The sequence below is a fragment of the Loktanella sp. D2R18 genome (assembly GCF_003318235.1).
Taxonomy (GTDB): Bacteria; Pseudomonadota; Alphaproteobacteria; order Rhodobacterales; family Rhodobacteraceae; genus Yoonia.
This window is the reverse complement of the sequence record NZ_QOCG01000019.1, coordinates 111,133-167,779: the sequence shown is the minus strand read 5'-3', so window position 1 is coordinate 167,779 and position 56,647 is coordinate 111,133. Positions and strand designations below refer to the sequence as shown.

58 protein-coding genes (1 of these 58 cut by a window edge) are annotated in these 56,647 nt (G+C 54.3%); 25 read left to right on the top strand and 33 right to left on the bottom strand.

Translation table 11 applies throughout. The annotated features are described in order from the left end of the window. The 12 genes from urtD to DS901_RS11115 all read right to left on the bottom strand — a co-directional run. Positions 1-243, bottom strand: partial view of an urea ABC transporter ATP-binding protein UrtD gene (gene urtD, locus DS901_RS11170; RefSeq protein ID WP_113777010.1) — the 5' end (the start) only. 501 nt of this gene lie to the left of the window's left edge; only the first 243 of its 744 coding nucleotides appear in the window; the start codon lies at positions 241-243; its stop codon lies beyond the left edge, outside the window. Next, positions 240-1,403 carry an urea ABC transporter permease subunit UrtC gene (gene urtC, locus DS901_RS11165; protein WP_113777009.1) on the bottom strand — a complete coding sequence of 388 codons (1,164 nt, stop codon included), beginning with the start codon at positions 1,401-1,403 and terminating at the stop codon, positions 240-242. Before urtC ends, urtD begins: the two co-directional genes overlap by 4 nt. Before the next feature lie 4 nt (positions 1,404-1,407). Next, positions 1,408-3,342: an urea ABC transporter permease subunit UrtB gene (urtB, locus tag DS901_RS11160; RefSeq protein WP_113777008.1), complete on the bottom strand. Its 1,935-nt coding sequence runs from the start codon at positions 3,340-3,342 to the stop codon at positions 1,408-1,410. A gap of 64 nt (positions 3,343-3,406) precedes the next feature. Next, positions 3,407-4,693: an urea ABC transporter substrate-binding protein gene (gene urtA, locus DS901_RS11155; protein ID WP_113777007.1), complete on the bottom strand. Its 1,287-nt coding sequence runs from the start codon at positions 4,691-4,693 to the stop codon at positions 3,407-3,409. 375 nt (positions 4,694-5,068) lie between these two features. After that, positions 5,069-5,848 (bottom strand): hypothetical protein, encoded by a 780-nt coding sequence (locus DS901_RS11150; RefSeq protein WP_113777006.1) that lies wholly within the window; start codon positions 5,846-5,848, stop codon positions 5,069-5,071. 36 nt (positions 5,849-5,884) lie between these two features. Beyond that, positions 5,885-6,247: a hypothetical protein gene (locus tag DS901_RS11145; RefSeq protein ID WP_113777005.1), complete on the bottom strand. Its 363-nt coding sequence runs from the start codon at positions 6,245-6,247 to the stop codon at positions 5,885-5,887. A gap of 89 nt (positions 6,248-6,336) precedes the next feature. Beyond that, positions 6,337-7,203 (bottom strand): dynamin family protein, encoded by an 867-nt coding sequence (locus DS901_RS11140; protein ID WP_113777004.1) that lies wholly within the window; start codon positions 7,201-7,203, stop codon positions 6,337-6,339. Next, entirely contained in the window at positions 7,203-9,287 is a 2,085-nt protein-coding gene (locus DS901_RS11135) for a dynamin family protein (RefSeq protein ID WP_113777003.1), read from the bottom strand. Before DS901_RS11135 ends, DS901_RS11140 begins: the two co-directional genes overlap by 1 nt. Before the next feature lie 161 nt (positions 9,288-9,448). Then, positions 9,449-10,780: a hypothetical protein gene (locus DS901_RS11130; RefSeq protein WP_113777002.1), complete on the bottom strand. Its 1,332-nt coding sequence runs from the start codon at positions 10,778-10,780 to the stop codon at positions 9,449-9,451. Beyond that, a complete protein-coding gene (locus DS901_RS11125; RefSeq protein ID WP_113777001.1) occupies positions 10,780-11,868 on the bottom strand; it encodes a PP2C family protein-serine/threonine phosphatase in 1,089 nt (362 codons plus the stop codon). Before DS901_RS11125 ends, DS901_RS11130 begins: the two co-directional genes overlap by 1 nt. Further along, positions 11,852-12,661: an FHA domain-containing protein gene (locus tag DS901_RS11120; RefSeq protein WP_113777000.1), complete on the bottom strand. Its 810-nt coding sequence runs from the start codon at positions 12,659-12,661 to the stop codon at positions 11,852-11,854. The genes DS901_RS11125 and DS901_RS11120 overlap by 17 nt, the downstream gene beginning before the upstream one ends. An 18-nt stretch (positions 12,662-12,679) precedes the next feature. Beyond that, positions 12,680-14,839 carry a serine/threonine protein kinase gene (locus DS901_RS11115; RefSeq protein WP_113776999.1) on the bottom strand — a complete coding sequence of 720 codons (2,160 nt, stop codon included), beginning with the start codon at positions 14,837-14,839 and terminating at the stop codon, positions 12,680-12,682. A 461-nt stretch (positions 14,840-15,300) separates the two neighbouring features. Between DS901_RS11115 and DS901_RS11110 the strand changes: the two genes are divergently transcribed. The 12 genes from DS901_RS11110 (at position 15,301) to phbB (ending at position 26,281) form a co-directional block, all read left to right on the top strand. After that, complete coding sequence (locus tag DS901_RS11110; RefSeq protein ID WP_113776998.1) at positions 15,301-16,275, top strand: type I glyceraldehyde-3-phosphate dehydrogenase; 975 nt, start codon at positions 15,301-15,303, stop codon at positions 16,273-16,275. A gap of 91 nt (positions 16,276-16,366) precedes the next feature. Then, positions 16,367-17,293, top strand: coding sequence for an ABC transporter ATP-binding protein (locus tag DS901_RS11105; protein ID WP_113776997.1), 927 nt, complete (start codon positions 16,367-16,369; stop codon positions 17,291-17,293). Next, complete coding sequence (locus tag DS901_RS11100) at positions 17,290-18,051, top strand: ABC transporter permease (protein ID WP_113776996.1); 762 nt, start codon at positions 17,290-17,292, stop codon at positions 18,049-18,051. Before DS901_RS11105 ends, DS901_RS11100 begins: the two co-directional genes overlap by 4 nt. Positions 18,052-18,088: 37 nt before the next feature. Further along, positions 18,089-18,883, top strand: a complete 795-nt coding sequence (locus tag DS901_RS11095; RefSeq protein ID WP_113776995.1) for a S49 family peptidase — start codon at positions 18,089-18,091, stop codon at positions 18,881-18,883. A 160-nt stretch (positions 18,884-19,043) separates the two neighbouring features. Continuing rightward, positions 19,044-19,820: an SDR family oxidoreductase gene (locus DS901_RS11090; RefSeq protein ID WP_113776994.1), complete on the top strand. Its 777-nt coding sequence runs from the start codon at positions 19,044-19,046 to the stop codon at positions 19,818-19,820. A 285-nt stretch (positions 19,821-20,105) separates the two neighbouring features. Beyond that, positions 20,106-21,974, top strand: coding sequence for an excinuclease ABC subunit UvrC (gene uvrC / locus DS901_RS11085; protein WP_113776993.1), 1,869 nt, complete (start codon positions 20,106-20,108; stop codon positions 21,972-21,974). 48 nt (positions 21,975-22,022) lie between these two features. After that, entirely contained in the window at positions 22,023-22,691 is a 669-nt protein-coding gene (gene pgsA, locus DS901_RS11080; protein WP_113776992.1) for a CDP-diacylglycerol--glycerol-3-phosphate 3-phosphatidyltransferase, read from the top strand. Next, complete coding sequence (gene moaD / locus DS901_RS11075; RefSeq protein ID WP_113776991.1) at positions 22,688-22,933, top strand: molybdopterin converting factor subunit 1; 246 nt, start codon at positions 22,688-22,690, stop codon at positions 22,931-22,933. Before pgsA ends, moaD begins: the two co-directional genes overlap by 4 nt. Beyond that, positions 22,934-23,374, top strand: a complete 441-nt coding sequence (locus DS901_RS11070; protein WP_113776990.1) for a molybdenum cofactor biosynthesis protein MoaE — start codon at positions 22,934-22,936, stop codon at positions 23,372-23,374. It begins immediately after the preceding gene. A 68-nt stretch (positions 23,375-23,442) separates the two neighbouring features. Beyond that, complete coding sequence (locus tag DS901_RS11065; RefSeq protein ID WP_113776989.1) at positions 23,443-24,240, top strand: EAL domain-containing protein; 798 nt, start codon at positions 23,443-23,445, stop codon at positions 24,238-24,240. Positions 24,241-24,313: 73 nt separating this feature from the next. Next, positions 24,314-25,489, top strand: a complete 1,176-nt coding sequence (locus DS901_RS11060; protein ID WP_113776988.1) for an acetyl-CoA C-acetyltransferase — start codon at positions 24,314-24,316, stop codon at positions 25,487-25,489. A gap of 66 nt (positions 25,490-25,555) precedes the next feature. Next, positions 25,556-26,281, top strand: coding sequence for an acetoacetyl-CoA reductase (phbB, locus tag DS901_RS11055; protein ID WP_113776987.1), 726 nt, complete (start codon positions 25,556-25,558; stop codon positions 26,279-26,281). A gap of 182 nt (positions 26,282-26,463) precedes the next feature. Here the strand turns inward: phbB and DS901_RS11050 are convergent, their stop codons facing one another. From DS901_RS11050 to DS901_RS11040, 3 genes are all read right to left on the bottom strand, one after another. Next, complete coding sequence (locus DS901_RS11050; protein WP_113776986.1) at positions 26,464-26,631, bottom strand: YdcH family protein; 168 nt, start codon at positions 26,629-26,631, stop codon at positions 26,464-26,466. Positions 26,632-26,749: 118 nt separating this feature from the next. Then, complete coding sequence (locus DS901_RS11045) at positions 26,750-27,526, bottom strand: tRNA1(Val) (adenine(37)-N6)-methyltransferase (RefSeq protein ID WP_113776985.1); 777 nt, start codon at positions 27,524-27,526, stop codon at positions 26,750-26,752. Then, positions 27,498-27,716 (bottom strand): putative signal transducing protein, encoded by a 219-nt coding sequence (locus tag DS901_RS11040; RefSeq protein ID WP_113776984.1) that lies wholly within the window; start codon positions 27,714-27,716, stop codon positions 27,498-27,500. Before DS901_RS11040 ends, DS901_RS11045 begins: the two co-directional genes overlap by 29 nt. A gap of 54 nt (positions 27,717-27,770) precedes the next feature. Here DS901_RS11040 and DS901_RS11035 point away from each other — a divergent pair, with 54 nt between their 5' ends. Next, the gene (locus tag DS901_RS11035) at positions 27,771-28,769 is read left to right on the top strand and encodes a polyprenyl synthetase family protein (RefSeq protein WP_113777042.1); all 999 of its coding nucleotides are present in this window, start codon (positions 27,771-27,773) and stop codon (positions 28,767-28,769) included. Here DS901_RS11035 and DS901_RS11030 read toward each other — a convergent pair. The 10 genes from DS901_RS11030 to DS901_RS10985 all read right to left on the bottom strand — a co-directional run bounded on the left by DS901_RS11030 (position 28,766) and on the right by DS901_RS10985 (position 37,383). Continuing rightward, the gene (locus DS901_RS11030) at positions 28,766-29,281 is read right to left on the bottom strand and encodes a hypothetical protein (RefSeq protein ID WP_113776983.1); all 516 of its coding nucleotides are present in this window, start codon (positions 29,279-29,281) and stop codon (positions 28,766-28,768) included. The two genes, DS901_RS11035 and DS901_RS11030, sit on opposite strands and share 4 nt — an antisense overlap. A gap of 124 nt (positions 29,282-29,405) precedes the next feature. Next, complete coding sequence (locus DS901_RS11025; RefSeq protein WP_113776982.1) at positions 29,406-30,437, bottom strand: TRAP transporter substrate-binding protein; 1,032 nt, start codon at positions 30,435-30,437, stop codon at positions 29,406-29,408. A gap of 101 nt (positions 30,438-30,538) precedes the next feature. Continuing rightward, positions 30,539-31,411, bottom strand: coding sequence for a type I methionyl aminopeptidase (gene map / locus DS901_RS11020; protein WP_147249906.1), 873 nt, complete (start codon positions 31,409-31,411; stop codon positions 30,539-30,541). 71 nt (positions 31,412-31,482) lie between these two features. After that, entirely contained in the window at positions 31,483-32,349 is an 867-nt protein-coding gene (locus DS901_RS11015) for a dioxygenase family protein (RefSeq protein WP_113776981.1), read from the bottom strand. A gap of 17 nt (positions 32,350-32,366) precedes the next feature. Further along, positions 32,367-33,671, bottom strand: coding sequence for a TRAP transporter large permease (locus DS901_RS11010; RefSeq protein WP_113776980.1), 1,305 nt, complete (start codon positions 33,669-33,671; stop codon positions 32,367-32,369). After that, positions 33,668-34,219 (bottom strand): TRAP transporter small permease subunit, encoded by a 552-nt coding sequence (locus DS901_RS11005; RefSeq protein WP_113776979.1) that lies wholly within the window; start codon positions 34,217-34,219, stop codon positions 33,668-33,670. The genes DS901_RS11010 and DS901_RS11005 overlap by 4 nt, the downstream gene beginning before the upstream one ends. A 30-nt stretch (positions 34,220-34,249) precedes the next feature. After that, the gene (locus DS901_RS11000) at positions 34,250-35,323 is read right to left on the bottom strand and encodes a C4-dicarboxylate TRAP transporter substrate-binding protein (RefSeq protein WP_113776978.1); all 1,074 of its coding nucleotides are present in this window, start codon (positions 35,321-35,323) and stop codon (positions 34,250-34,252) included. Positions 35,324-35,368: 45 nt separating this feature from the next. Next, a complete protein-coding gene (locus tag DS901_RS10995; RefSeq protein ID WP_258546706.1) occupies positions 35,369-35,827 on the bottom strand; it encodes an OsmC family protein in 459 nt (152 codons plus the stop codon). Between the two features lie 12 nt (positions 35,828-35,839). Next, complete coding sequence (locus DS901_RS10990; RefSeq protein WP_113776977.1) at positions 35,840-36,505, bottom strand: malonic semialdehyde reductase; 666 nt, start codon at positions 36,503-36,505, stop codon at positions 35,840-35,842. Further along, complete coding sequence (locus DS901_RS10985) at positions 36,505-37,383, bottom strand: fumarylacetoacetate hydrolase family protein (protein ID WP_113776976.1); 879 nt, start codon at positions 37,381-37,383, stop codon at positions 36,505-36,507. Before DS901_RS10985 ends, DS901_RS10990 begins: the two co-directional genes overlap by 1 nt. 49 nt (positions 37,384-37,432) lie before the next feature. On the opposite strand from DS901_RS10985, the gene DS901_RS10980 reads away from it, so the two are divergent. From DS901_RS10980 to DS901_RS10950, 7 genes are all read left to right on the top strand, one after another. Further along, positions 37,433-37,855 carry a YciI family protein gene (locus tag DS901_RS10980; protein WP_258546705.1) on the top strand — a complete coding sequence of 141 codons (423 nt, stop codon included), beginning with the start codon at positions 37,433-37,435 and terminating at the stop codon, positions 37,853-37,855. Positions 37,856-37,874: 19 nt separating this feature from the next. Next, positions 37,875-38,540 (top strand): GntR family transcriptional regulator, encoded by a 666-nt coding sequence (locus DS901_RS10975; protein WP_113776975.1) that lies wholly within the window; start codon positions 37,875-37,877, stop codon positions 38,538-38,540. 78 nt (positions 38,541-38,618) lie between these two features. Continuing rightward, positions 38,619-39,917 carry a malonyl-CoA decarboxylase gene (locus DS901_RS10970; RefSeq protein WP_113776974.1) on the top strand — a complete coding sequence of 433 codons (1,299 nt, stop codon included), beginning with the start codon at positions 38,619-38,621 and terminating at the stop codon, positions 39,915-39,917. Further along, positions 39,914-41,407 carry a malonate--CoA ligase gene (locus DS901_RS10965; RefSeq protein ID WP_113776973.1) on the top strand — a complete coding sequence of 498 codons (1,494 nt, stop codon included), beginning with the start codon at positions 39,914-39,916 and terminating at the stop codon, positions 41,405-41,407. The genes DS901_RS10970 and DS901_RS10965 overlap by 4 nt, the downstream gene beginning before the upstream one ends. Before the next feature lie 62 nt (positions 41,408-41,469). Continuing rightward, a complete protein-coding gene (locus tag DS901_RS10960; protein ID WP_113776972.1) occupies positions 41,470-42,192 on the top strand; it encodes a competence/damage-inducible protein A in 723 nt (240 codons plus the stop codon). Beyond that, positions 42,189-42,911, top strand: coding sequence for a GNAT family N-acetyltransferase (locus DS901_RS10955; protein ID WP_113776971.1), 723 nt, complete (start codon positions 42,189-42,191; stop codon positions 42,909-42,911). Before DS901_RS10960 ends, DS901_RS10955 begins: the two co-directional genes overlap by 4 nt. Positions 42,912-42,978: 67 nt before the next feature. After that, entirely contained in the window at positions 42,979-43,896 is a 918-nt protein-coding gene (locus tag DS901_RS10950) for an OmpA family protein (protein WP_258546704.1), read from the top strand. Position 43,897: 1 nt separating this feature from the next. Here DS901_RS10950 and DS901_RS10945 read toward each other — a convergent pair whose 3' ends face one another. The 3 genes from DS901_RS10945 to DS901_RS10935 all read right to left on the bottom strand — a co-directional run bounded on the left by DS901_RS10945 (position 43,898) and on the right by DS901_RS10935 (position 47,791). Beyond that, positions 43,898-44,653, bottom strand: coding sequence for a GGDEF domain-containing protein (locus DS901_RS10945; protein WP_258546703.1), 756 nt, complete (start codon positions 44,651-44,653; stop codon positions 43,898-43,900). 66 nt (positions 44,654-44,719) lie between these two features. After that, positions 44,720-45,625, bottom strand: a complete 906-nt coding sequence (locus DS901_RS10940; protein ID WP_113776969.1) for a LysR family transcriptional regulator — start codon at positions 45,623-45,625, stop codon at positions 44,720-44,722. 141 nt (positions 45,626-45,766) lie between these two features. Continuing rightward, complete coding sequence (locus DS901_RS10935) at positions 45,767-47,791, bottom strand: NADPH-dependent 2,4-dienoyl-CoA reductase (RefSeq protein WP_113776968.1); 2,025 nt, start codon at positions 47,789-47,791, stop codon at positions 45,767-45,769. A 207-nt stretch (positions 47,792-47,998) separates the two neighbouring features. Here DS901_RS10935 and DS901_RS10930 point away from each other — a divergent pair, with 207 nt between their 5' ends. Beyond that, positions 47,999-48,400 (top strand): hypothetical protein, encoded by a 402-nt coding sequence (locus DS901_RS10930; RefSeq protein WP_113776967.1) that lies wholly within the window; start codon positions 47,999-48,001, stop codon positions 48,398-48,400. Between the two features lie 70 nt (positions 48,401-48,470). Here the strand turns inward: DS901_RS10930 and DS901_RS10925 are convergent, their stop codons facing one another. From DS901_RS10925 to ilvD, 4 genes are read right to left on the bottom strand one after another with little or no spacing between them, the layout of a single operon-like run. After that, complete coding sequence (locus DS901_RS10925; RefSeq protein WP_113776966.1) at positions 48,471-48,836, bottom strand: hypothetical protein; 366 nt, start codon at positions 48,834-48,836, stop codon at positions 48,471-48,473. Between the two features lie 15 nt (positions 48,837-48,851). Beyond that, positions 48,852-49,619 (bottom strand): DUF6478 family protein, encoded by a 768-nt coding sequence (locus tag DS901_RS10920; RefSeq protein WP_113776965.1) that lies wholly within the window; start codon positions 49,617-49,619, stop codon positions 48,852-48,854. A gap of 47 nt (positions 49,620-49,666) precedes the next feature. After that, a complete protein-coding gene (locus DS901_RS10915) occupies positions 49,667-50,275 on the bottom strand; it encodes a dihydroxy-acid dehydratase (RefSeq protein WP_113776964.1) in 609 nt (202 codons plus the stop codon). Positions 50,276-50,279: 4 nt separating this feature from the next. Further along, complete coding sequence (ilvD, locus tag DS901_RS10910; RefSeq protein ID WP_113776963.1) at positions 50,280-52,013, bottom strand: dihydroxy-acid dehydratase; 1,734 nt, start codon at positions 52,011-52,013, stop codon at positions 50,280-50,282. 49 nt (positions 52,014-52,062) lie between these two features. On the opposite strand from ilvD, the gene DS901_RS10905 reads away from it, so the two are divergent. Beyond that, on the top strand, positions 52,063-53,025 hold the full coding sequence (locus DS901_RS10905) for a CPBP family intramembrane glutamic endopeptidase (RefSeq protein ID WP_258546702.1): 963 nt from the start codon (positions 52,063-52,065) through the stop codon (positions 53,023-53,025). 6 nt (positions 53,026-53,031) lie between these two features. Here DS901_RS10905 and DS901_RS10900 read toward each other — a convergent pair whose 3' ends face one another. Continuing rightward, complete coding sequence (locus DS901_RS10900; RefSeq protein ID WP_113776962.1) at positions 53,032-53,844, bottom strand: hypothetical protein; 813 nt, start codon at positions 53,842-53,844, stop codon at positions 53,032-53,034. Positions 53,845-53,894: 50 nt separating this feature from the next. On the opposite strand from DS901_RS10900, the gene accD reads away from it, so the two are divergent. Genes accD through DS901_RS10885 form a run of 3 tightly spaced genes read left to right on the top strand, consistent with a single transcriptional unit; the run spans position 53,895 to position 56,601 of the window. Beyond that, positions 53,895-54,827 (top strand): acetyl-CoA carboxylase, carboxyltransferase subunit beta, encoded by a 933-nt coding sequence (gene accD, locus DS901_RS10895; protein ID WP_113776961.1) that lies wholly within the window; start codon positions 53,895-53,897, stop codon positions 54,825-54,827. 29 nt (positions 54,828-54,856) lie between these two features. Beyond that, the gene (locus tag DS901_RS10890; protein ID WP_113777036.1) at positions 54,857-56,098 is read left to right on the top strand and encodes a bifunctional folylpolyglutamate synthase/dihydrofolate synthase; all 1,242 of its coding nucleotides are present in this window, start codon (positions 54,857-54,859) and stop codon (positions 56,096-56,098) included. Continuing rightward, complete coding sequence (locus tag DS901_RS10885; RefSeq protein WP_113776960.1) at positions 56,095-56,601, top strand: hypothetical protein; 507 nt, start codon at positions 56,095-56,097, stop codon at positions 56,599-56,601. The genes DS901_RS10890 and DS901_RS10885 overlap by 4 nt, the downstream gene beginning before the upstream one ends. Positions 56,602-56,647: the final 46 nt, after the last annotated feature.

Genomic DNA, 56,647 nt, shown 5'->3' with positions numbered 1-56,647 from the left:
TTCCATTGCGATTTCGCTTTCCGACATGCCAAGAAGGGAAATGTTCCGATCCCCCCATGTAATGCGGCCTTCGTCGGGTTTGGTTTTGCCCGTGATGATGTCCATAAACGTGGTTTTGCCAGCCCCATTGGGGCCGATGACCGCGCGCAATTCAGGCTCGCCGATTTGAATGGATAGATTATTGATCGCGCGAAAGCCATCAAAGCTGACAGAGACGCCATCGACTTCGAGAAGGGTGCTCATGATGGTTTCCTTACCAGATAATCAAACAGCCCGCCGATGCCTTTGGGTGCGTAAAGTGTGACCGCAACGAATGAGAGGCCAAGCAAAACAAGCCACCAGTCGGTCCACTGGATGGTGTAGAACCCAAGCGGGATCGCAGGGGCGCCGCCGCCTGTGAACCAGCTAGACAGTAGCGACACAAATGCCGCCCCAATCACCGCGCCGTACAGGCGGCCGCGTCCACCGATGGCCACCCAAACCGCGAGATAAATCGACGCAATGGGCGCGATTTCTGCAGGGTTAATAATGCCCGCCTGCGGGTAATAAAGTGCGCCTGCGATGGCTGCGACAACGGCTGTAATTGTAAAGACGAACAGTTTGTAGCTTTCGACATGGTAACCCAAGAAACGCACGCGCGATTCATTATCGCGGATCGCTTTGATTACGCTGCCCATTTTGCCCGATGTGATCCACGCAAACAGCACGTAGCCCAATCCAACAGCCAGCGCCGAGGCATAAAAGAATGCGAGCGAAATTGTGGATTGCGGTGTGTCTTCAAAGCCCGGAATGTTTTGCAAGCCCGACAGCCCGTTATTGCCGCGCAGCCCGCTGTCATTTTGAAACAGATAAAGCGCAAGCGCGAGGGTCATCGCTTGGGTTAGGATCGACAAGTAAACACCTGTGACCCGGCTGCGGAACGCCAGCCAGCCAAATAGGAGCGCGAGCACGCCGGGCACCAGAACGACGAGTAACAGTTGCAAGATCAAGCTGTCGGAAAACGCCCAAATCATCGGAAATTCAGAGCTACCGACAACGCCAAAGATTTGGTTGCCAATGGCATCTGTCACTTCTTGCGGCGTTGGCGGGATCGTCTGTGACGCGAAACTATCGAGCACGATGCCTTCGGTGCGCGCATACATCAGCCACATGCCAACAGCGTAGCCGCCGATCCCGAAAAAGGCGAAATGCCCAAGGCTGAGGATGCCGCAATATCCCCAAACCACGTCCATCGCGACAGCAATCAGGCACAGACACAGTGTCTTGCCCAATGTCTTGACAAAAGAAGTCGACATTACACCGACGCCCGCATCGGACAGTGCAGTGACGACGATGGTGAACAAGCTGAGCCCGAGCAAGAACCAAAGTGTCGATGGGTTGCGCATAAGAAAACTGTTTGTCATTGGATTAATCCGCGGCCGCCCGGCCTTTGAGGGCGACAATGCCTTTGGGCCGGAACTGAATAAAGAGAATGATGAAGAGGATCATATAGGTCTGCGCCGCGAGCGTGTTCGACGGGTTTAACCATTCGATCCCTTTTTGCAGGAAACCAATCAGAGACGCGCCCGCAAGCGTGCCCCAGACATTACCAACCCCGCCCACAACCACGGTCATGAAGGATTGCACGATATAATCGGCACCCATTTCTGACGTGACCTTGGCATAAAGCCCGATCGCAACACCTGCGATCCCCGCGATCCCAGAGCCAAGCCCAAAGGTCAGCATGTTGATCCGGTCGGGGTTGATCCCCATCGATGCGGCCATACCGGGGTTTTGGGTGACCGCGCGGACCTCAAGCCCAAGCCGGGTGCGTTTGAGGACGAAGAGGATCAGGAACAAGAATATCACGGCAAGCACGAAAATCGCGATGCGGATATAGCTGATTTGCACGACATCGTTGAACACCAGCGCGCCGTCGAGCCATGCGGGTGATGTGAGCGGACGCGCTTGTGTCCCGAAAATGTTCTTGGCCAGTTGTTGCAGTGCAATCGAAATGCCGAATGTCGCCAGAAGCGTTTCAAGCGGACGATGGTAAAGGTGACGGATCACCAACCGTTCCATCGCGACCCCGGCCCCGAACGTGACAGCAAAGGCCAGCGGCAGCGCGATGATGATCGACGCGGTGTAGCTAGGGACGAACAATTGCACGACGTAGCCAGTATAGGCGCCCATCATAATGAATTCGCCATGCGCCATGTTGATCACGCCCATGACCCCAAATGTGATCGCCAGCCCAATTGCCGCCAGAAAGTAGATCGATGCAAGCGATAGCGCATCCAAGGTTAAATCGGCGGCTTGGCCCACGGCGACGCGGGTTTCAACAGATGCCAGCGCGGTTTTTGCGGCAGTTGTGATGGTGGCGTTATCTTCGTCATAGGTTTCGAAAAAAACATAACCCGCCAAGGTAGCATCGCGGTTAGTGGCGGTCACAAGCGCCGGAACGGTGCCTGCTTGGGCAAGCTGGGCATAGGCGCGGGCGCGATTATCCGTGGTGTTCAGTTGGACCACCGGCACATCCCCGACACGCCCATCAACGATATTGGCGGCAAGGGCTGATTTGATTTCTTCGGCTGTGGTGATCGGAGTCGCAAGACCATCGTCGATCAGCAGCGCATAGGCGGCATCAAGCGATATCTCAGCGCCGGGTGTCAGCACATGGGCGATATTTGCATCAGAGGGAAGCTGTGCGGCCACACCGGTGCTTGTGGTAAGGATTTGGTTAAGGACGGCGCGTGCTTCCACGCTGACGTCGGTAGACAGGCTCGTGATTGCGGAAATGCGGTCTGCAGGATCGTCCGCAAAGCTTGCAGAAAGGAAATTTGCCAGTTGAATTTTGCGGGCCTTAAGTGCGGCGTCGCTTTCGCCCTCGATTGACCCAAGCAACGGGGCAAGCTGGCTCGCCTCTGGTCGGCGGGCGATGGACGCAACGGCGGTGGTGCGGCGTGTCAGATCGGGGTCCATCAACTGAAATTGCACAAGCGCGGTGCCAATCACGCGGCGAACACCGCCATTCGGCTTAAGTTGCGTGAAACCTACGGCGGGGGCGGAAGATTGCGTGCCGTTATCGATGTCTGTCAGGGAAAGCGTGTCACCATCTTCGGTGGCGATAAAGAACAGACCTTCGGGGCCCTGCCATACATTCTTTTCCTGCCACTGTTCGAGAAATGTCGCAACTTGGGGAATACCCGAGCCTGCCAAATCATCCAGTACAACGCCGACAGTGCGGCGACCTGGGCTTGCGACCTCTTCGGCGTGTGTTTGCAGTAGGTTTTGAAGATCTTGGGCCTGCGCGGCGGGTGAAAACCCCAACAGCATGGCGAGCATAATTAAGACGCGGGTCATGGGGGGCTTTCGGATTTTAGATAAAGGTCAGGCGCGGAAACGATCCCGCGCCTGATAGATTGGTTTAGTAGTTCGAAGTCAGCTGAACGCAGCTTTCAGTTTCAACATTGTACATGCCGCAACCAAGTTCTTGCCAATCTGACTTAAGCACGGCTGATTCTGGCAGGAAGTCTGTCCATGCATCGCCCGGTACTTCGGCTGTTTGGCTGATGATGTCGAACTGACCGTCAGCTTGAATTTCGCCGATTAGCACTGGTTTTGCCAAGTGGTGGTTTGGCAACATAACCGCTGTACCGCCTGTCAGGTTCGGGAACTCTTGGCCGTACATTGCGTCACGTACCGCATCGACGTCAGTTGTGCCTGCGGCCTCAACTGCGTTCACCCACATATTGAAACCGATATAGTGGGCTTCCATTGGGTCGTTTGTCACACGCTCTTCGCCTGCGAACGCTTTCCATGCCTCGATGAAGCCAGTGTTTGCGTCGCCTTCAGCAGATTGGAAGTAGTTCCAAGCAGCCAGGTGGCCAACAAGGTTGGATGTGTCCAAGCCAGATAGCTCTTCTTCACCAACTGAGAATGCAACAACGGGGATGTCGTCAGCAGAAACGCTAGCAGCGGCTAGTTCTTTATAGAAACCGATGTTTGCGTCGCCGTTAATAGTAGAGATAACGCCGACCTGCTTGCCGTCTTCGCCCAATGCGACAACATCTGCAACGATTGTGGCCCAGTCAGAGTGACCAAAGGGTGTGTAGTTCACGAAGATATCTTCTTCGGCGATGCCGTTGTCGATCAGGTAAGCTTCTAGAATGTTGTTGGTTGTCCGTGGGTAGACATAGTCAGTGCCCAACAGCGCGAATTTTTCGACGCCAAGCTCTTCGAGGAAGTAGTCTGTCGCTGGGATCGCTTGTTGGTTCGGAGCCGCACCAGTGTAGAACACGTTGCGTGATGATTCTTCGCCTTCGTATTGTACTGGGTAGAACAGCAAGCCGTTCAGCTCTTCGATCACAGGAAGTACGGATTTACGTGAAACTGATGTCCAGTTACCAAAGATAACGTCAACCTCTGATACTGTCAGCAGTTCGCGTGCTTTTTCTGCAAATAGTGGCCAATCAGATGCTGGGTCAACGACGACAGCTTCGATTTCACAGCCAAGTAGGCCGCCGGCGGCGTTTTGCTGTTCGATCAGCATCAGCATCGCATCTTTAAGCGTGGTTTCAGAAATGGCCATAGAGCCGGACAGTGAGTGTAGAACGCCAACTTTGATTGGCTCGTCGCAATCTGCGGCGGCAATGGATGTGCTGGCCAGCAATGCGGCCAGAGCAGATGCACCAAGTGTCTTTTTATATGTCATCGAAACAAATTCCCCGTTTCGTTATTGTGGTCTGCCGTTCACATAGCCAAGGCCAAATGCTACACGGCATCCACAACAATGTTGTTGTAGTCGCGCGGTGGGGGATTTCTGCCAGGAAGACCCACAGTGCGACGATTAATGTCTTATTACCGACGTCATGTGAGTATGATGTGATGACGCTAGAGTCCCCGTGACAGTAGGTACACGTGCTGCTTTTTTAGGTGACTGCCATATTATTCATCATAATTCCTGCACCAGCCTGAAAATTGAGCAACTTCTGTATTGCCTATGTGGCATCACAGACTAGTCAAAAGCGCCCATCCATATGGGGGACGTTAAACGGGATTTTCTATAGGTTGAGTGGCTGAAATTTAATCAGCCCAGAGATGCGGTCCATGCGGACACAAGCCGGGGCATTTGGCTGCGTTTGTAGCTAAACAGCCCAACATCATTGCCGTCAATGGCGATCGCAACTGTGCTGCCTTCACCCATCGGTTCATCGAGACAGGTCAGACGTGGTCCATCTTGCTTAGGAAGAAGGGCGCGGTGACGTTTGCGAAATTCGGTGACCTGCGTGCTCCAGAGCGCGTCAAGCGTGGCGACATCGCCAACGGTCTTAACCACGTCGCCATTTGATACATAGATATATGCGCTTAAATCTGCAGCGTTTGCAGACAGGTAACGTTCAATGAATGCAGCAGGTTTATCGTCAAGGTTAATGTGCCATAGGGTCGCAAGCCCGCTGGCGGACAATCCTGCATCTGCACCGGTCCCAAATGGGGTTGCTGGCAGGCTGCGTACCGTCACGCGGTTTGCAGAGGCGCAAAGTAACAGCATCAGGTCGCCAGCTGCTTGCAGTGTTTCTGCATCATCGCGTGACAACACTTTGCCGATCACGTTCGCCGCTTCGGGGAGGTTCCCAGAAACATCTGTAAATCCGCGCAAACGGCGACCCGCGACGATCATACTAACATTCACATCATCGATGCTGAACACCAATGTGCGCTCCAAAACGGTCGCGTCAATTTCGGTCAGTACGGCAGCCAAAGGCGCGGGGGATCCACCCTGCACGATGACACGGGCGCCTGCTACGTAGACATCATCGTCGGACAAAAGCGCGGCCAACTTGTTGGTGATTATCGATGTGTCACTCACGGTTGCGGCCTTTGTTCGTTAGGAGGTTTTGCATAATCATCCGCCAGTGCTCAGCTTTTCAAGAAGCGGCTGGGCTTCGGCTAGAAATGCGTTGATATCCAGTTCGTCTGCGCTGACGCAGCACAAGATATCATTGGGTTCAGCTTTGGCGCGCAAGAATAGGCGCACTTGTCCGCGACTTGCGACAACAGCGCTAGAGCTGGGTTCTGTACCCAAAAACTGCCGCCGCTTAGTCCCCATCGTCAGCGCCGCTTCAGCGCAAAGGTTATCTAACCCTTCGCGCGGCAATGACGTCGCTGAGTTTGTCACAAGAATCATCTGAGTCGACAAATCGGCAAATGCGATTGTGTCACAGACCGCGAATTTTTCTTGCAGTGCGTCTAGATCGTCGACAACCATGAATGCTGGTCCGTTGAATTTATGTTTCTATCAAGCTGACTACGACATCTGCACGCCGTGTGAAAGCCTATCCTAAACACGTTAACCTATTAAGAAGTCGCAGCGCCCGGTACTGCCGGGCCCGTCCCTGCGGGCGCAGCTTTGGGGCGTTCACGTTTGGGCGCGTCCTTATTCAACGGGCGATCGACGCGGCGCGGTATCACGGCCGCTACCTTTAGTTCCGGGACTGCCGTTCCATCAGGAATGTTATAAAGCGGCTGTTCGGACCGGGCAGCAAGCTTGCTAAGCGTATCGATAGTTTGAATAAGATGCTCTACGAATGGACCGGCGCCGCTGGCATCCCAAAGATCAAAATCCTCACCCGCCTGCAGCGCTTGCAAAAGCGAGATTGGGAATGTTGCGGCAAATTGTCCGGCGGTTTCACGGCGGACACGTTTAAACACGCGCAGGCGGTCTTTTTCTGTCGTCAACTTGTCAAAACGTGTGATCAGCAGAATCGAGTTCGCGCGTACAGCTTCCGGCATCGCATCCCAAACAGAGGCTTCAGATTGCCGCCATGCCTGGGTGGCATGCGTGAGCCAAATGACAGCGTCCACTTCGGGCAACATGCGTTCCCACACGTCAGACGACATGTTCGGATCGGAAATGCCGGGAAAGTCGATCAAATCACAGGCGTCTAAAATATCACATTCCAGTTCCAGCCGAATGCACATGGTTTCCTCGACAGGGATCCCTTCGAGATGATCAAGCGACACAGGCTCAGTGCTGCCATCCACATCAACGCGGTAGGGAGCGCCATCACCATAGGTCATCCAAACTGGCGATAGCCGGGTCGCGGTGACCTTTTCAGGCAGGGGGCGCGCGCCCATCAAGAGGTTCGACAAGGTGCTTTTACCCGCCGAAAATTCGCCCATCAGGGCGATGCGCGGTTTGCGTTTTGGCGTTTGCTCGGTCATCAGGCGTCCCCCCCGGTTGGTTCAGCCGTGCTATCGCTCAATTCTTCAAAAATGTAATCAAAGATTTCTTCGCGTTCTTGCTGCGCCGTAATACCAAAGATATCTTTAAGATCATCTTGGTTCAGGTTCGATTTCTCGCTGATATCTGTGAGGAAGCCACGCTGTTCCGAAAGAAAATCACGAAGCTCGGCCTCTGCCAAATCACGGATTTCTTCGGCTTGACGGACCTTGAGTTCATCAACAATTGGGGCTGTTTCTGCTTCGATCAGGTCGTAGAACCCACTGGCAAATGCGCGATACCCTTTGCGACGGCTCCACCAGCCTTTCCACCATGACGTTTGCAGATCTAGTGCGATGGTCTGGCCTAGCTGCACAGGGGCCGGAATTTCAGGCGCGGCTGGCGGTGTGATCGAAAAGTTATCGACCGCAACACCAAAGGCATTGCGATAAGTTTCAGCCAAATCAGCTGAGGCGGCCGCAAAGACCTGATCGCAGGTGGACGACACGTTGCGGCGCATAACTTGATAGCTGGTGCGCAAAAGCATCCGCAGCCCATCAGGGCTATACTGCCAAACCTCTTGTTCACCTTTTTTTTCTAGATGCTGAAGCAGCGATTCAAGCGCACGGTCCAAGAACCGTTTGTGCGATTGGTCGATCCGGGATGAAAATTGCTGGAACACAATATCCATCCGGTCGTTGAGAAATTTTTGATTGTCGGCTTCAAGCTTGTCCAAATGCGCGACGAGCTGATCGTGTGGCATGACATCAAAGGAATCGCCATCAAGACGCATTGAAACCATGGCAGAGGAAGCGCGCACACCGCCAACAAGGTTCAGTGCCCGTTTGCGCGAGGCTGCAAGGATTTCGGCACCGGGCCCTTCGGCAATACGGTCGGACAGGGCGCGATATAGCTGGGGCACACCCGACAGATGCCAGACCAGTTCGTTGATCTCCATGCCAGCAGTTTCCGCGCTAAGCGAAGCCTCGGCCCAGTTGAACATGGCTTCGGCACTTTCGGCGACGATGTCATCAAGCGTTTCGCCCAAGGCAATGTTCGCCCAATAAGCACTGCCGAAAATCAGTTCTGGGTTTTCGGGGCCATTATTGTCTTTGAGTGTTTGCAAAATGCTGTCGCGAATTTCGGGAACCTGTTCGGCGGGATTCGACAATTCGTCAATCCGGTTCACGAAAATGATCACTTCGCGGGATTTTACGTTTGCGATGAGGCGGATCAGCCCCATGTCCATTGAACTTAGCGCTTGGTGCGCAGACAGCACGACAACACAAATCCGGCTTTCACGTAGCGCGTTGATGGTGATTTGTTCACGCATCATAAATGTATCGTTCACGCCGGGGGTGTCGCGGACACACAGCGGCATTGGAATCGATTTCGCTTCAAGATACAGATCAGCGGATTTCGTGATGTCCGCGAACCGACCTTGCTGGTCTTCTTCGTCCATATCTTCGAAATCGTCGCCCATGCAGACATAGCGCTGGACAAGGTCATCGGTCAGATCGGCATAGCTGTGCTTTTGACCAAGCAGCAATTCGAACTTCCGCCCAAGGCGGGCTTTGGTCTTGTCGCGCATCTCAGTGATTTGTTCGCGGACCTTTTCAAGCTCTTCATCCGCGCCGGCGCGGCTTGATAGCTCACCGATTCGGCCGCCGTTTTCGACCAAATGATCCCATTCGCCTTGGCTAAAAAACTGGAATGACGCAGTTGGTGCATCATTGGCGAGCGGAGTATTCAGGTGCAAAGAGGTGACAACGGACGTCCACGGGTTCACATCAGCGGGTAGCAAATTAGGGCGGCCAACCATGGCGTTCACCAGTGATGTTTTACCGGATTTGATCTGACCAATCATCGTGATGCTTGGCTCAAACGCGCGTAACTGCTTGATAAGCCGTGTTGATTTCTTTTCAGCGTCAGGTCCGCCCAGTTTGACAACGTCTGCCAGCGTCGCCTCTAGGTCAACAATTTCGTCATGAAACTCTTCGAGTTTTTCTAGCCCAAGTCGCATGAAAGGGTGGTGCGCTGCCGGGACTTTGTAACCATCCCCTTTTGTCAGCTCTTCCATCTTCATTCTCGTTTGTCCTCAATAGTCGTCTTGGCCACCACCCATATCAGTTGATACCCTCTTCGCCAAATCACGAGGTTATCACTGGTTTATTGCGATAATGGAAACAGAGTAGTGCAGGCTGGATAAGGCACTTATATTAACACTTTGACAAGTGTTGCGCGACGTTACGCTGCTAAATCGGCCTGTAACTCGTGCTTGATTTGCAACAATAGGCTTAGCGCTTCGACCGCGGCACCGTCATTTTTTTCCATCTGCATGAGCTGCACGAGGTCCGCAGCGTCAAACGCCGTATCCCGTGCGCGTATAAGTGCTTGGTCAGAATCGTCACCATTCTCATTCAGGTAATCGCAAATCCACTGCACGTTCTCAGAAGCGCGCGCGATGATTTCGGCGGGTGTGCCATCGTCTGCATTTGCCATGACCTGAGAAATTGCTTGGCTTTGTTCAGCGATATAGGCAAGCGCAGTTCCATAGGCGCTACGCGTTTCTGGCTGAAGTCTTACAACTGCGGCTGATTCTTTTGTTTCCCCTAGTGAAACAGTTGCGCTATGCACGACTGAGAGCTCAACAGTGTGGCTTGTGCCCAAGTCTGTTGGTGAGCCGTATTCATCTTGTTGATTTAGAACAACTTTTTCATTTCCTGCTAGAGCATCGGCGTTTTGATGCAACAAAATGTCGCCCAGATCGACAAAAGCCTGCCGCCCTTGATCGACCTGTTTAAGTACTGCACCAATAAGCGCCGTTCCGCCGCTACTGCGCATTTTTTCTTTGTCGACGGTTCCATCGACCCCGCGAGAGGCAAGCGCGTCAAGCGTTGCAATGGGCAATACGTGGTTAAACTCATCGCTAGCGGCTTTGCGCACGGCCGCGATTGCAATGTCCAACTTGCCTGCTGCGGCAATTTGATCCGCATGGGTGAGCATCAAAAATGCGTGATCTTTGATCAGATCAGGCATTTGCGCCCAAATCGCCTGTTCCGCGGGGACGTACCCTTTTGTGCACCACATTGCGACGTCACAACGCTTGGCGGCCCATTGGCAAGCCGCACTGAGCGCTTCAGGTTCATTGGTCGATGCGACATCCAGCACCGAAATCTTCTTCAACGCGGGTAGAGGGATTCGCAGCTCAACGAAAGTTGGCTTAGTCGCGATAATTTTCAAAATATCGACCGTTTCAAACGTCGTTTTTTCGCCAAAATGGTCGAGCGTCTTCTTGGTGCCGTCGTCTAGCGTGCAGATGGCTTGGGTCGTGTCGCCATGCGTCAACTGAACAGTTGGCAAATTGACGCTTTCGGGAATGACCTTGCTGCCGACAAGCAGGTTAAGTATCCGCGATTTTCCGGCGCCCTCCATTCCCAAGAGCGCAATGCGCACGGGTTGATCAAGGCGGCCAGCAAGCTGCATTGCGCGCTTATGGGCGGCGTCAGGTAGCAGGCCGCTAGTGACGGCCTGCTTTAATTCTTCGTGTACGCGTATCGCGAGAGATTGATTCGACATTATTTGCCTCCGGCGGCTAGTTTAGCCTGAGGCGCAGCCTCTTCAACCTCCTGTGTGCTTGTATCATCAAGTTTCGCGATTGGCTTCACCTCTTTGATGACCGGTTTTGAGTCTTTGGGTTCCTTCGCCGCCTCTACAGGGGCAGGGTCCGTGAGGCTCTCTGGCGCTGAATCCTCTACCTCAGGTTCCGCATTTTCCGGATCTGCCTTAGGCGCTTCGGTAACGACGCGGGTAATAGAGGACGCGTGGGTTTCAATGTGACCAACCGGTTTCGCACGGATCGCGCGGATGACCGGCTTGTTGTGGTTCAGCTTGATAACCGCGAATGACACGTTGTCTTGATCTGGGTCAGCCAGGGTTTCGATGGCTTCCAAAAGGTAGCCCGCAATCTCGGCGCTTTTTCGGCGGCGATAGCGGTGCAAAATCTTCTGAATATGCGCCTCTTCAAGATATTGGAGTCCATCGCTTGAGACGACAACAATATCCCCAACCTGAAGTTCGAACGGCTTCTTGGGGCAATCAGACTTTGCCACACGGTCGCCAAGGATGACCGAGGTCAAGCAATTGCGATCCGGGTGGTTTTTGCCAGCTTCCGCATCCAAAAGACCCGATTGCACCATAAAATCGATCTGTGGTGCCATCGAATGGTCTTCGTTGAGCTGCTTAATCTTGCCCGCGCGCATGTGATAAAGCGGCGAATCCCCGATCGACATCCAGAACATCCGGTTTTCGATCAGAACCAAAGAGACGAGCGTCGCACCCATGCCGCGTGTGTCAGGGTTCGCTTTTACGTGATTACGCACAACGTTGTTTGCGTTCACGGCAGCAGATGTCAAATACTGCGGGATTTCACTTTCAAAATCGGTGAAATTGGCGCTTTGAAACTTAAGCTCACTAAAAACTTCGGTCACTACGATTTTACTGGCGACGTCGCCAGCAGCATGGCCGCCCATACCATCAGCCAGAACGACAACGCCAGTGTCCGCCCCAAATGGGAAATCACTAACAATTGCGTCCTCTTGGTAATCACGGCCGCCTTGGACGATCGCAGATGCGACGTCAAAGCGTGGTTCAGGCGATCGCCACATCTTCATCCTCCCCAGATGCGCCGTCAGTCCAGTTGAATGTCTTGTCACACAGGCTAACAAAGCGAAGCACAGTTTCACCCAGGCGAATAACATCGCCGGAATTAAGCGTTTCGTTACTAATAAGTGGTTTATCGTTCAAGCGAACAATGTTTGATTTTCCGCCATGCCCAAGAATGAACTCGCTGGTTTCTTCATCAAACACGATTGCGGCATGGTTGCTACGCGAAATGGAGTTATCTCCAAAATCAAGTTTCACAGCTTGGTCGTCGCCACGCCCAATTTGGGACATGCCAGGCGATAGCGAAAAACACTCGCCGCGACCAGGACCGGAAGCGATCACAACCCAACCCACTGGAAATTTCGCGCGCAACGCTGGGACTGCCTTTGGCGCCTCAGGTGTTGGTGCGTCATCAAAAATGCCAACAACATCACCATCTGATTTTTCAAAGCCAATCAGGCGTGTTTTGGTCCGGCGGGCACGCGCTGGTGAGCGCGATGCGGCTGCGGATGCTTCGACCGGTGCTGGCGTAGGCAAATCGGGTGCCGTTTCGGGCAGGGCATTTGACGCGCTGTCGTCTTCAACATCCCAAATATTTGTTGCTTCGGCCTTAGGTGCTGCAACCTTGGTATTTACCGAAGACAGGATGTCTGTCACTGCTGGTTCAACAGCTTCCCCCGCGCCGATGGATCCTACGGTGTCTTGGTATGATTGCTCAAGCGGATCGACGCCAGCAGGGCGGCGGGAGGTGTCATCGCGCCGCTTTTTGCCAATGAGATTACGAAGAAATTTCATTTCATCTACCTTCCAATATTAGTCTTCAGGGCCAGTATAGATAAGCGAGGCAACCCACATGCTGCCATCGCGTTGGACTGCAAACATGAATTGTTCGACGTCGCTTTCTAGCTCTCGGTTAAAGATATTTGTGAGTGTTTCACGTTCAGTAAGGGTCTCAGCAGTTGGGATATAAGAGACCACAACATCGCCAGCTTGTAAGCCGCCAGCAAGGTCGGTTGGCATGTCTGCTACCGTAGTGCGCCACGCATCATCAGCGAAGACAGACTTAAAACTTACCCCGTTGGACAAGACCAACTCTTGCGATACGGGAAGGTTCCAATCATGTTCTGCGGCGACACCATCGGCATTGATGGTTCCAAAGGTTGCGCTGATCGTGCCAGGAACCTCTTGACCGTCCATCGAGGCGCGCAGCGCAGCTGGAATGCCCGCGATGGCATCTACTTCAACGCCATTGACGCTGGTGATTTCTAAACCTGGTTCGACCCAGAGAGGAGAAATAAGGCCGACTTGGGAGATTACGTTTGATGTATCGTCTGTAGCGCCAAACGGCAGACCAACTGTCCATTCGGAACTCACATAGCTCGGCTGCAATTCGTTGCCAGGTACAACAGCGTCAATTGCACCATCCAAACCGGCACCAATAGTGTCGACTGCTTCGGGTGTATCTGGAAGCGCGACATCTGCGATCTCGCTTTCGCCAACAGGGCGTGTGCCCGTTTGCTCTGCGAATTCGGTGCTGGCTTCGGGGTCTGTCGCCGTTGGTTGCGGTGTTGCAACTGGCTCTGGAAGCGGCTCTGGTTGTGCGGCAAGTTCAACGCTTTCTGGACGTGCTGCCGGGCGCAGAACAGGTGTATCAACGATAACGGGACCGTCGACGATAACAGGCGCGACAACTGCGGGCTCATCTTCGACGACAACGGGTGCCGGTTCTGGCACAGTCTCTGTAACTGGCGGTGTGACCTCTGGGGGCGCATCAACAACTTCAGGCGCAGGCGTTTCGACTTCAGGCGCTGCTTCGACCACGGGGGCGGGGGTTTCCACGACAGGGTCTGGTGTTGCAACGGCGGTTTCTTGTTCTGGCACAGGGGCGTCATCGCCACCTGTCATGGTCATAACACCAACCCCTGCGAGGATCGCGACAACAGCCGCAGAACCAAGCAAAATAGGCAGCTTGGATTTTGCTGCAGGTGCGGCTTCAGCAACGGGTGCTGCGGTTGCGGCTGCGTTAAGCGGTGTCACATTGCCTTGTTTGCCGTCGATGATCTGCAGCCAGTCTTCAGCGGACTGAATGCGGTCTTTCGGCAAAACGGCCAGCGCTTGGTCCAGTGCTCCAAGGAAACTGTCTTCGTAGTCGGGGAACCGACCGGCCAGCTTCACATATGGATCGGTGTCACCAGAAGCGATTGCGGCAAGCCGCGCTTGGCTATTTGGTGGGACATCGTTGTTGATCAGGTGATAGAAAGTCGCGGCCAAAGCATAAAGGTCACTGCTTGGGCTCTGCTCGGATCCCGCGATATAGAATTCTTGTGGCGAGTAGCCGTCTTTGACCACGCGCAATGCAGATAAAACGCGGCTTTGCTTTGTGGCTTCTTCGCGCGCCGCACCAAAGTCGATCAAGACAGGGTGGAATGTCTGGTTGATCAAGATATTGTCTGGCGAGATATCGCGGTGCAAAATGCCTTGCTCGTGGATAAAGCCCACAGCGCTCAGCACTTCTTTCAAGATCACCTTGATTTGTGCTGGTGTAAGATTGCTATTGGAATCCTCAATCGTATCCAGCAGGTCGCGGCCCTCAACGAAGTCAAGCGCCATATAGGCGGTGTCGTTGTCTTCAAAGACTTGGTGCACACCGACGATATTCGGGTGGTCCAGCTTTGCTAGGCTACGGGCCTCTTGGACGAAAAGGCGAACGATAGATTTCAATTCGTTTTGGTGGGCGCGCGAACGGGCCTGCACAACATAACGGCTCCGGCGGCAGAACGCGCCAGGGAAACATTCTTTAATCACGATCTTACGATCAAGACTATCCTTTGCGAGATACGTGATCCCAAAGCCACCAGCGTTTAGGAAGCTTTCGATCGTGTATTGGCCGTGCATCAGCTTTGTGCCCGGCTTTAGCTCGTCCACAAAGCTGTCTTTTTCGTCCATGGTTTCTGTCTCTTGCGCCTTCGCCATCTTACTTCCAGCTCTTAAACTTCACTGCCCAAACGGAAATCCCGTTGGCTCATCTCGTCTTTCTCATTCAAATTAGGCCAAAAAGTGACGCTAACCTGTCGTTTATCGATTCTTAATCCTCGGAAATTCCTCAGATTGTCGCCAAATGCAGTTCTAGTCTCAGCGGGTTTCCGCCTAATACTATCTGCTTTCACTGATGATTAGTGCTTTTCGTCTAGAAATATGCCGAACGCTAGGGCGTGGCCAAATAATTAATCTATTTCTTTCGAGGTGTGATGAATTTCTATCAATGTGATGCCGCGAAACGTCACTTTGCCGCATGTCTTTGCTGTATTTACGAGAATCACCCACTGAATCTTGGTTAACAAGGACTTGGGTGCCAAGCGACTTCAATTAAGAATCTCTCTTGCCGCCAAATTCGCGACGGTGCACGATCACACCACCATTCCGGGGGCAGTTAGATGGCACGTATTTTTATCAATGGATTTGGACGAATTGGCCGCACGTTGTTGCGTGCTTGGGCCACTGAAAAATGGTCTGACCTTGAGATCGTTGGCATCAATGATATCGCGGCGGGAGATCTTTGCGCGCATTTGTTTGCGTATGACAGTGTCTTTGGCCCCTATCCGGGTCAAGCCGAATTTGTGAGTGGCGCCTTGGTGCTGGACGGTCGGTCGATTCCCCTGCATCGCACGGATGACGTCAGCAACTTGGATCTTTTTGATGTGGATATTCTGCTAGAGTGCACTGGCAAAGCAGACAGTCCAGAGAATGCGAACCGCGGTCTGCAAGCGGGCGCGGGCCGTGTTTTGATCTCAGGGCCGTCAGGTGCGGCGGAATTGACCATGGTGCTGGGCGCAAACGACTATCTGCTGGCGGATCAGAAAATCGTGTCAAACGCATCTTGCACGACCAATGCGCTTGCGCCTTTGGTGCGGCTATTGGATGATACTTGGGGCCTGCAAACGGGTTGGATGACGACGATCCATTGCTACACTGGCAGCCAGCCAACCATTGATGCCCCACGCGGAGACATGTTGCGCAGCCGGGCGGCCGGGTTATCGATGGTGCCCACAACGACGTCGGCGCAGCGATTGCTGAACGAAGTGCTGCCTGACATTGCTGGCCGGATTGAGGCGGCTGCCGTCCGCGTGCCTGTGGCATCGGTGTCCGCGGTGGATTTGACCGTGACGCTGGATAAACAAGTGTCGCTTGAAGATGTGCATGATCGCCTGCGGTCCCAGACGGGGGTAATTGGGCACACCGACAAACCGCTGGTGTCATCTGATTTACGCGCGCGCCCTGAAAGTCTGATCGTGTCACTGCCCGAAACCCGCGTGACAGCAGGTGGGTTGGTCCGCGTATTTGGCTGGTATGACAATGAATGGGGTTTTTCATGTCGGATGCTTGATGTCGCGAAGATCATGACTACCTAGCGACAACACCTTGCTGAGCGCCAAACCCTGCTCGGCCTTTCTCTTTGCACGCGTTCACGTTAAGTTCCATGAATCCAATAAAGGGCGCTTCATGTCTTCCATCATTTCCATCCAAAATTTGCGCAAAGCCTATCCGGGCGGGTTCACGGCGCTAAAAGGCGTGAACCTTGAAATTGAACAGGGTGAAATCCTTGCACTTCTTGGCCCGAATGGGGCGGGCAAAACCACGCTGATCTCGACAGTATGTGGTATTACTGTCCCGACGGCGGGTACGGTCACCGTCGGTGGGTTCGATACGATGACCGATTACCGTGCGACCCGCGATTTGATCGGACTTGTCCCACAAGAGATCAACCTAGAACCCTTTGAAACAGTTTTCAATTCGGTCAGCTTTTCGCGTGGGCTTTTTGGGAAGCCGCGCAATGACGCCTATATCAACCGCATTCTGGAACAGCTGTCACTTGGCGACAAAAAGGACAGCAAGATTATGGCGCTTTCGGGTGGCATGAAACGCCGGGTTCTGATCGCCAAGGCGCTGTCCCATGAACCACGTGTGCTATTTTTGGATGAACCCACCGCTGGTGTTGATGTCGAACTGCGCAAAGATATGTGGGATATCGTAGCAGGCCTAAAGGCTGACGGCGTCACGATCATTCTGACCACACATTATATAGAAGAGGCCGAAGCCATCGCCGACCGTGTCGGTGTTATCAATGGCGGTGAAATTCTATTGGTGCAAGATAAGTCTGATCTCATGGCCCAGATGGGACAAAAGCAGCTGCAAATCGCGATCAAGGACCCGGTGGCTGAAATCCCTGACGCACTGTCAGCCTATGCGCTGGAACGATCCGAAGATGGGATCAGCCTGACATATACTTATGACACCACAGGCGAACGCACCGGGATCACCACGTTGCTCAATGATCTGGCCGCCGCTGGGCTGGTTATGACCGACCTTCAAACCAAGCAAAGCAGTCTCGAAGATATCTTTGTCGGGCTCGTAAAGGAAACGACATGAACATTTACGCAGTCCAGACGATTTACCGCGCAGAGATGAAGCGATTCTTTCGCACGATCATGCAAAGTTTGATTTCGCCTGTCATTTCGACTTCATTATATTTCATCGTATTCGGCGCCGCCATTGGTAGCCGGATCGACCAGGTCGAAGGGATTAGTTATGGCGCGTTCATCGTGCCGGGGTTGATCATGTTGTCAGTGATGACACAGGCCACCGCGAACGCGAGCTTTGGGATATATTTCCCCAAATTCACAGGCACGATTTATGAACTTTTATCAGCACCGGTGAATTTCTTTGAAATTGTGCTGGGCTACGTTGGGGCCGCTGCAACCAAGGCGATGTTCATCGGGGTGATCATCTTGATCACGGCGTTTTTCTTTGTTGACCTACACATCGCCCATCCTATGGCGATGATCGCATTTCTGGTCATGACCTGTCTAAGCTTTGCACTGTTGGGGTTTATCATCGGAATTTGGGCTGGAAACTTTGAACAGCTGCAATTGATCCCGCTGCTGGTCATCACGCCGCTCGTGTTTCTGGGGGGATCGTTCTATTCGATCTCGATGTTGCCGGGTATTTGGCAGACTATCGCGATGTTCAATCCGGTTGTCTATCTGATCTCTGGTTTCCGCTGGGCGTTCTTTGGCACAGCCGATGTCAGTATCGGTATTTCGCTCGCAGCGATTGCTTTGTTCACCAGTGGGTGTCTTGCCGTGATTGGTTGGATTTTCCGCACGGGTTGGCGCATTCGTCAATAAGCTTTGTGAAAATCCCCAATCAGCCTAAGGTCATACAATGAAACGCTATATCCCTTTTATAAAATCCCCGCCCTTTGTTGCCGTGGTCCGGCTACAAGGCGCCATCAGTAATAGTGGTCGCGGGCTGGATAACCCAAGCTTGGCCCCGGTGATCGAAAAAGCCTTTCGCAAAGGCAAACCTGCTGCCGTCGCGCTTGAGATTAACTGCCCCGGTGGGTCGCCAGTGCAATCGTCGCTGATCGCAGCGCGTATCAGGCGGCTGGCGGATGAAAAGAAAACCCCGGTATTCGCATTTGTCGAAGACGTCGCGGCATCCGGTGGCTATTGGCTGGCTTGTGCGGCGGATGAGGTTTTCGTTGATACATGTTCGATGACAGGCTCAATCGGGGTGATCAGCGCAGGTTTTGGCGCGCATGAGGCGATTGCGAATTACGGGGTGGAACGCCGGGTGCACACGGCCGGGAAATCCAAGTCAATGATGGACCCGTTTAAGCCTGAAAAACCCGCTGACGTGAAGAAACTAAAAAGTTGGCTGGATGATCTGCACGCGACATTCATCGCCTATGTAAAGGCGCGTCGAGGGTCGAAACTGTCGGACAACCCCGATTTGTTCACGGGCGAGGTCTATATCGGCCAAAGGGGGGTTGATGAAGGCCTTGTCGATGGGATCGGGCATCTTGCGCCAGTGATGAAGCAGCGGTTTGGCGATAAGGTGCGGTTCCGGCACTATGGTCAACGCAAATCGATGTTGTCGCGCTTTGGTGCGCAAATGGCTGGTGACGCGGTTGGCAGTATCGAAGAACGCGCCGCATTCGCGAGGTTTGGCCTGTGATCATCAAAGGCATCTTCTTATTTCTGGCCTTTATGGGCGTGCTTGGCATCTTTGGGAAATGGCGGTTTCCGGGGCAACAAAAACTGTCTGACGCCAAATGCCCCAACTGCCAGCGTTATCGGATCGGTAAAGGCCCATGCCAATGTCAAAAAGGCCACCCATGAAGGCGTTAGTAACAGGCGCGGGTGCGCGGCTCGGTCAGGCGATGGCGCTTTACTTGGGGAAGCGCGGTTATGACGTTGCGGTGCATTATGCAGGGTCAGAAACTGGGGCTGCGGATACCGTGGCCCAGTTGCAGGCAATGGGGCGCAACGCTGTCGCCTTGCAGGCGGATTTGCTGGATGAGGATGCGGCCCAAGCCTTGGTCGGGCGTGCAGTGGATGCGCTGGGCGGGACGTTGACCTGTTTGGTCAACAATGCGTCGGTATTCGAATATGATAATGTGGTCTCTGCCACCCGTGAAAGCTGGGATCGACATTTGGGATCAAACCTGCGCGCACCATTTGTTTTGACACAGTGTTTTGCGGCGCAAGCGCCGCAAGCGATACCTGATGAAAATGGCGAACCGATTGCACAAGCCTTGGTCGTGAATATGCTTGATCAGCGGGTGCACAAGCTGACGCCGGAATTCATGACTTATACAATTGCCAAAATGGGTCTTTGGGCGATGACCCAAACCACGGCACAGGCGCTTGCACCTGATATCCGGGTGAACGGGATTGGTCCGGGCCCCACGCTGCGTGGACACCGCCAGAGCGAAGATCACTTTAGCGCGCAACGTGCGGCCACAATATTGGGCCGTGGGGCGCATCCTGCCGACATCACGGCGGCGCTTGGATATTTCTTGGATGCACCTGCTGTGACGGGGCAAATGATCGCTGTTGATGGTGGCCAACACCTTGGCTGGCAGACACCAGATGTGCTTGGGGTTGAGTAGGCGTCGGACAAGTTGTGCACCGTGTTGGGCCATTCGTCACGGAAATGTCATAAAGGGCCTGTTTTTCAGGGGGTTAATAACCTGTAAATATAAATGTACAATAAATTCAAGGGCTTGTATATCTGCCTAAAATTTGGGCAAATAGACGAAGTCTGCTAAAACCAAGGGAAAATTCCAACTCTCACGGAACTACCCACCGAGTTATCCACAGAAACGGTGGATGCCTTTCCTCTTGTCCCTCCTGCGCTCTCATTGCAGCCGGGACAGAATCACAGAAGCAGGCCGATGACCGATCAAACCTTGCCACAACAGACCACTGGATACGACTTGATCTACGGGTATTTGCGTACGCTTGATTCGTCGCCCGGCGTGTACCGGATGCTCGATTCCGAAAGCCGAGTGCTTTACGTGGGAAAGGCGCGCAATCTTCGCAACCGTGTGAGCAACTATGCGCGTCCGGGCAATCATTCCCCGCGGATTGCGCGGATGATCAGTGAAACATCATCGATGATGTTTCTGACAACCCGCACCGAAACCGAAGCTTTGCTGCTTGAACAAAATCTCATCAAGCAGCTTAAACCGCGTTACAATGTGTTGCTGCGTGACGATAAGTCGTTCCCAAATATCTTGGTCACGAATAAACACGCCTATCCGCAGATCAAAAAACATCGGGGCGCAAAGAAAGAAAAGGGAAGCTATTTCGGCCCTTTCGCCAGCGCGGGTGCCGTGAACCGCACGGTGAACCAATTGCAGCGCGTATTCATGTTGCGGACCTGTTCGGACACGGAATTTGAAAACCGCACCCGGCCTTGCCTGCAATATCAGATCAAGCGCTGTAGCGGCCCGTGTTGTGGTAAAGTGTCTGACGAAGATTATGCACAAACCGTGCGCGACGCCCAAGAATTTCTACAAGGTCGCACCAAACGGATTCAGGAAACGCTCGCGAGCCAAATGCAAGAGGCGTCCGATGCGCTCGAATTTGAGCGTGCCGCCGCCCTGCGTGACCGCATTCAAGCGTTAACCCAAGTGCAATCCGCCCAAGGGATCAATCCGCAATCCACGCCAGAGGCTGACGTCATCGCGCTTCATACCGATGGCGGGCAAGCTTGCGTGCAGGTGTTTTTCTATCGGGCCAATCAGAACTGGGGCAACCACGATTACTATCCCCGCATTAGCGGTGACGAAGACCTGTCAGAGGTGATGGAAGCATTCGTTGGGCAGTTCTACGCGAACCGCGAACCAGCGAAATTGGTGATCCTGTCGCATGGGCTTGATAATGATGAATTGATGGCTGATGCGCTTGCCGAAAAGGCGGGGCGCAAGGTTGAGGTGATCATCCCACAGCGTGGTGAAAAGGCCGAATTGGTCCATAATGCCCTGCGCAATGCCCGCGAAAGCCTTGCGCGTAAAATGTCAGAAACCGCAACGCAGGCCCGCCTGCTGAAAGGGCTGGCAGAGGCGTTTGAACTGAACAAAATACCCCAACGCATTGAAGTCTATGACAACTCGCATATCCAAGGCGCCCATGCTGTTGGGGCCATGGTGGTCGCCGGGCCGGATGGGTTTGAAAAAAACCAATATCGTAAGTTCAATATTCGCGGGGATGACCTGACACCAGGCGATGATTTCGGCATGATGAAAGAGGTGATGACGCGCCGCTTTCAACGTTTGCTCAAAGAGGATCCTGATCGCACATCAGGCGCTTGGCCTGATCTGTTGCTGATCGATGGCGGTGCAGGTCAGGTCAGTGCTGTGCGTGAAATTATGACTGCGCTGGGGGTTGGTGATATCGCGATGGTTGGGGTCGCCAAGGGCGAAGATCGCGATGCTGGTAAAGAGGAATTCTACCGTACGGGGAAACGCGTTATGGCGCTGCGTCACAATGACCCGGTGCTCTATTTCATTCAACGCATGCGCGATGAGGTGCACCGTTTTGCGATTGGCACGCATCGTGCAAAACGCAGCAAAGCAATCGGGGCCACGCCACTCGATGAGGTCCCCGGCGTCGGCGCGACACGTAAACGTGCGCTTTTGGCGCATTTCGGCTCGGCAAAGGCCGTTTCGCGGGCGAATCTGGCCGATCTCAAGGCCGTGGTTGGTGTTTCCGATGCGCTGGCACAGACAATCTACGATTACTTTCACGAAAAAGGGTGATCGCATCTGGGATATGGCCAGCGGCGGTTTTGCGGGTTAGATAGAGACATGACATTGAATATTCCCAATATCCTTACCATCTTGCGACTGGCCGCTGCGCCGGGCGTTGCAATCATGTTTTTGTATTTCAACCGCCCTTGGGCCGATTGGTTCGCGCTCGTGCTTTTTGTTGGCGCGGCATTGACCGATTTTTTGGACGGATATCTTGCGCGCCTTTGGAAACAAGAAAGCAAATTGGGCGCGATGCTTGACCCAATTGCTGATAAGGTGATGGTGATTATCGCGCTTGTTGTGATCACCGGATTTTCGGGGATGAACCCTTATATCCTGTTACCCGCGATCCTGATCATTTTCCGCGAAGTGTTTGTTTCGGGCTTGCGTGAATTTTTGGGGGATACGGCGGGCACGTTAAAGGTCACAAAACTTGCCAAGTGGAAAACCACGGCGCAAATGGTTGGGATCGCGCTGTTGTTCGCTGCTGGCGCGTTTGAACATTATTTTGGGATGCAATCGCTGGCGATGACGTCTGAAATGGTCACCGATGCGATATCTGGCAATGGCCCTGATGAACTGGGGCTGTGGTGGAAATATAAAGGTATGGTTGTCAGTAGCTGGGCGGGAATTATCGTGCTGTGGATTGCGGCCGCGCTGACCGTGATTACTGGCTGGGACTATTTCAATAAATCAATGCCTTACCTACGGGATGATCTGCAATGAATGTGATGTATTTCGCATGGGTGCGCGAACGCATTGGGGTCCCCCAAGAACAGATTGAGACCCAAGCCGCAACGGTCGCTGAATTGGTGCAAGAACTGATCGCCCGCGAAGAAAGATACGCCGCAGCCTTTGCTGATGTGTCGGCGCTACGCGTGGCCTTGGATCAGGAATTGTCAGAGTTTGATGCGCCGCTCGCCGGGGTGCGCGAGGTCGCCTTTTTCCCACCGATGACTGGGGGCTAAATGATCATCCGCGTGCAGTCTGACCTGTTCGATGTCGGGGCCGAATTGAACGCATTCGCCCAAGGGCGGCAGGATGTTGGTGCCGTGGTCAGCTTTACGGGCGTCGTGCGCGACACGCGGGGCGATTTGCAAGAGATGCAGATCGAACACTATCCCGGGATGACCGAAGCGGCGATTGCCGCAATTGCCCAAGATGCCGTGACACGCTGGGATTTGGCGGACGCCTTGGTGATCCATCGTTATGGCGCGTTGAAACCGGGCGCGCCGATTATGATGGTTGCGACCGCTGCCGCGCACCGTGTTGCCGCGTTTGAAGCAGCGGATTTCTTGATGGACTATTTGAAATCGCGGGCACCGTTCTGGAAGAAAGAGATTACAGCAGGTAACGCCACTTGGGTTGCCGCAAAAGATGCGGACGAAGACGCATTAAAACGGTGGTAAGCCGCGCATCTTAATCGGATGTTAGGGCGGTTGGGGGCATTCTGCAGCCGTCCCTACGGAAACGCACCATGCAAACTGCCAACATTGATATGGATGATTACGCGCTACGTGATCCGCTGAATTACGCCATCGCTAGTCGTGATGGGGATGTTATGGATTTGGTGCGTGACGCACTTGCAACTGGGCGGGCGCGGCTCGCATTTCAACCGATTGTGACATGCGACGACACCCCAAAAATCGCGTTTTATGAAGGGTTGGTGCGATTGCTTGATGATGCGGAACGCATCATTCCCGCCGCACATTTCATGCCACTGATTGAAGAAACGGTGATGGGGCGTCAGATTGACTGTGTGACGCTTGATCTTGCAATAAAGATGTTGATCGCGAATCCCAATTTACGTCTGTCGGTCAATCTATCCGCGCGGTCCATAGGTGATGGGGAATGGCGGCGTATATTGGATCGGGGATTATCGCATCAGGCGGCCCCGGGAGATAGGTTGATTTTTGAAATCAGCGAAACCTCGGCGATGTTGCTGCCCGAAAACGTGATCCGCTTTATGACCGAAATGCAGCCTAAGGGGGTTGCCTTTGCGCTGGATGGGTTTGGCGCGGGGTTCACGGCCTTTCGACATCTAAAGGACTTCTTTTTTGATCTCGTCAAAATTGACAAAAGCTTCATCCGCGGCATCGATAAAAACGTCGACAATCAAGTTTTGGCTGAGGCTCTGATCACCGTCGCCCGCCAGTTTGAGATGTTTACTATCGCTGACGGCGTCGAAACCGCGCAAGAGGCCGCTTTCTTAGAAGGGCTTGGTGTCGATTGCTTGCAGGGCTACTATTACGGCGTTCCAAAATTTGATCTGTGACCCCAAGTCACCTTGCGCCTCTTGCGTGTAAGTGGCACCGTCGACGTGAAGACGAAATCTAAGGGAGAAATTCATGACCAATGTTGTAATCGCATCCGCCGCACGTACTGCCGTGGGGAGCTTTGGCGGCGCATTCGCCACTACACCAGCGCATGATCTGGGGGCAGCGGTTTTATCAGAGGTTGTCGCGCGCGCAGGCATCGACAAAGCTGAAGTGAGCGAAACAATTCTTGGTCAAGTTTTGACCGCAGCACAGGGGCAAAACCCGGCTCGTCAGGCGCATATCAATGCCGGGCTTCCCATTGAATCTGCTGCCTGGGGGATTAACCAAGTTTGTGGTTCGGGTCTACGCGCGGTCGCACTTGGTGCGCAGCACATTCAGCTTGGCGATGCGGCGATTGTTGCGGCAGGTGGTCAGGAAAACATGACGCTTAGTACCCATGCTGCAAACCTGCGCGCAGGACAAAAGATGGGCGACATGAAATTCATCGACACGATGATCCGCGACGGGCTGTGGGATGCGTTCAACAATTACCACATGGGGCAAACGGCTGAAAATGTTGCTGACCAGTGGGGAATCACGCGCGACATGCAGGATGAATTTGCCGTTGCTTCCCAAAACAAAGCGGAAGCTGCGCAGAAGGCTGGCAAATTCGCGGATGAAATCGCCGCATTTATCGTGAAAACGCGCAAGGGCGAGATCACCGTGGACCAAGACGAATACATCCGTCACGGTGCGACGATGGCAGTGATGCAGAAATTGCGCCCTGCTTTTACAAAAGAAGGCTCTGTAACTGCGGCAAATGCTTCTGGCCTAAACGACGGTGCCGCCGCGACATTGCTGATGTCAGCTGACGATGCTGAAAAACGCGGGATTGAGCCGCTCGCGCGGATCGCATCTTACGCAACTGCCGGGCTCGACCCGTCGATCATGGGTGTGGGGCCTGTCATGGCCAGTCGCAAAGCGCTCGAAAAAGCGGGCTGGGCTGTGGGTGACCTCGATCTAGTTGAGGCGAACGAAGCTTTTGCCGCGCAGGCCTGTGCTGTAAACAAAGACATGGGCTGGGATCCTTCAATCGTGAACGTCAACGGTGGGGCAATCGCGATTGGGCACCCAATTGGCGCTTCTGGCTGCCGTGTGTTGAATACCTTGTTGTTCGAAATGAAACGACGCGGCGCGAAAAAAGGTCTTGCGACTTTGTGTATCGGTGGCGGTATGGGTGTTGCAATGTGCGTGGAGCGCCCGTAATAATGTGTCTATAATTATCTAATTTTGGCAACAAAATTGCTTTGCAAATTATCGGGAGGAGAACACATGACACGAGTAGCACTTGTTACCGGTGGGTCGCGCGGCATCGGCGCAGCAATTTCATCGGCTTTGAAAGACGCGGGTTGCACCGTTGCGGCGACATATGCGGGGAACGATGAAAAGGCGGCGGCCTTTACTGCTGAGACCGGGATCAAGACCTACAAATGGGACGTTGGTAACTACGAAGCATGCGCCGAAGGTATTGCGCAGGTTGAAGCCGACCTCGGCCCTATTGATATCTTGGTTAACAACGCCGGGATCACCCGTGATGCGCCATTCCACAAAATGACGCCTGACCAGTGGAACCAAGTGCTCGACACGAACTTGTCGGGTGTGTTTAACATGACCCACCCGGTTTGGCCGGGTATGCGCGCCCGCAAATTTGGCCGGATCATTACGATCAGTTCAATCAACGGGCAAAAAGGGCAGTTCGCGCAGGCGAACTATGCTGCCGCAAAGGCTGGCGATATTGGTTTCACCAAAGCACTGGCTCAAGAAGGTGCGCGTGCCGGGATCACCGTGAACGTTGTGGCACCGGGCTACATCAACACCGAGATGATGAGCACAATCCCTGAAAAAGTGATGAACGAAGTGATCTTGCCACAGATCCCTGTGGGGCGCTTGGGCGAAGCCTCCGAAATCGCGCGCGCGGTTGTATTCCTGGCCTCTGATGACGCGGGTTTTGTGACCGGGTCAACGATTTCCGCAAATGGCGGCCAATACATGATCTAAGGCTAACAGTAGTCTATAAAAAAGGGCCACGTCGTTTCGGCGTGGCCTTTTGCTATGTCGGGTGCCTAGTTTTGTCTACGCATTCGCGGGTATGACATCTTGTGTCTTTTGTCCCGGACCTGGGGCGCGTCAAACGCGAGGCAATCGCCGACTTTGGCGAAATTATTTCGCCTGCAAAAAAGTTAATGCGTGCTAAGTTTTGTGATTTCTTCTTTCAGAAGAAGTTTTTGTTTCTTGAGGTTAGCGATCTCAAGATCGTCTGTCGCCGGACTTCGCTGCATGACTACGACGTGTTCAGAGAGGGTTTGGTGTTTTTTCTTCAGTTCCTGCAGGTGTGAACTCAAGCTCATGGTCGTCCTCCTTTGGGTTAGAAAGTAAGTATATTGCAACACATTTATGACGGTTTGTCACGCGTCATGCGCGCAATATACTGTGACAAGAGGCTGGTTGAAAAACCTTGCCAGAAGGTTAAGGGCTGACACTCAACTCTGCGCCATCGCGTAAAATCGCGCGCACATGTGGCGTATAGGTTTCTTTGTCGCCCGTATGTGCTTGCCCCATATGCATAATAAGTGTCGGTGCCATCCGAAATGCTGCACGCCCTTCTTGGCGGGCCTGCAGCAAGAACAGTTCGGGTGCCCGATCTTCGCGTCCCGCAATGGGCATCACAATAATTGCGCCAAGCCGCCCCTGCAACGCTGCGATCACCTCGGGGAGACGCTCCATGCGTTGAATAATTGTCAGATAACCTCGTGGTCCCACGCGCCGCGCACCAATATCGAGCCAGTCACCTAACGGCGTGTCCCCGGCAAGCGCAACATCGCGTCCGGCATCATGGGCTGCGACACCATGCGCGCGTTCAAAATAGGGGGGGTTCATGATCACATGATCAAACCGCTTTTGGCGCAGGTCAGCAGGCATTTTCCGCAGGTCCGCGTTAACCACTGTGAAGTTCGCTTTGTTCTCGACTGCATTTTGTCGCGCAAGGGCCGCGTAATCATCCTGCAGTTCAACCCCGGTGATGCTGATCCCCGGAACCCGCGCGCATAGACACAAGGACGCAACTCCAACGCCGCATCCCAGTTCAAGAACTGATTGACCCGGTTTCGCAGCGATGCTTGCCGCCAAGAGAACCGGATCAACCCCTGCGCGGTACCCTTTGCGTGGTTGGAAAACCCGTAGTTTACCGCCGAGAAAATCGTCTTGCGTCAGGTCCTTATCCACGGCCCAAATCCACCTCTGCATCGCGCATGATGGCTTCTGCCATGAACAAATCGCGGTCCAAAACCATTAGCCTGCGCGGCATTATGCCCAAGCTCCCTTCGAGGACGCTCATATTTACGTCGAAGGTGAAGCAGTCTATACCCTCGCTGTCCAATAGGGCGGTTGCAAAGGCGATGACAGTGATGTCGTTGGTGCGCAAAAGCTCTTTCATATCTATGACCTAAGACGGGGCGCGGCCTTTGTCTATCACATCACGGAAATGCGCATGAGCCTTGATCAAGCAGCCACGAAACCCCACGAACAGCTGGCCGCCGCATTGGCGGATGATATGGCAGCGGTTAACGATATGATCCGCGCGCGGATGGCGTCAGAACACGCGCCGCGTATCCCCGAAGTCACCGCCCATTTGGTCGAAGCAGGCGGCAAGCGTTTGCGCCCAATGCTGACCTTGGCTGCGGCCCGCATGTGTGGCTATGACGGCCCCTATCATATCCATTTGGCCGCGACGGTTGAATTCATTCATACCGCGACTTTGCTGCATGATGATGTTGTCGATGAAAGCAGCCAGCGGCGCGGGCGCCCGACTGCCAACTTGCTTTGGGACAATACGTCAAGTGTGCTGGTCGGCGATTACCTGTTCGCCCGTTCGTTCCAGCTGATGGTCGAAACCGGGTCGTTGCGGGTACTGGATATTTTAGCAAACGCATCGGCGACCATTGCCGAGGGCGAAGTTTTACAACTGACCGCAGCCAGTGATTTGGCCACGACCGAAGAAATTTATATCCAAGTTGTGCGCGGCAAAACCGCTGCGCTGTTTTCAGCGGCGATGGAAGTTGGTGGCGAAATTGCGGGGCAGGATGCTGCGACCAAGCAGGCGCTTTATGACTATGGTGATGCGCTGGGCGTGTCCTTCCAAATCGTGGATGACCTTCTGGACTACGGTGGAACTAAAGCGACGGGTAAAAACGTTGGCGATGATTTCCGCGAACGTAAACTGACCTTGCCAGTGATCCGCGCGATTGCTGCCGCTGATGCCGAAGAACGCGCGTTTTGGGAGCGGACGATCCAGAAGGGCCGCCAAGAAGATGGTGATCTCGACCATGCGATCAGTCTTTTGGCGAAACACGGCACGATGGAAGCTACGCGCGTTGATGCGATTGCGTGGGCGGACAAAGCGAAATCCGCGCTATCCGTGATTCCCGAGCATCCGTTGAAAGTGATGCTGGTCGACTTGGCGGATTACGTGGTCGCGCGGATTACTTAGCGACGAAATGCGCGTTTGATATCCTCAATCGCGGAAACTTGGCTGGTGGACAAATCGTTTTCGACCAAACCGCCTAAGATGTCGTGCAATAAATCCCAAGATGCTTCGCCGTCGATTTTGCGCAAACGGCGGGCCAGACGGGTGATCGCGGATTGTGCGTCTTGGCATTGGCCCTGCAACCAGCGCCCGAGGACTTCCATTTCTTCGGCTTCTTCTTCCGAACAGCGCAGTTTCGTTCGCAAGAGAAGGTGCAGTTTGTCGCGCTGATCTTTGGTCGGGAGGTCGTCTAATTCGATAAAGGCTTGGCCAATCGCACAGATAGCGATGCGTGCGTCGTCGATTCCTTCGACAGGGTGCGCGTTCATTTGCTTACGAAAGGCGAGTTTGCGCGGCGCATTGCGGACCGTCGCTGCGACATCAACCGCTGTGTCAATTGCGTCGCGGGGGTTGTGTCTGACCCAGAACCAAAGGGCTGCGCCAAGTGACGAGAGAATAAGAATAATGAGGGGCATATTTGAATATCTACCGTTTGAAATAAACCTGTCGTTGTACGGGCAGTTAATACGAGGCGGTTTAAAAGGTAAACGTAGAAGTGATGCGCGCAGGGCAATGATCACATCGCCCTGCAGGGGAGCGTTAATCGATTAGGTTGTCCGTAACGGCGGCCTGTGCTGCGGCGACCAGTGCTGCGCCATCAAAGCCTTTGTCGTCCATCTCGGCGATCCACCGGGTGGTGACTTCGGTGCCTAAATCCATAATCCGCGCGGTCTCTGCCTCTGACAGGGTTGCGATCTCATTGCCGGAAGCGGCCATCAGGTCGCGCCCAACGGCATCTCCGGTATCATGCGCGCGCCCAGCCCACATGCTGGCCATCATGCCAGAATTGGCATCAATGATCGCCTGTAGGTCTGCAGGCATGCCGTCGTAGACATCTTTATTCATCGCCCAGATGAAGTAGAGATTATACAGCGCCTGATCGCCCGCGACGTCCGTATGGCTATCCGTCAACTCGTCCAGCTTAAGCGATGGGGACATTTCCCAAGTGATCACACCGCCGTCGACCACGCCTTTGGATAGGGCTTCGGGGAATTGCGGAACGGGCATGCCGATGGGGGTTGCCCCAAGCGCGTCGAGCAGCATTGTCGCTGGGCGAGATGGGCCACGTAGTTTCAGTCCGTCAAAGTCTTCGAGCGTTTCAATCGCATCGCCGCGTTTATGGACGATACCTGGCCCGTGCATGTGCGCTGCTATCACGTGAACATCTGCAAAGTCGTCCATCAGATAGGTTTCAGTATATTCCCACGCCGCAGCACTTGCTTCTTCGCCTGATTTTGAGGTCATGAAAGGCAGTTCAAGCGCTTCAGCCTCAGGGAAGCGGTTCGGTTGGTACGCGGGGATTACCCAGCCGCCATCAATCGCGCCATCGCGGATCAGGTCGAATTGGTTCGGGGCGGACCCACCGAGTTGCATGAACGGGTAAAGCTCGACTTTGATGCGCCCATCAGATTGTTCTTCGATCGCATCGGCCCATGGCTGCATGAAATAGGTCGGGTTCGCGCTTGCCGGGGACACAAAGTGCTGGAACCGCAACGTGACCTCTTGGGCCAGACCAGAATTTGCGGACATCGAAATTGCGGCCGCACAAGCGGCATGTTTCATCAGGTGCATGGTGCATCCTTTCGTTGGTGATTATGGGGGATGCCACCGCTAGCGACACCACTCATATAGGGGTGGTGTGCGCTAGTTGCAAGTCGTTCGCAAATAAATGCTTAGTAGTCAGAGGTCGGATGGAACCGCCCTGCAGGGGATTTTGTGAAAATCTCACAACCGTCTTCGGTCACACCAACCGAATGTTCGAACTGCGCAGACAGGGATTTATCGGCAGTAACCGCGGTCCAATCATCGCGCAACACTTCGACATAGGGACGCCCAAGGTTGATCATCGGTTCAATTGTAAAGAACATCCCGGCTTCAAGTTTTGGGCCCACGCCGGGGCGGCCAAAATGCACGACGTTAGGCGGCGCGTGAAACACGCGGCCCAGCCCATGCCCACAAAAATCGCGGACAACAGACATGCCCTGGGCTTCGGCGTAGGTTTGAATTGCGTGGCCGATATCGCCAAATGTGTTGCCGGGTTTCACTGCCGCAATCCCCAGCATCAGCGCGTCATGGGTCACGTCAATCAGCTTGCGGGCGATGGGTTTGGGTTTGCCTGCCACATACATCCGGCTGCAATCACCGAACCAGCCATCAACAATTACCGTGACGTCGATGTTCAGGATATCGCCAGATTTCAGCGCATCATCGCTACGCCGCTTTTCAAGATTTTTTGACACGCTTTCAGACGCGCCTTTTGGAATAGGCGCACCGGGTATACCGTGACAGACCACATGGTTCACCGAAATACAGCTGGCGTGTTTGTAGCCCTTATAGCCAATCGTCGCGGAAATTGCGCCCGCATCATCGACCCAACTTGTGATCAGGCGGTCAAGTTCACCTGTCGTTTGCCCGACGCTCACGTGCTCGGCAATGTCATCCAAGATTTGGGCGGCCAAAGCGCCAGCCTTGGCCATACCCGCGAAATCGCTGGGATCATAAATCCGGATGCCATCTTTGGTGATGCGGCCTTTGTTCGTGTCCACGCCTATATTCCTTTATCGCTTACCCGCGATATAGGCGAAACAGGATCAAAGTTCTAGGCTAACCATCCCAGTTATACCCGCGCTAAAATGACGTCAAAGTCGACAGACAAGAATGTCTCGGTGACACTGCCCGATAGCTCTAACCCCTCGGGGAAATCGCTGGCTGGTTTTTCGACATAGGTCATCACCAAATCATCACGCACGCCGAACACGGTATCTTGGTCAAGATAGGGGTCATCGTCGGGGAAGATCTCTGTCACCAAGGTCTTAAATCCCGGCGCTTTGATGATGTAGTGCAGGTGTGAAGGCCGCCAAGGGTGACGCCCACAGGCCCGCAGGATATCCCCAACCGGGCCGTCAGACGGGACCGTATATTCAACGGGTTTCACAGTGGTAAATGCGTACTTTCCGTCCTCGCCGACCGTCATCAAACCGTGGAACGAAAACGTATCTTGTTCTTCGTCTTGGCTTGCGTACATGCCGTTTGGCGCGGTTTGCCAAATATCAAGTTCGGCATTGGGAATGGGGTTGCCATCCGTGTCGCGAATAGTGCCTTGGGCAAGCAGGACCGGACCGCCGTAATGGCGTTTCATGTCGCCGCCAACGGCAAGCGGCGGGGCGCCTGACACGTGGAACGGGCCAAGCACCGATGAAGATGTAGCATCAGGGCGCGAGTGCAGCATATCAACCAATGACGACAGGCCGAGCACATCTGAGGCCAACACAAATTCATGGTGATCTTCGGTTTCAATCGCGGCGCAGCCTTCGAGAAACGCGATCCCTGTGCGCCATTCATCATGTGTCAGGTTCACTTCGCGCGCGAAATCATGCATGTGCTGAACCAGTGCGTTCATAACTTCACGTGTCCGCGCATCAGTACTGGCGGCCATATAGGCCTTAAACACATCGGTGATATTGTCTTTGGTGACGTTACGCATGGGAACGACCTCCTAGTTTAGAGTAGAGCGAGGCTCAGGATTGGGAATTGGATCAGGATCATCAGTGCGATCAACATGACAAAGGCGAACGGTAGCGCCCCCATGAAGACATCCATCAAGGAAATGCGATCATCATTGATTGTCGATTTGATCACGAAACACGAGATGCCAAGCGGCGGGGTCAGCAACCCGATTTCTGCGCCAACAACTGTGATGATCCCAAACCAGATCAGCGACATGTCCATCGCTTCGATCATGGGCAGGAACAGCGGGACAACGATCAAGATGATCGATGCCGTGTCCAACAACGTGCCAAGAAACAGCATCAGCAGCACATAGAGCAGCATAACCGTCCAAAACGAGGCTGCGTTCCCAGCGAGTAGATCTTGCAATTGGTTTGGAAGGCCCGCCATGCCCAGCATCCGGCTGTAGATGGACGCTGCGGTAATCAAAAACAAGATCGCGGCTGTGATGTGACCGGTTTCTAAAAGTGCGTCCCAAAATGTTTTGAGCGACATGGAGCGGCGCGCCGCCGCGATGCATAGCGCGACCAACCCACCAGCGGCCCCAGCTTCAACCGCAGTAAGCCAGCCGGTATAGATGCCGCCCAAAACAACAGTGATTAGGCCCAATGTCGGCAGGGTTTTTGATGCGATTTCGCCGCGGGTCATCCATTCGGTGTCTTCAACAACGCGCCCGCCGACAAAATCGGGGGTGTAGCGCCCCATGAACCAAATTGCACCAACATAGGCGACGGCGAGCATAACACCGGGGATAACGCCAGCAAGGAACATATCTCCAACCGATTGCTCTGCGACAAACGAATAGATGATCAGCATCGCGGATGGCGGGATGATCATACCCAACACAGACGACCCGGCCACAACGCCAACCGCAAAGCGCGGGTTGTAGTCTTGGGCCATCATTTGTGGCACCGATACTTTGGTGAACACGGATGCTGAGGCAATAGAAGACCCCGTTACCGCAGCAAACACTGCGTTTGCACCAACTGTGGCCATGCCAATGCCGCCTTTGACCTTACGAAACCGCATGGTCATGACCTCGTAAATGTCCTTACCTAACCCGGCCTTGGACACAATTAGCCCCATAAAGGTAAACAATGGGATGGTGGCAAAACTGTATTCCATCGCACTGTCGCCGACTGCCACCTTGAGCAGGTTCAGTGACAGCGTAAAGTTGTCACGCATCAGCCAGATGGACACCAGCGACACAGTGCCAAGCGCAATTGGGATATAAACACCTGAATAAATCAGGAAGATGATTGCAATGACCGAAATCAGGCCAATTTCAATAGGGCTCATGTGGTGGGCTCATTATGTTCAGGGGCACGGACCAATTGCGGGCGGTCTTGGGCGGTGATGACTTTCAGCACGAAGATGATGCATGACAACGCACAGCCGCAGGCAATCACGAGCTTAATGGGCCACCACGGGGCGGTGAATACGCCGGGCACGCCGAAAAAGTCTTGGGTTTCCCACATGTGCATGAATTCAGGGAACATGATGTACGCTACAAGCCCCATAAAGATTGCAGATACGGCATTGATGATCCGGCGCAGATTCGCGGTCAGATTAGGGCGACGCTTGTGGAGCACATTGAGGAACCCGTCAGAGCGGGTGAGGCGGTCAACGCGCACAACATCAGCAAGCTGTAGAAAGACAATGAAAACGACCGATAGCTGGACGATTTCATAGGTGCCCTTGAGCGGGGCATTAAACACGCCCCGCGCAATGACATCGACATTGAGGATCACCACCAAGCCAAGAACGCAAACCGTTCCAGCGGCATTGGCGATGATCGCCACTTTATTTGCGACCCCTGAGAGGCCCGTAAGTACAGATTTCAACATAATCTAGGCCCCTTCAGGGATCGATCGGGATTAAGGCTGTGTCCAGTCGCGGACGCCGACAAAGCCAGCGGTTTCAAGCTTGGCGAGGTATGCGGCGAGCATCTCTGTCCCAGCTTCACCATTCGCGTTAAGCGTTTCTGTCAGCTCAAGTGCGATGTTTGGCATCGCGTTCGCCCATGCTGTGCGGTCTTCTTCTGACACTTCGATGATCGTTCCGCCTGCTTCCACATAGGCAGCTTCGGCGGCGGCTGCGCGGTCCATCGCAAGACCCGCAAGGTGATCGCGGTAGTCAATCGACACCGCTTGCAGCACCTCTTTGACTTCGTCAGGAAGCGCGTTCCAATAGTCTTGGTTCACAGTCACAGTTTTAGAGTTCACCGCACCAAAATCTGTCCGCAGCATGTATGGTGCGACTTCTGAGATTTTGAATGTTGCCGCGGCTTCTGGCCATAGCTGTGCCGCGTCAACAAGACCGGTTTGCAGCATGTTGTAGAAGTCGGTCAAACCACCACGCACACCAGCAGCGCCTTCGATACCTTCAAGGTAACGCAAGTTCATGCCAGCACCCGCAACTTTCAGGCCTTCAAGACCCGAGATGTCAGCCAATTCATTTGTCGCGAAAACCTGATAACTGTCGAGCACAACACCGGTCGCGAGATAGACTTGGTTTTGATCGGCAAATTCGTTCTGCATAGCAGGGAATTCGCGCGCAATTTCGTCAATCGCCTGTGCAACCGCGCGGGCGTCAGATGAAACAAACGGTGTAACCGCAGCGAGTCCCTGGCTTGGCAGTTTGGAGGAGTGGAAAATCGTCGTGACGATCCCAATGTCGCCAAGACCAAGCTGCACGCCTTCAAGCACACCACGGGGTTTCACAATAGAACCACCATAGTTTTCTTGCCAATCCATCACATAGTTGCCGGTCTCAGCAAGGCGGCGGTCAACTTCGGGAATAAAGAAGTCGGTGAATTCTTGCACCCAAAGTGCGCGCGCTGGATAGCCATCAATGACGACAGCCGAAATTCTTTCCTGCGCCGCGACAGGCATCGCTGTCATCGTCGCAAGGGCCGCACCCATAAGGCTGCGCCGTGTCCAATTAATCATGTGTTTTCCTCCCAGAAAATTTGGGCGTCTAGCCCGGTTTAGTGTCTAGTTCCTCTTCACCCAATTGACCGTTAGATCGGTGCCTGCCGCCTCAAATAGTTTGGCAATGGCGCAGAATTTTGCGGTCTCAAGGCCCACTGTAGTCAGCTCCTCCTGACTGGCAGTGGTATTGCAGTTCACCGTGAGCGTAATGGCCGGGAACGGCACGTCGATCTCATCCTCCATGAGAACGCCGCGCCGATCGAACTGGCAATTTGCGTCGATCGTCACGTCGCCAAGGTCCACACCCAGGCGACGTGCATTTTTATGGCCGATCACATTTGTGCATGCGATCAATGCAGACATGGCCATTTCGGTTGGGGTGGGGCCTAGATTGGTCCCACCCCGTTCCAATGGCTCATCAATGACGACATTCAGATCCCTAACCGGTATTTCGGTACGCGCGTGGGTCGGACATTGCGCCGTCGCCCGGTAGGTTACGATTGTCTTCAATTTGATGGCCATGTGAATATCCCCCTAGGCGAAACTACAGGCCTGCTCGAAAGCAAGACGCGGTAGCTTTTGGAACAGCGCGGTTTCATCAGCGTATCCAATATTGCACAGAAAGTTGGATTTGACCGTGGTGCCAGTAAAAAATTCCTCGTCGACAATCGCGTTTGAGAACCCTGACATTGCCCCGACATCTAGCCCAAGCGCACGCGCAGCGATCATGAAATAGGCGCCCTGCATCGTGCCATTGCGAAATGCGGTGTCTTCGCAATATTCGGGCTTCCCGTCGAACAGGTGTCGCCGGTCTTCGTGTGGGAACAGGTTTGGAAGCTCTTTCCAGAAATCCATGTCGTGCGAAATAATCACTGTGACGGGCGCACCCATCATTTTAGCCACGTTTTGGGGCTTGAGCGACTTTGCCAGTTTTGCCTTACCTTCGGGTGTCCTCACAAAAGTAAAACGCGCCGGCAGGGTGTTCATGCTGGTCGGGCCGTTGATCGTAATGTCGTACAGATCTTCGAGCATCCCATCCGGGATCGGTTTGTCAGTCCACGCATAATGCGACCGCGCATCGCGCAAGATGAGGTCAATGGCATCGTCCGACAACCGGTCGATGCGCCCGCGCAAAGCGCGATGATCTTCTTGTGCCTTGGCACGGGCATCCGCGAGTGCTTGACCTGTTGGGGCGGCCATTACGCTGCCCCTTTAATGTGATCAACCTCGTCGATGATGGGGTTAGAGCAAATGCCAATACCTTCGATTTCGACGTCAACTGTTTCGCCCGGGACAAGCCAACGTGGGTTTGGCTTTTTGGCGTGACCAACACCGGGTGGTGTGCCCATTGCGATCAAATCGCCGGGTTCAAGCGTGGTGTATTGTGAAATCGTGGCGATGGTTTGGGCAACCGACCAGATCATGTTGCCAGTGTTGGAGGATTGCAAAATCTCATCGCCGACACGGCTTTCTATTTTCAGACCTGCGGCGCCTTCTGGCACTTCGTCAGGTGTCACAACGAATGGGCCAATCGCGCCAGTATCGTCAAAGTTTTTGCCCGGTGTCCACTGGTGCGTCTTGCGCTGGTAATCGCGGACAGAGCCGTCGTTAAAAACGGTATAGCCAAACACATGGTCCAGTGCATCGGCCTCTGCAATGTGACGGCCGCCTTTGCCGACAATGAACATTAGCTCGGCTTCGTAATCAAGTTTTTCAGAACATGTCGGGCGCACAAGCGGCGCGCCAGCGGCCATGATTGAATTTTTGCCACGCATAAACAGGGCAGGGTAGTCGGGAATGTCGTATCCGCCCTCTTTGATGTGGTCTGTATAGTTCAGGCCAAGGCAGATGATGGTGCCGGGTTCTGCAACGGGCAGGGCAGGTGTAATCGCGGCGATTGCAACGCGTGGGGCGTCGGCCATCTGACCTGCAACTGATTCGATCAGCGCGGGATTCTGGATGAGCCCCATCAGATCACCGCCAATTTCAGCGTTTAACGCCGTTAAATTAACGGCATTTTCACCATCGACAGCGAACACTGTAGTGCCATTCGTTGTCTTGCCCACCAGATATTTCATGCATCTCTTCCTTGTCAGTTCATAAGATTTCTGCCTACAATCGCATCAGATGTCAATAAATATCGATATTTTGGGAGGGATGACGATGGTAGCTTGGGCAGATTATAAATCGGAAGCGAAGGCGCGCGGGGCGCTCGCACTAGAACTTTACGCGGCGCAAAGCACGCCGGCAAAGGCACCCGAAGACGTAAAGGCCGCGTTGCCTGATCATCTTGCCTATCAGGCAAAGTTGGAAGCGGCAGGGCAATTGGCACTAGCGGGTCCGATGTCCGACGAGTCGGGTGACCATATGCAAGGGGTCGGTCTAATTATCTACCGTGCGCCGAATCTGGAAGCAGCCCGCGCATTGGCCGAAGCTGATCCGATGCACAAAAGCGGCGCGCGGAGTTTTACCTTGCGGCGTTGGATGATAAACGAAGGATCGTTGAACCTCTCGGTAGGGCTTTCAACAAAGACTGTGAACCTGACATAACCCTAGCGAAAGTCCCGATATGACCATGATTGACGAAACACAGGTCAAGGAAACTTCAGCCACACACGGTGCCTATCTGACCCTGCGCGACATGATCCTAACAGGTGAATTGCCCGCAGGCCAAAAGTTGAAAATTGAACAGCTACGCGGCTTGCTGAATACCGGCGCTTCACCTGTACGCGAGGCGCTGAGCCTTTTGACATCGGATATGTTGGTTGAACGTATCGACCAACGCGGGTTTCGCGCGGCCCCTGCCAGCAAGGCGAATTTTGCTGAAATTCTGGCGTTACGCTGCACGCTTGAAGATTTGGCCCTGCGCCAGTCAATCGCCAATGCGACGCCAGACTGGGAAGAGCAATTGGTGTTAACCCATCACCACATGAAAAGGGCCAGCGGTCAGGGAACGAAACTGTTCGAGGAGGCGCATAAGACATTTCATATGGCGCTTTTGGCCAACAGCGAATCCCCTATGTTGGAACGCTTTTGTGCTCAGCTCTATGATTTAAACATTCGGTATCGCTATCTTGCAGCCAAAAGCGCAACCTATCAAAAACGCGACGTATCCGCCGAGCATGAAGAGATTTTGGACGCGGCAATTCAGCGTGATCAAGACCGCGCATCGGCAAGTTTGTTAAGCCATTATCGGTTGACGGGTGATTATTTGTCCCGTGCATTAGATATCTGATCGCATTTTTTGCCGATTTAAATGGACGACGTGCTAAAATATCGATATTAATGCTGCGACTCTTTGATGGAGACTATCATGCAGCGAAATCGCTTTCTCGGGGATATTCTATCGCAACTCTTTGACCGTCGGGGTGCCTTGCACGGAAAAGATGACACGCGCGACATCTACGCACTTTGCCAAGCATTGCTATCAGCGGAAGGTGAAGTGTCCGGTTTTCGGCTCGCTGCGACGGTGTTAGAACGCTATGCGGCGCTCACGGCTGACGACAAAACGGCGTTCTTTTACTACTTGAATTCCGATCTCGATATTGATGCGGCGAAGATTGCAGAAATTGCTGCGCAATACGCAAATGAACCGACCCCGGAATTGTTCAAAACGCTGAGCCAAGCAGCGGAACCCAAACGCCAAGAATTGTTGCGGCGGTTGAACCAACCCGTTGGGGCGACTGCGGCGCTCGTTTCGATGCGCGTCGATCTTTTGAAGCTGTTGCGCGATCACCCTGATCTGAAACGCACGAACCATGATTTTGCGCATTTGTTGCGTAGTTGGTTCAATCGCGGCTTCTTGGTTTTGCAGCAGATTAGCTGGGACACTCCGGCGCGTATTCTGGATAAAATCGTCGCCTATGAGGCCGTGCATGAAATCGATGATTGGGATGACTTGCGCCGGCGCTTGTATCCCCCGGATCGGCGTTGCTTTGCGTTTTTTCACCCGGCGATGCCCGACGAGCCGCTGATCTTTGTAGAGGTCGCGTTAACAAAAGATATTCCCGGCTCGATCGACCAGCTTTTGTCCGAAGGGCGTACCCCGCTTGATGCCGATCAGGCAAAATCTGCTGTATTCTACTCTATTTCAAACTGTCAAAAAGGGCTGACCGGGATCAGCTTTGGCAACCTGTTGATCAAACAAGTGGTGGCTGAGCTATCGCTTGAATGTCCGCAGCTTGAGACATTTGTGACCCTGTCGCCGATCCCAGGGCTGAACAAGTGGCTTGCGACCCAAGTAGATGATCCTGACCACGGTGCCGCCGCCCAAGCAATTCTAGCGGGCGATGGCCCCGAAGATGATATTCGCGCGATGGCGGCCCGCTATTTGCTTGTTGCCAAGCGCGGTGACGGCATGCCGCTTGATCCGGTTACGCGTTTTCACCTTGGCAATGGCGCAGAGGTACACGACATTCACGCGGGCGCCGATAGCTCTGCCAATGGTATGGCGCAATCGAGCGGTGCAATGGTGAATTATCTTTACAATTTGACGCAAACCGAACGAAATCACGAAGATTTCGCTATGGCGTCAACCCTCGTCGCCGCGCGCAGTGTGCAAAACCTGTCAACGGCGTCGCTACAGACAAAACCGAAGGAGCCTACCGCGTGACAAATACACTTTACGATGCGCTGATCGCGCCACACGCAAACAACACGCAGCCGTTCATGGATTGCGATGATGGTGGGACGGTCAGCTATGCCGGATTTGTCCAGCGGGTGGCCCAATTGGCGCATGTTCTACGCGATGCTGGCGTGCAACCCGGTGACCGGATTTTGGTCCAAGCCCCGAAAACCGCTGACACGATCGCGCTATACGGGGCCGCGATCCAAGCCGGCGCTGTCTATTTACCGCTAAACACCGCCTACACGCAGTCAGAGCTCAGCTATTTCGCGGAAGATGCGACGCCCCGTCTGATCATCTGCGATACGAAGGACTTCGCGCGTATTGATGCTGCTTTTGATGTTCCCGTTTTGACGATGGCAGCCGATGGATCCGGGACTCTGGCAGATGCAGGGGATGCGGCAAACTCATCATTTGAAACCGTCTCACGTGCGCCGGATGATCTTGCCGCGCTTTTGTATACTTCTGGCACGACCGGGCGCTCAAAGGGGGCGATGTTATCGCATAAAAACCTACTCTCGAATGCGCGCTCGCTGACAGACCTGTGGGAAATCACGGATAAAGATCGGTTGATCCACGCGTTGCCGATTTTCCATACGCATGGGCTTTTTGTGGCGATGAATACCTCGCTTTTGGCTGGGGCACAGGTGCGGTTTATGCAAGCGTTCAACCAAGACGCGGTGATCGCAGAGCTACCCAAATCTACCATGTTGATGGGTGTGCCGACATTTTACACGCGCCTGTTGGATGATGCGCGCCTGACCCGCGAACTTTGCGCGAACATGCGTTTGTTCGTTTCAGGTTCGGCCCCGCTATTAGCGGAAACCCACACCGCGTTTGAACAACGGACCGGTCAGCGTATTTTGGAACGCTACGGAATGACCGAAACGAATATGATTACGTCAAACCCGTTTGCTGGCGACCGGCTTGCAGGCACGGTTGGCTATCCTTTACCGGGTACCGAAGTGATCATCACTGATCCGGATACTGGTGCACCCGTGCCCGCAGGCGACATTGGCATGATCGAAGTGCGCGGTGACAACGTGTTTCAGGGCTATCTCAATATGCCCGAAAAAACCCGCGAAGAGCTGCGCGAGACCGGGTTCTTTATCACGGGCGATCTCGGTGTTGCAGCTGAAGACGGGCGGATAAGCATTGTTGGGCGTCAAAAGGATTTGATTATTTCTGGCGGCTACAACATCTACCCCAAAGAGATCGAAGATGTGATCAACGATGTCGATGGCGTTTTGGAAAGCGCCGTCTTTGGCGTGCCGCATCCCGATTTTGGTGAATCGGTTCTGGCTGCGGTTATTCTTGAACCCGAGGCGGCGGTGACCAGCGATGAAATCGCGGCCCATGTGACGGCAGAGTTGGCCCGGTTTAAGCACCCGCGCCGCTATATCATGCGCGACGCGCTGCCGCGCAATACAATGGGTAAGGTTCAAAAGAACCTTTTGCGCGATGAATATGGGGTATAGCTTAGGGGTTATGTGCGTGTGATAGCTGCGCGCATCTGAACGCCACCCTTAGGAGACCGCCAATGCCCAACCCAACCGCCGCAATGCTTGTGATCGGCGACGAAATTCTGTCTGGGCGCACGCGCGATGCGAATATGCATCACCTTGCGGGGGAGTTAACTGCTGTCGGTGTCGACCTACGTGAAGTCCGCGTGGTCAGCGATGATCGCCCGGCGATTATCGCGGCTGTGCGCGCATTGTCGGACGGGCATGACCATGTTTTCACAAGCGGGGGCATCGGCCCTACCCATGATGATATTACCGCTGACTGTATCGCGGCCGCATTTGAGCGCCCTATTGACGTGCGCGACGATGCAAGGGCCTTGCTGCAGGCGCATTATGATGCGTCCGGCAAGGAGCTGAACGCCGCGCGGTTGCGCATGGCCCGCATTCCAGATGGGGCCGTGCTCATCGATAACCCTGTCAGCGTTGCCCCCGGATTTACGTTGGGCAACGTACATGTCATGGCAGGGGTGCCGTCGGTGTTTCAGGCCATGGTCGCAAGCATTCTGCCGGCTATGACAGGTGGCGCGCCATTGCAGTCACGCACCTTGCCATTGATGCAAGGCGAAGGGGATGTTGCCGCGCGCTTGACCGCCTTTGCAGAACAGCACAGCGATCTTTCTGTCGGGTCCTACCCGTTTCAAAAAGATGGCCAATATGGTACCAATCTTGTGCTGCGTGGAAGCGATATTGTGCAGCTTGATTCGGCGTTTATAGCGCTAAAGAAGGTGTTTTCTGCATGAGTTTTCCAGATGCACGAAAGCTATATGCGGTAATCGAGGGGACCTGGCCCGCCGCCGTGAAACAGGCTCTGGGCCCTTGGACCGTCCGGCTTGACGATAGCAATAGCAGTCGGGTCAATGCCGCAACCGCAGAGCAATCTTTTCAAGAAACCGACATCGCAATCGCCCAAGCGGCGATGATTGACGGCGGGCAGCGCCCGCTTTTTATGATCCGTGCGGGCGAGGAACGGCTTGATGCTATGTTGGCTGAACGCGGATATGTGATCAAAGACCCAGTGCATATGTACGCCGCTGCGGTAGCGGATATCGCGCACCCACGCGACCCGGAGCGCAGTTTTGCGGCTTGGCCGCCGCTGGCGGTGCAGGTTGAGATTTGGGCGCAAGGTGGGATCGGGCCGGGGCGGATCGCGATTATGGACCGCGCCCGCGATCCCAAGGTGACGCTTCTTGGCCGAGTCGGTGATGCGCCCGCAGGCAGTGTTTATGTCGCAATTGCGGGGGATTGTGCGATGATCCACGCACTTGAGGTTTCAGCTGCGCACCGCCGCAAAGGGCTTGCGCGGGATTTGACGATTGCGGCGGCACATTGGGCGCAGGCGCAGGGCGCGGCCTATCTCACGCTCGTGACAACCCAAGAAAACGTGGCCGCAAATGCGCTTTATACGTCCCTTGGCATGACCCCTGTGGGACAGTACCACTATCGGATGTTGCCGGAGTAACCTGTTGAATTGTATCCTACGCCCCATCGCGACCTTAGTTCCCAGCTGGTGTACAGCGGGTACTTGTTTGCTGTGGGCCTTGGGGACGGCGGGCGGTGCTGAAACACTACAATTCCCCAGCAATGCGACGCTACAAACGCAGAGTATTTCTGCCTTAGATAGCTATGCAATGCCCGTCGATATCTGGGCGAACGGCGTTTTGCCCGTCGAAACGGTCGAAGGTACCGTGACCAAACAGGCATGGCGGATCGACACGCAGGGGCTTACGACTTTGCAACTGCTGCGCCCCTTGCGTGATCAGGTGCGTGATGACCGCTATCAGATTGTGTTCGAATGTCAGACAGAGGCCTGTGGTGGCTTTGATTTTCGTTTTGGCACGATGACACTGCCGCCACCAGAAATGCGGATCAACATCGGTGATTTCCGATTCTTGTCGGCGGTGCGGATTGGGGCGGATGGCCCCGAACAACTGACCTTGTTGGTCACCCGAACCGCGCAAGCAGGATTTGTGCAAGTCGTGCATGTCGGACCTGAAACCCAGACAGCGAAGCTGGCCACGGTCGCCGTGGGACCGGCACTGGGTGCAATCGAGCAAGTTAACACTGGCAGTCTCGCGGATCAGCTTGGGGAGAGCGGTCACGCGATCTTGGCAGATTTAACCTTTGAAACCGGGTCGTCACAATTGGCGGCTGGCAATATGGGTTCGCTACAGGCGCTGGCAGACTATCTCGCGGACCATCCGGATCGCGAAGTCGCGCTTGTCGGGCATACCGATGCGTCCGGATCGCTTGATGCAAATATTGCGCTTTCTAAACGGCGTGCGGGATCTGTGATGGAGCGACTGGTTTCTGACTATGGGGTTGCGCGCGCGCAACTCGCGGCGGAAGGCATGGGGTATTTGGCCCCGATTGCTTCCAACTTGACGGAAGCTGGGCGTCAAGAAAATCGCCGGGTTGAAGTGATCGTTACGTCAACGACTGACTAAATCAGTGCATAGGTAGCAGCTCTGTCCACACGACAAGCCGTGCGCGCCCGTCCGCTTTTGCCTTGTATAAGGCTTGATCGGCGCGGGCGAACAATGTTTCCAACGGTTGATCCGCAAAATTCATCGCCGCACCGACCGAAAGTGTGACCCGTAGATCGCGCGCGCTACTCCTATTAGCGGGGCGAAATATGATGGGTTTTGTCAGGCGTTCACCAACGGCGCGTGCTTGTTCAAGCGATGTGTTGCGCAAGAATAAAGCAAATTCCTCACCGCCAACCCGGCCAATGATATCATCGTGGCGCACATTTTTACGAAGCGTTTCGGCGATGCGTTTCAGGCAAAGATCGCCTGTTTGATGCCCATATGTATCGTTGATGCGCTTGAAATTGTCGGCGTCAATAAGCAAGAGCACCCCATGTTTGCAATCTTTACGTCGGCTGTCAGTCTGTTCCAAAAAAGTGCGCCGGTTATTGAGCCCCGTTAGCCCATCTTTGCGTGACAAGAACGATAGTTTGCGCTGCAATTGGATCTGAAAAACGATGACGGCGAGGGCAAATAAAACAAAAGGCCCGCCCACAAATACCGCATGTAATATATAATAAAGCGGCGTCACGAGGTGCGACAGCCCATACGCCTGCATAAAGCCTAGGTTCACGAGGGCGATAAGGCACACAACCATTGCAAACCGCCCGACAACGGCTGTTCCGCTGCGAGGTTCCAAGATGCGCATAAGCTTGTCAAACCAGGTATCTATCATAGGGCGCGAAAATAGCGCCGCTTCATTAATTCAGGTTTAATCGCGCAAAGAAAACCGATCGCGGGCTTACCAAGTGTTGGGGTTTTTATCGGCGAATGCGTGCGCAAGAAAATCAATGAATGCCCGCACCTTGGGTTGTGTAAACCGTCCCGGCGGGTAGACGGCATAGATGCCTTGGGTTTCAACGGGAAGGTCAGGGATGGCTTCTTCGACCAGACCTTGCCGCAGCGCATCCGCGTATAAGAACGATGGCAAATAGGCGATTCCCAAACCGCTTACGCATGCGTTCAGAAGCGATTGACCATCATTCACCGTCAACCACCCAGCCGTGCGCACTTGGCGCTTTTCGCCAGAAGGTGCGGTTAATTTCCACACGGCAGAGTTTGCCTGATTGGAATAGTGCAATAGCTTGTGATCGTTCAGATCGTCGATCTTTTCTGGTCGCCCGTATTGTTCAAAATAGGCGGGGCTTGCGATCATGCGGCGGGTGGTTTCTGACAACTTGCGCGCGCGCAGTGTGCTGTCTTCCAGTTCACCAATACGCACGGCCATGTCGAAGCCTTCGGAAATTAGTTCGACGTAACGATTGTTCAACACCATGTTGACCGTGATGTCTGGAAATTCGCGCAAGAAATCACCCAGCACAGGCGACAGGTGGTTTACCCCAAAATCGGTGGCGACACTGATCCGCAATAGGCCAGAGGGCGCGGATTGCATTGAGGTCACAAGCGCATCCGCTTCGCCGGCGTCGTTCAAAACACGGCAAGCACGATCGTAATAGGCAAGTCCGATTTCGGTTGGGCTGACCCGGCGCGTCGTTCGGTTGAGCAGGCGCGCGCCAAGGCGTGCTTCAAGCGAGGAAACATGTTTGGAAACGGCGGATTTTGAAATCCCCATCTTTTTAGCCGCATCCGTGAAACCGCCTTGGTCAACAACCGTAGCAAAGGCTTCCATTTCTGTCAGGCGATCCATACACATTCCTAAAATCTAACTTCACCCGTATTTCTTGACGGTGAAATCAGGCAGGAATGGGACATATGCCTGACAAATCCGGGGTATCAGCCACGTTTCTGACAGATAATCGCTTGTTTCAAGGCGATTTTCACGTTTGAGTTATAGCATTGCAGATATGCGCACGCCCTGATTGATCGCGCGCTTAGCATCCAGCTCCGCAGCGACGTCCGCCCCGCCGATCACATGGACGGTTTTGCCAACTGCGATCAGCTGATCCGCAAGGCTGCGATCGGGCACCTGTCCGGCGCATAGAACGATGGTATCCACGGCAATCAGTTCCGGGTTTTCATGGGCTTCGCCACGTGAAACATGCAGTCCCGCGGCATCAATCTTTTCATAGTTCACGCCGCCAACCATCGAGACATTTTTCATCTGCAATGTGGCGCGGTGAATCCAGCCGGTCGTTTTGCCTAACCCTTTGCCAAGTTTCGCGGATTTGCGTTGTAGCAGCGTGACTTCACGTGTTGGGGCCTCGGGTTGTGGCCCGTCAGCACTCAGCCCACCACGAGTGATTTCAGGGTCGCCAACGCCCCATTCCACGAGCCATTCCTCAAGGTTTTCAGTGGGGCTTTCACCGGTAACCAGAAACTCGGCAACGTCAAACCCGATGCCACCCGCACCGATAATTGCGACGCGTTTGCCGACCTCTGCTTTGCCGCGTAGCACATCGATGTATGACAGCACATTTGGCCCGTCTTGGCCGGGAATTTCAGGATCACGGGGGGTAACACCAGTCGCGACGATCACTTCGTCAAAATTCGCCAGCAATTTAGGGGTCGCTGAGGTGTTTAAAACCACTTCGACACCAGCCGTTTCAATCATCGTGCGGAAGTAATCGACGAGCCCCCAAAACTCTTCTTTGCCGGGGACCTGTTTCGCCATATTCAATTGGCCGCCCAGTTCTGACGCCCTGTCAAAAAGAGTGACCCGATGTCCACGTTCAGCGCTGGCTATTGCCGCAGACAGCCCAGCGGGCCCTGCGCCAACAACGGCGATTGTCTTTGGGTTATCCGTTGGTTGGATGTTCAGTTCAGTTTCATGACAGGCGCGCGGGTTGACCAAACACGACGTCAGCTTGCCGCTGAACGTATGGTCAAGGCAGGCTTGGTTGCAGGCAATGCAGGGCGCGATTTGCGCCGATTGGCCGGCGGCAGCCTTGGCGACAAAATCGGCATCAGCCAAGAATGGGCGGGCCATGCTGATCATATTGGCACAGCCGTCCGCGAGTACGGCCTCGCCGATCTCTGGCGTATTGATGCGGTTAGAGGTGATAATCGGAATATCAACGCTGCCCATCAGTTTCTTAGTCACCCAAGTAAAGGCGGCGCGGGGGACCGATGTCGCAATCGTCGGGATACGGGCTTCGTGCCAACCGATCCCCGTATTGAGAATCGTGGCACCTGCGGCCTCAATCGCTTTGGCCAGCTGCACAACCTCTTGCCAAGTTGATCCGTTTGGAATGAGATCAATCATCGAGAGCCGGTAAATCACGATGAAATCGGGACCGATAGCTTTGCGGACCCTGCGGACGACTTCAACGGGAAGACGCATCCGGTTTTCATAAGAGCCGCCCCATGCATCGGTGCGCTTGTTGGTATGGGTGACCAGGAACTGGTTCAGGAAATAGCCTTCGGAGCCCATCACCTCGACCCCATCATACCCTGCCTCTTGGGCGCGGGAGGCGGCGGTGACCATATCGCTGATTTGCTTTTCGATCCCGTCAGCGTCCAATTCAATGGGCGCGAACGGCGAGATGGGCGATTTCACGGCGGAAGGCGCGACGCATTTAGGGCTATAAGCATAGCGCCCAGCATGTAGGATCTGCATGGCGATTTTACCGCCCGCCGCATGGACCCGGTCAGTCACAACACGGTGGTTGGTGATATCTTCATCCGAAAATAGCCCCGCAGCACCGGGAAAAACGCCGCCTTCGGGGTTGGGGGCCATGCCACCTGTGACGATCAATCCGACCTGCCCGCGTGCCCGCGCAGCATAGAATTCTGCAACACGGTTCCAGTCTTTTGTTTCCTCAAGCCCAGTATGCATCGACCCCATCAACACGCGGTTTTTCAAGGTCGTGAACCCCAGATCAAGCGGGGCAAGTAGATGTGGATATGTGGTCATGCGGGCCTCCCAATTTTGCGAACCATGCCCGAAGTTGACGTGAGCGTCACCTAATACGTGGCGTAATGATGCAGTCCGTGCTTTCATGGTTTCTTATACTGGGGGTAATTATGCGGAAAAAAGCTGCCGGTGGCTATAGTTGCGTAGGGCGACAAACCACTTTGAAAAGGTAATGAAAGATTGAAGAAGCTAACTCGTCACATAACTATGATCGCCGCTGCTATTTGTGTCCCGCTTATTTCCTACGGGATACGTGAACAAATTGCAGCCTCGAAATATACGCTGTCCGAACAGGGGCTGGAATACGTAATAGCCTGTCAGGGTGTTTTTGCGACCTCATGGCGTAAAGATGACGGCCCCATAAGCTATCTAAGATTTATGCATAATTCAATTTCACTGCGTGGATGCAGTTGTGCGGCCGCTAATTTAGAGGGCTCTCATCCAGATGAATTGGACGCGGCACGGATTATCTTCGTGGGCGTTATGCAATCAGGGAAAAATGACGGCCTGTCTGACGTAAGAGCTCTTGGGCAAAATCTCGGCATTTCTGAGGAAAAATTGGTAGAACTGGTAGATGCAAATAACGATGCGGTTAAGGCATGTACCTAAGATTAAAGGCAAGACTGGGGCTTTTCGATTGGTAGTCTGTCTTGTCATATGAATTGGCGGAATTTGACTTTCAACTATTGTTGCAATGTGCCCGGAACGCGGATTTGAGCAGGTCCAACTCAGCGCGTAAAAGGTCAACTTCGGCGCGAATATCATCTTCCAGAGGGCCCCCCGCAACCAACGAAAAGCTGGCGAGCTTTGTACCGTTTTCATCGCTAATCAGAACGGTTTGTATTCCTTCGGTGATCGCCGCTGCTGGCACCGTAACTGCGACCATCCAGTAGTTTTGGGTGGTGTCATGCTCTAGTGCAACCTCGGACAGTTTTACGCCTTGATGGGTCGCGGTGAGTTGCGGTTGTGTGTTGCCGCCGCCGGTCAGCACACCATGCCAAATACCGTTCTCGATCCGGGTTTTTGTGAGTGTATATTTGGTCATCCTATATCCTTCGCCCTAGATTTCCGCGCGTGGATAGCGGCAAACGGTAACATCGCGGATCGTAATTTTGTTCATTTGCGGGGTTTCGAACAAGAGGTCGATCCAGATTTTTTCTGCGCGGGCTTCATTGACTTGCATATACGCGAGATCAAATGCGACCGAGGATTCACGATGCTCTGCTGGCAACGTCAAAAGGGATTGCTCTGTATTGGGGCCATGTTTCAGGTTCAGCCGCGCATAAATGTTGATCGGTACCTCGCGGTCGATGACAGCGGCAATTTCAAGAACATGCCGTTTTTTTAACCCATCACAGGCCGATGTAGGCAGATCAAGCACAAGTGACAAGAAGCTCCCGTCGAAATGAAATACCTCAAGTGCGACACCATATGCCGCCAGATCATCGGAGTCAGAATTGCGGTATTGCGACAACGTGATTTCGGGCTGTTTGCAGTCGTGGAAAATTCCAATCTCGTGGCCTAGCCTGTCTTTGTTTTTTGCAGGGGCCAGCCCGCGTTTGGGTAGGGCAGCCCGCCAAACCATTGGCCGCCAGGACCAGTCGGTGCCAACAGGGCGGGCAAATGTGGTGGACCCGATACGCGGGCGTGCTAGACGGGTTTCCGCGATTTGGTTAAGCTCTTGCAGTGGCGCCAATAACTGCCGTGCATTTTGGCGCAGCGCGCGCAGTTTGGTCAGTTCGGTGCTATTTGCAGCGCGCGCAGCCTTTGCCCACCGCGCGAGCGATACCCTTTGCGCGAGCCGTCCAAGAACTGAATTTGGGTTCATCACGATGCGTCGCCCTTTGTTGCACACCTAGTCTAGCATGAATGCTCTTAAGGTTCAGATGTCTGCGCAGCCGATTCAAACACAACGGGTTTCACGGCAGTGGTCATCGCGTTGAGCAACCAAATACCTGTGCTGTCATCAAGCGGTACACTTGCCAACCCGCGCAGTGCGACCGTCACGAGCCGCCCGTTGACGTCTTTGAACGCGCGCCATTCCTGTGTCTGCAGGCCCTGTAGCCTGTGGGGTGCGCTGTCGTTGAAATGGACGATAACGCGGCCATCGGCGGCTTGGGCTTCAACCGCGCTGATCGTGCTGCTATCGCCGCTACTACTAAGGAGTGTTGCACCCGCATCGCTTTCCAAGAAATCTCGCAGCGTGGCTTCAGAACCGTCCACTGCGCCAGATTCTGCCGCGCCGATTTGAATTGTTGCGACAGCCGCTGCGCTGGGCATCGCCTGTGTGCCGCCCAATGAGGCGCAAGGCGCAATCACGGCAAACCCGGAACTGGGTATGCTGGCTGGGCCGTCAATGCAATACCCGGTTGGGGCTTGGACAATGACACTGCTTTCATTGAAAATCACAGATTTTTGCGCGGCATCCGGGGTGCAAGCGGCGAACGCCAACACCCCAGCCAGACACGCGAGAGCGCGAAACATGGGTCTAGAGGTCCATGTAAATGTGTTTTTCGTCTTTCGCGCCGGGGTGTGTGACCGCCCCAAGACGTGTGGACCCAACCAGCTGCGCGTATTTCCACAGCGCGCCAGATGCATAGATCGTATCCTTCGCACCTGTCCAATTGGCTTTGCGTGCCGCCAGCACATCATCCGTCAAATCAACGGACAATTCGCCAGTGATCGCGTTGATGGTGATCACATCCCCATCTTCGAGCAAGGCAATCGGACCACCATGTGCGGCCTCCGGTCCAACGTGGCCCACACAGAACCCGCGTGTCGCCCCAGAGAAGCGACCGTCCGTGATCAGCGCGACCTTTTTACCCATGCCTTGGCCAGACAAAGCAGCGGTTGTGGCGAGCATTTCACGCATGCCGGGGCCGCCTGATGGGCCTTCGTTGCGGATGACCAATACTTCGCCTTCTTTGTATTCGCGGGCTTTGACCGCTTCAAAGGCTTCCTCTTCACATTCAAATACGCGGGCTGGGCCGGTAAAGACTTGCTGGTCTTCGCTCATGCCAGCGACTTTCACAATTGCGCCTTCTGGGGCCACATTACCCTTAAGCCCAACAACACCACCTGTTTTGGTGATTGGGTTTTCGACAGAGTAGATAACCTTGCCGTCAGCTTCGCCTTTGATCATGTCGAGCTCTTCGCCCATGGTTCGGCCCGTTGCGGTCATGCAGTCTTCGTGCATCAAGCCTGCTTTGCGCAGTTCTTTCATCACAACAGGAACGCCGCCAGCCTCATAAAGATCTTTGGCCACATATTGGCCGCCCGGCTTCAGATCGACAAAGTAAGGTGTGTCGCGGAAGATGTCGCAAACATCGCCAAGGTCAAAATCAATTCCAGCTTCATGCGCAATAGCAGGTAGGTGCAGACCCGCATTTGTAGAGCCACCGGTACAGGCCACCACACGTGCCGCGTTTTCCAGCGACTTGCGTGTAACGATGTCACGCGCGCGGATGTTCTTTTCGATCAGGTTCATGACAGCCTGACCAGATGCCTCGCCATATTGATCGCGGCTCTCATATGGGGCAGGGGCACCGGATGAGTTCATCAGGGCAAGGCCGATCGCCTCGGAGACACAGGCCATTGTGTTGGCGGTAAACTGACCACCACATGCGCCCGCAGAGGGGCATGCGACGCGTTCAAGCACTTCAAGCTCTGCGTCAGACATATTGCCAGCTTGGTGTTGGCCAACGGCCTCGAACACGTCTTGGACAGTCACGTCTTTGCCATTCAACCGCCCCGGAAGGATTGAGCCACCGTAGATAAATACTGACGGCGTGTTCAAACGCACCATCGCCATCATCATGCCGGGCAAGGATTTGTCACAACCCGCAAGACCCACAATCGCGTCATAGCAGTGGCCGCGCATGGTCAATTCAACGGTGTCGGCAATGGCTTCACGTGAAGCGAGCGACGAACGCATGCCTTCGTGGCCCATCGCGATGCCGTCGGTGACTGTGATGGTCGTGAATTCGCGCGGGGTGCCGTTGGCCGCCTTGACGCCAAGCTTAACAGCCTGCGCCTGACGATTCAGCGAAATGTTACAAGGGGCTGCTTCGTTCCAGCAGGTGGCAACGCCAACAAATGGCTGTGCAATATCGTCTTCGTCCAGACCCATCGCGTAGAAATACGACCGGTGTGGCGCGCGGCTTGGGCCTTCTGTGACGTGACGGCTTGGTAGGTTGGTTTTATCGGCTTTGCCTTTAAGCATTAGCTTGTCTCCCGGGAACATTTGGGCAAGGTCTAAAAGTTGGGCGCAGGTGACGCAAGTTAGAACTGTGCTTGCAGCTGCGTTGATGCGCGGCCTAATGTCCCGCATGTCTGACCCATATGCGCCCCATCAGTCGTTTATCGCCGCCGCCGCACGGCGGGCACAGCTGTGGCGGATTGTGTTTGTGGTTGTCGGATTCGAGCTGATTTTTGCGCTTTCCAGCAGTATCGTAGCCGAATTTTTAGCGCCGATCGGGGCGCAAAACGCATATGTAGAAGGTGTTTCAACCTTTGGGACACTGATGCAGTTTCTAACATTTGGCATTGGCGGGGCCGGATTGGTGATGTTGGTGAACCTACTGCATGGGCGGGGGTTTTGGACGATGATCGGGCCTGTGGATGCCGCGTGGCGTGATCTTGTTGCTGTGACCTTGGCCGTCGCAGCGGTTCTTTGCGCACAAGAGCTGTTGCCCCCATGGTACGATTTTAGCGGCGCAAAAATGCGCCCATTGATGGGCTGGGTGGCGCTGATTCCAATCACGCTATTTGTATTATTGGTCCAAGTCGGCACCGAAGAGCTGATGTTTCGCGGCTATCTGCAACAACAACTGGCCAATCTTTCTTCGCGGCGGTGGGTTTGGATGGGCATCCCGTCAGTTTTGTTTGGTGGGCTCCATTATTGGAACGGTCACGGGGCTGCCGAAGGGGCGCTTTGGGCGTTTTGGGCCGCGATGCTGGGGGCCGCTTGTGCTGATCTGACCGCGCGAAGTGGCAATTTGGGTCCTGCAATCGGGCTGCACCTTGCGAACAATGCTTTTGCGATTTTACTTTATGCGATCGCCGGTTGGCCGGGGAGCGGTGTCGCGCTGTTTCTATTCCCCTACGAAGACCCAGCGTCTTATAGCGACGGTATCGAGGCGCTGATGACACCTTGGGTGATTTTACAGATGGCGGCGCAGTTCCTCTCGGTGCTGGTCATGTGGCTCGCCGCAAGGATCGCGATCCGGCGATAACGTAATTTAGCCAGACGTTGGCCCACAGTGAAAAACATCGCGCACCGCGATGTTCCGTTTAATTGGTCCTACCTCGATTTCTTTTTCCCAGACATCATACATGATCGTGCATTTTTGTCTGGAGTGTTCAACTGCGTGGTTAAAGCGGCCCAAGTCGATCGTATATTTTCCGGGCACATCGCCATCGACTTTGTGCTGAGAAATGTATTGTTGGAGTGCGGCGCTTGAAGTGATGCCGTACAGTGTGCCCCATCCATCCTCATAATGTGCGGTTAGGCGGCCGGTCGTGTCCCGAAACTTCCAGCGGTGTTGATCCGCTTGTTGTTGCCAAGCCGCTTCCTCGGCGATCTCTCTCATTGCTCTTGCCGCGTCGTCGGCTTCCTGCGCCAATTGTTCTGTCTCGTATAGCTTGCCGCCCGTTTCCGATGACAGCCACTTGTCTTTGTCCAGGCCCCACGGGACCGAATTTTTTTTAACTACCCGCTGAAGCGGTCCCCTAGTCAGGGCGTTTGCGTCGCGCTGAAGTTGACGCAGATTGGTGAGCGCCGGGCTGTGTTCTGCTGCGTCACGCAATTGCGCTAATGCGGGGTTGTGTTGCTGCGAGGCTCCTGCCGGCTGAGCGCGCCGCGTCGCCTGAGGCAAAACTTTTTGAGGGGCTTTTGTTTGCGTTCCCATAACTCTCCGTTTCGGTCTTTTCGTCGCTGATTTTTTCTCAGGGTAGAGTCTATGATATAAAATGCAGTTAATGATCGGTTTTATATCGCGGCGCAGTTGATGGCGCGCCGCAGTCACTCGCTGAATGAACGCCATTGATTGCATTTCGTGACGCCCCGTCATATTTGAGAGGCAATACTGCAAAAGGCGCGCCAATGAACTGGATCACCAACTACGTCCGTCCGACGATCAATTCACTGTTTTCGCGCCGCGAGGTGCCTGAGAACCTTTGGACGAAATGTCCCGAGTGCGGAACGATGCTGTTTCACCGTGAATTGGCGGACAATCTGAATGTTTGTACAAATTGCGATCATCACATGGCGATTTCCGCGCGTGATCGCCTGATTTCGGTGTTCGATGGCGGCGTTTTTGTCGATGTCCCCGTGCCAGAACCTGTCGCTGATCCGTTGCACTTTCGGGACCAAAAGAAATACACCGACCGGATCAAAGATGCGCGTAAAAAGACTGGCGAAAAAGATGCAATGCTGGTCGCCGAAGGCGACATGGGTCGCACCGGTGTTGTTGTCGCCGTGCAAGACTTTTCCTTCATGGGCGGGTCGATGTCGATGTATGTCGGCAATGCGATTGTGGCCGCTGCCGAACGCGCGATTGCGTTGGGCCGCCCGCTGATTTTGTTTTCCGCAGCCGGTGGCGCACGTATGCAAGAGGGTATTCTTGGCCTCATGCAAATGCCGCGCACAACGATTGCCGTGCAGATGCTAAAAGAGGCGGGGCTGCCCTATATTGTGGTCTTGACCCATCCGACCACGGGCGGGGTTACTGCGTCCTATGCGATGCTAGGTGATGTGCAAATCGCCGAACCCAATGCGCTGATCGGTTTTGCTGGTGCCCGCGTGATCGAACAAACCATTGGTGAAAAACTGCCAGAAGGCTTCCAGCGTGCTGAGTATTTGCTGGATCACGGAATGTTGGACCGGGTGACAAAGCGCCCCGATCTTAAGGATGAATTGGTTACGATCGTGCGGATGTTGATGGGGCTTGATGCCCCAATCAAGGGTGATTTGCCTGCGCCCGAAGAAACCGTTGTGGCAGAACACATTGAAACTCCGGCGGAACCAGAAAAGTGACCGCCGGGTCTGATGTGATCCTTGATCGGATGATGGCCTTACACCCTAAGGTCATTGATCTGACGTTGGACCGTGTCTGGACGTTGCTCGAAAAGCTGGGCAACCCGCAAAAGAACCTGCCCCCTGTCATCCATTTGGCGGGCACCAATGGCAAAGGGTCAACGCAAGCGATGATCCGCGCCGGGCTTGAAGCGGCTGGATCATCCGTACATGCTTATACCTCACCCCATTTAGCGCGGTATCACGAACGCATTCGGCTTGCGGGCGATTTGATTTCTGAGGATGCGCTTTGTGCCGTCTTAGATCATTGCTACGAGGCTAACGGGTCTGATCCAATAACCTATTTCGAAATTACGACTGTCGCCGGATTGTTCGCCCTTGCGCAAACGCCTGCTGATTACACGTTGTTAGAGGTTGGGCTTGGCGGTCGTTTGGATGCGACAAATGTCGTGGCACAGCCTGCGATAACTGTGATTACGCCCGTCGATTTAGATCATCAACAGTTTTTGGGTGATACACTTGCGCAGATCGCAGGTGAAAAGGCGGGGATTATCAAACGCGGCGTGCCTTGTGTGGTTGGCGCACAGCATGACGAAGCGATGGATGTCATCGAAGCGGCTGCCGCCCGTCTGGGCGCACCGATATATGCTTATGGTCAACAATGGCATGTGGGAACAGAGCGCGATCGTCTGATCTATCAAGATGACCATGGCCTGTTGGATTTGCCGCTGCCGAACTTGCCCGGCCCGCACCAAATTATGAACGCAGGGGCCGCAATTGCGACACTGCGTCTTCTTGGTAAAGATGAAGCCGCATGTGAAGCGGCTGTCGTATCGGCTTATTGGCCTGCCCGTATGGAGCGCCTGACGAAGGGGAAGCTTGTCGATTTGGCAGACCCCGCAGAATTGTGGTTGGACGGTGGGCATAACCCCGCAGCGGGACGCGCGATTGCGGCGACGTTACAGCAGCAACCTGCCCGGCCTGTGCATTTGATCTGCGGTATGTTGAACACCAAAGATATCGGCGGCTATTTGGCACCGCTTGCGGATGTATCGGCATCCTTGACAGCCGTGTCGATCCCGGACGAAAAAAACACAATCCCGGCGGCGGATACCGCCCGCGCTGCGTTGGCCGTTGGGATGAAAGCAACAACTGCCGACAGCATCGCGGAGGCAATAAAATTGATAACCGCCAAGACGCCGGGCGCCCGGATATTGATCTGCGGGTCGCTTTACCTTGCGGGTCACGTCATGCGCGAGAATGGCGCATGATCCGTATTGGGGCGACCGTCCTTGCGCTATTCGCACATCAAGCGCAGGCCGCAGAGTTCTACTTCTGTTGGACTGGCGCAAATGGTTACACGATGACCGGGCAGATGACGATTCCTGATAGCGCGCTTGGCCAGCCGATGATCGACGAGACGGATGTGACGCGTTTCAAGATCGCAGGCTACCAAGAAGGCACGCTGCTCGGGAAATGGGACATGGCGCGGCGCACGGCCAGCACCAGTTGGATGCTGCGCTATGACCCGCAGCGCGAAATCTTTGTGACTCCGAGCGATCTTGGGCTTGGAGTGACACAGGCATGGAACGCTGGGGGCGACGCGAATGACTGTGGCAATCCGGGGTTTGGCTTTAACCTTGGCAACTATGCTCAGGATTTTTGCCTTAACGGAGTCTGGCTCGAAGAAAGCGGTATGCCCCCCGATACTCCGTTCTTGGTCAGCCCGGTGCCAATTGATCCCTATTGCCGGACGTATGCCCCGGTAAGTTAATGCCGATTCGCGAATCACTCTATTGACTGCGAATCACTTCGTCGCG

What these genes read in the sequence shown, in the direction of transcription:
- urtC (WP_113777009.1), bottom strand. Translation starts at nt 1,403, where the DNA reads ATGACAAACAGTTTTCTTATGCGCAACCCATCGACACTTTGGTTCTTG.
- urtB (WP_113777008.1), bottom strand. Translation starts at nt 3,342, where the DNA reads ATGACCCGCGTCTTAATTATGCTCGCCATGCTGTTGGGGTTTTCACCC.
- urtA (WP_113777007.1), bottom strand. Translation starts at nt 4,693, where the DNA reads ATGACATATAAAAAGACACTTGGTGCATCTGCTCTGGCCGCATTGCTG.
- DS901_RS11145 (WP_113777005.1), bottom strand. Translation starts at nt 6,247, where the DNA reads ATGGTTGTCGACGATCTAGACGCACTGCAAGAAAAATTCGCGGTCTGT.
- DS901_RS11140 (WP_113777004.1), bottom strand. Translation starts at nt 7,203, where the DNA reads ATGACCGAGCAAACGCCAAAACGCAAACCGCGCATCGCCCTGATGGGC.
- DS901_RS11135 (WP_113777003.1), bottom strand. Translation starts at nt 9,287, where the DNA reads ATGAAGATGGAAGAGCTGACAAAAGGGGATGGTTACAAAGTCCCGGCA.
- DS901_RS11130 (WP_113777002.1), bottom strand. Translation starts at nt 10,780, where the DNA reads ATGTCGAATCAATCTCTCGCGATACGCGTACACGAAGAATTAAAGCAG.
- DS901_RS11125 (WP_113777001.1), bottom strand. Translation starts at nt 11,868, where the DNA reads ATGTGGCGATCGCCTGAACCACGCTTTGACGTCGCATCTGCGATCGTC.
- DS901_RS11120 (WP_113777000.1), bottom strand. Translation starts at nt 12,661, where the DNA reads ATGAAATTTCTTCGTAATCTCATTGGCAAAAAGCGGCGCGATGACACC.
- DS901_RS11115 (WP_113776999.1), bottom strand. Translation starts at nt 14,839, where the DNA reads ATGGCGAAGGCGCAAGAGACAGAAACCATGGACGAAAAAGACAGCTTT.
- DS901_RS11110 (WP_113776998.1), top strand. Translation starts at nt 15,301, where the DNA reads ATGGCACGTATTTTTATCAATGGATTTGGACGAATTGGCCGCACGTTG.
- DS901_RS11105 (WP_113776997.1), top strand. Translation starts at nt 16,367, where the DNA reads ATGTCTTCCATCATTTCCATCCAAAATTTGCGCAAAGCCTATCCGGGC.
- DS901_RS11100 (WP_113776996.1), top strand. Translation starts at nt 17,290, where the DNA reads ATGAACATTTACGCAGTCCAGACGATTTACCGCGCAGAGATGAAGCGA.
- DS901_RS11095 (WP_113776995.1), top strand. Translation starts at nt 18,089, where the DNA reads ATGAAACGCTATATCCCTTTTATAAAATCCCCGCCCTTTGTTGCCGTG.
- DS901_RS11090 (WP_113776994.1), top strand. Translation starts at nt 19,044, where the DNA reads ATGAAGGCGTTAGTAACAGGCGCGGGTGCGCGGCTCGGTCAGGCGATG.
- uvrC (WP_113776993.1), top strand. Translation starts at nt 20,106, where the DNA reads ATGACCGATCAAACCTTGCCACAACAGACCACTGGATACGACTTGATC.
- pgsA (WP_113776992.1), top strand. Translation starts at nt 22,023, where the DNA reads ATGACATTGAATATTCCCAATATCCTTACCATCTTGCGACTGGCCGCT.
- moaD (WP_113776991.1), top strand. Translation starts at nt 22,688, where the DNA reads ATGAATGTGATGTATTTCGCATGGGTGCGCGAACGCATTGGGGTCCCC.
- DS901_RS11070 (WP_113776990.1), top strand. Translation starts at nt 22,934, where the DNA reads ATGATCATCCGCGTGCAGTCTGACCTGTTCGATGTCGGGGCCGAATTG.
- DS901_RS11065 (WP_113776989.1), top strand. Translation starts at nt 23,443, where the DNA reads ATGCAAACTGCCAACATTGATATGGATGATTACGCGCTACGTGATCCG.
- DS901_RS11060 (WP_113776988.1), top strand. Translation starts at nt 24,314, where the DNA reads ATGACCAATGTTGTAATCGCATCCGCCGCACGTACTGCCGTGGGGAGC.
- phbB (WP_113776987.1), top strand. Translation starts at nt 25,556, where the DNA reads ATGACACGAGTAGCACTTGTTACCGGTGGGTCGCGCGGCATCGGCGCA.
- DS901_RS11050 (WP_113776986.1), bottom strand. Translation starts at nt 26,631, where the DNA reads ATGAGCTTGAGTTCACACCTGCAGGAACTGAAGAAAAAACACCAAACC.
- DS901_RS11045 (WP_113776985.1), bottom strand. Translation starts at nt 27,526, where the DNA reads ATGCAGAGGTGGATTTGGGCCGTGGATAAGGACCTGACGCAAGACGAT.
- DS901_RS11040 (WP_113776984.1), bottom strand. Translation starts at nt 27,716, where the DNA reads ATGAAAGAGCTTTTGCGCACCAACGACATCACTGTCATCGCCTTTGCA.
- DS901_RS11035 (WP_113777042.1), top strand. Translation starts at nt 27,771, where the DNA reads ATGAGCCTTGATCAAGCAGCCACGAAACCCCACGAACAGCTGGCCGCC.
- DS901_RS11030 (WP_113776983.1), bottom strand. Translation starts at nt 29,281, where the DNA reads ATGCCCCTCATTATTCTTATTCTCTCGTCACTTGGCGCAGCCCTTTGG.
- DS901_RS11025 (WP_113776982.1), bottom strand. Translation starts at nt 30,437, where the DNA reads ATGCACCTGATGAAACATGCCGCTTGTGCGGCCGCAATTTCGATGTCC.
- DS901_RS11015 (WP_113776981.1), bottom strand. Translation starts at nt 32,349, where the DNA reads ATGCGTAACGTCACCAAAGACAATATCACCGATGTGTTTAAGGCCTAT.
- DS901_RS11010 (WP_113776980.1), bottom strand. Translation starts at nt 33,671, where the DNA reads ATGAGCCCTATTGAAATTGGCCTGATTTCGGTCATTGCAATCATCTTC.
- DS901_RS11005 (WP_113776979.1), bottom strand. Translation starts at nt 34,219, where the DNA reads ATGTTGAAATCTGTACTTACGGGCCTCTCAGGGGTCGCAAATAAAGTG.
- DS901_RS11000 (WP_113776978.1), bottom strand. Translation starts at nt 35,323, where the DNA reads ATGATTAATTGGACACGGCGCAGCCTTATGGGTGCGGCCCTTGCGACG.
- DS901_RS10995 (WP_258546706.1), bottom strand. Translation starts at nt 35,827, where the DNA reads ATGGCCATCAAATTGAAGACAATCGTAACCTACCGGGCGACGGCGCAA.
- DS901_RS10990 (WP_113776977.1), bottom strand. Translation starts at nt 36,505, where the DNA reads ATGGCCGCCCCAACAGGTCAAGCACTCGCGGATGCCCGTGCCAAGGCA.
- DS901_RS10985 (WP_113776976.1), bottom strand. Translation starts at nt 37,383, where the DNA reads ATGAAATATCTGGTGGGCAAGACAACGAATGGCACTACAGTGTTCGCT.
- DS901_RS10980 (WP_258546705.1), top strand. Translation starts at nt 37,433, where the DNA reads ATGTCAATAAATATCGATATTTTGGGAGGGATGACGATGGTAGCTTGG.
- DS901_RS10975 (WP_113776975.1), top strand. Translation starts at nt 37,875, where the DNA reads ATGACCATGATTGACGAAACACAGGTCAAGGAAACTTCAGCCACACAC.
- DS901_RS10970 (WP_113776974.1), top strand. Translation starts at nt 38,619, where the DNA reads ATGCAGCGAAATCGCTTTCTCGGGGATATTCTATCGCAACTCTTTGAC.
- DS901_RS10960 (WP_113776972.1), top strand. Translation starts at nt 41,470, where the DNA reads ATGCCCAACCCAACCGCCGCAATGCTTGTGATCGGCGACGAAATTCTG.
- DS901_RS10955 (WP_113776971.1), top strand. Translation starts at nt 42,189, where the DNA reads ATGAGTTTTCCAGATGCACGAAAGCTATATGCGGTAATCGAGGGGACC.
- DS901_RS10945 (WP_258546703.1), bottom strand. Translation starts at nt 44,653, where the DNA reads ATGATAGATACCTGGTTTGACAAGCTTATGCGCATCTTGGAACCTCGC.
- DS901_RS10940 (WP_113776969.1), bottom strand. Translation starts at nt 45,625, where the DNA reads ATGGATCGCCTGACAGAAATGGAAGCCTTTGCTACGGTTGTTGACCAA.
- DS901_RS10935 (WP_113776968.1), bottom strand. Translation starts at nt 47,791, where the DNA reads ATGACCACATATCCACATCTACTTGCCCCGCTTGATCTGGGGTTCACG.
- DS901_RS10930 (WP_113776967.1), top strand. Translation starts at nt 47,999, where the DNA reads ATGATCGCCGCTGCTATTTGTGTCCCGCTTATTTCCTACGGGATACGT.
- DS901_RS10925 (WP_113776966.1), bottom strand. Translation starts at nt 48,836, where the DNA reads ATGACCAAATATACACTCACAAAAACCCGGATCGAGAACGGTATTTGG.
- DS901_RS10920 (WP_113776965.1), bottom strand. Translation starts at nt 49,619, where the DNA reads ATGAACCCAAATTCAGTTCTTGGACGGCTCGCGCAAAGGGTATCGCTC.
- DS901_RS10915 (WP_113776964.1), bottom strand. Translation starts at nt 50,275, where the DNA reads ATGTTTCGCGCTCTCGCGTGTCTGGCTGGGGTGTTGGCGTTCGCCGCT.
- ilvD (WP_113776963.1), bottom strand. Translation starts at nt 52,013, where the DNA reads ATGCTTAAAGGCAAAGCCGATAAAACCAACCTACCAAGCCGTCACGTC.
- DS901_RS10900 (WP_113776962.1), bottom strand. Translation starts at nt 53,844, where the DNA reads ATGCAATCAATGGCGTTCATTCAGCGAGTGACTGCGGCGCGCCATCAA.
- accD (WP_113776961.1), top strand. Translation starts at nt 53,895, where the DNA reads ATGAACTGGATCACCAACTACGTCCGTCCGACGATCAATTCACTGTTT.
- DS901_RS10890 (WP_113777036.1), top strand. Translation starts at nt 54,857, where the DNA reads ATGATGGCCTTACACCCTAAGGTCATTGATCTGACGTTGGACCGTGTC.
- DS901_RS10885 (WP_113776960.1), top strand. Translation starts at nt 56,095, where the DNA reads ATGATCCGTATTGGGGCGACCGTCCTTGCGCTATTCGCACATCAAGCG.